This is a genomic window from Dietzia sp. IBK-p2-15D (genome assembly GCF_057773105.1).
Genome location: NZ_JBYMTK010000008.1, coordinates 1 through 57195, shown reverse-complemented (window position 1 = coordinate 57195; position 57195 = coordinate 1). Strand labels below are relative to the sequence as shown.

54 protein-coding genes and 2 tRNA genes (1 of these 56 only partly in view) are annotated in these 57195 nt (G+C 70.3%); 27 read left to right on the top strand and 29 right to left on the bottom strand.

The genetic code is table 11. The features are described from left to right. The 5 genes from AC3DEV_RS11770 to gyrA form a co-directional block, all read right to left on the bottom strand. Positions 1–455: the start of an MFS transporter gene (locus AC3DEV_RS11770; RefSeq protein ID WP_488372230.1), read on the bottom strand. 763 nt of this gene lie to the left of the window's left edge; only the first 455 of its 1218 coding nucleotides appear in the window; its start codon is at positions 453–455; its stop codon lies off the left edge, out of view. Between the two features lie 59 nt (positions 456–514). After that, a tRNA-Ala gene (locus AC3DEV_RS11765) sits at positions 515–587 on the bottom strand. Between the two features lie 58 nt (positions 588–645). Then, a tRNA-Ile gene (locus AC3DEV_RS11760) sits at positions 646–719 on the bottom strand. 78 nt (positions 720–797) lie between these two features. Next, positions 798–1391 (bottom strand): DUF3566 domain-containing protein, encoded by a 594-nt coding sequence (locus tag AC3DEV_RS11755; protein ID WP_154830872.1) that lies wholly within the window; start codon positions 1389–1391, stop codon positions 798–800. Between the two features lie 3 nt (positions 1392–1394). Continuing rightward, entirely contained in the window at positions 1395–3923 is a 2529-nt protein-coding gene (gene gyrA, locus AC3DEV_RS11750; RefSeq protein WP_488372229.1) for a DNA gyrase subunit A, read from the bottom strand. A gap of 391 nt (positions 3924–4314) precedes the next feature. On the opposite strand from gyrA, the gene AC3DEV_RS11745 reads away from it, so the two are divergent. Further along, positions 4315–5640: a lipase family protein gene (locus AC3DEV_RS11745; RefSeq protein ID WP_488372228.1), complete on the top strand. Its 1326-nt coding sequence runs from the start codon at positions 4315–4317 to the stop codon at positions 5638–5640. An 86-nt stretch (positions 5641–5726) separates the two neighbouring features. On the opposite strand, the gene gyrB is transcribed toward AC3DEV_RS11745, so the two are convergent. The 5 genes from gyrB to dnaA form a co-directional block, all read right to left on the bottom strand. Then, entirely contained in the window at positions 5727–7856 is a 2130-nt protein-coding gene (gyrB, locus tag AC3DEV_RS11740) for a DNA topoisomerase (ATP-hydrolyzing) subunit B (protein WP_488372227.1), read from the bottom strand. 86 nt (positions 7857–7942) lie between these two features. Further along, positions 7943–8497 (bottom strand): DciA family protein, encoded by a 555-nt coding sequence (locus tag AC3DEV_RS11735; RefSeq protein ID WP_120285664.1) that lies wholly within the window; start codon positions 8495–8497, stop codon positions 7943–7945. Then, positions 8494–9783, bottom strand: a complete 1290-nt coding sequence (gene recF / locus AC3DEV_RS11730; RefSeq protein WP_488372226.1) for a DNA replication/repair protein RecF — start codon at positions 9781–9783, stop codon at positions 8494–8496. The genes AC3DEV_RS11735 and recF overlap by 4 nt, the downstream gene beginning before the upstream one ends. A gap of 25 nt (positions 9784–9808) precedes the next feature. Then, on the bottom strand, positions 9809–10984 hold the full coding sequence (gene dnaN / locus AC3DEV_RS11725) for a DNA polymerase III subunit beta (protein ID WP_488372225.1): 1176 nt from the start codon (positions 10982–10984) through the stop codon (positions 9809–9811). Between the two features lie 879 nt (positions 10985–11863). Further along, positions 11864–13372 (bottom strand): chromosomal replication initiator protein DnaA, encoded by a 1509-nt coding sequence (dnaA, locus tag AC3DEV_RS11720; protein WP_396118712.1) that lies wholly within the window; start codon positions 13370–13372, stop codon positions 11864–11866. 530 nt (positions 13373–13902) lie between these two features. Between dnaA and rpmH the strand changes: the two genes are divergently transcribed. The 9 genes from rpmH (at position 13903) to AC3DEV_RS11675 (ending at position 20304) form a co-directional block, all read left to right on the top strand. After that, the gene (gene rpmH / locus AC3DEV_RS11715) at positions 13903–14046 is read left to right on the top strand and encodes a 50S ribosomal protein L34 (RefSeq protein ID WP_007629603.1); all 144 of its coding nucleotides are present in this window, start codon (positions 13903–13905) and stop codon (positions 14044–14046) included. An 18-nt stretch (positions 14047–14064) separates the two neighbouring features. Beyond that, on the top strand, positions 14065–14427 hold the full coding sequence (gene rnpA / locus AC3DEV_RS11710; RefSeq protein ID WP_488372224.1) for a ribonuclease P protein component: 363 nt from the start codon (positions 14065–14067) through the stop codon (positions 14425–14427). Continuing rightward, positions 14424–14729 (top strand): membrane protein insertion efficiency factor YidD, encoded by a 306-nt coding sequence (yidD, locus tag AC3DEV_RS11705; RefSeq protein ID WP_488372223.1) that lies wholly within the window; start codon positions 14424–14426, stop codon positions 14727–14729. Before rnpA ends, yidD begins: the two co-directional genes overlap by 4 nt. 16 nt (positions 14730–14745) lie before the next feature. Beyond that, positions 14746–15936: a membrane protein insertase YidC gene (yidC, locus tag AC3DEV_RS11700; RefSeq protein ID WP_488372222.1), complete on the top strand. Its 1191-nt coding sequence runs from the start codon at positions 14746–14748 to the stop codon at positions 15934–15936. 129 nt (positions 15937–16065) lie between these two features. Continuing rightward, positions 16066–16554: a Jag family protein gene (locus AC3DEV_RS11695; protein ID WP_366221597.1), complete on the top strand. Its 489-nt coding sequence runs from the start codon at positions 16066–16068 to the stop codon at positions 16552–16554. Positions 16555–16696: 142 nt separating this feature from the next. Then, positions 16697–17479, top strand: a complete 783-nt coding sequence (rsmG, locus tag AC3DEV_RS11690) for a 16S rRNA (guanine(527)-N(7))-methyltransferase RsmG (RefSeq protein ID WP_366221599.1) — start codon at positions 16697–16699, stop codon at positions 17477–17479. A gap of 100 nt (positions 17480–17579) precedes the next feature. Further along, positions 17580–18521, top strand: coding sequence for a ParA family protein (locus AC3DEV_RS11685; protein ID WP_366221601.1), 942 nt, complete (start codon positions 17580–17582; stop codon positions 18519–18521). Next, the gene (locus tag AC3DEV_RS11680; RefSeq protein WP_488372221.1) at positions 18521–19639 is read left to right on the top strand and encodes a ParB/RepB/Spo0J family partition protein; all 1119 of its coding nucleotides are present in this window, start codon (positions 18521–18523) and stop codon (positions 19637–19639) included. Before AC3DEV_RS11685 ends, AC3DEV_RS11680 begins: the two co-directional genes overlap by 1 nt. Further along, entirely contained in the window at positions 19636–20304 is a 669-nt protein-coding gene (locus AC3DEV_RS11675) for a hypothetical protein (protein WP_067720183.1), read from the top strand. Before AC3DEV_RS11680 ends, AC3DEV_RS11675 begins: the two co-directional genes overlap by 4 nt. 89 nt (positions 20305–20393) lie before the next feature. On the opposite strand, the gene AC3DEV_RS11670 is transcribed toward AC3DEV_RS11675, so the two are convergent. The 9 genes from AC3DEV_RS11670 to AC3DEV_RS11630 form a co-directional block, all read right to left on the bottom strand. Further along, complete coding sequence (locus AC3DEV_RS11670; protein WP_488372220.1) at positions 20394–21584, bottom strand: N-acetylmuramoyl-L-alanine amidase; 1191 nt, start codon at positions 21582–21584, stop codon at positions 20394–20396. A 169-nt stretch (positions 21585–21753) separates the two neighbouring features. Further along, positions 21754–22098, bottom strand: coding sequence for a thioredoxin (gene trxA / locus AC3DEV_RS11665; protein ID WP_067720180.1), 345 nt, complete (start codon positions 22096–22098; stop codon positions 21754–21756). Between the two features lie 57 nt (positions 22099–22155). Then, the gene (gene trxB / locus AC3DEV_RS11660; protein WP_069389400.1) at positions 22156–23088 is read right to left on the bottom strand and encodes a thioredoxin-disulfide reductase; all 933 of its coding nucleotides are present in this window, start codon (positions 23086–23088) and stop codon (positions 22156–22158) included. A 138-nt stretch (positions 23089–23226) separates the two neighbouring features. Beyond that, positions 23227–23898 (bottom strand): RNA polymerase sigma factor SigM, encoded by a 672-nt coding sequence (sigM, locus tag AC3DEV_RS11655; RefSeq protein ID WP_488372219.1) that lies wholly within the window; start codon positions 23896–23898, stop codon positions 23227–23229. A 42-nt stretch (positions 23899–23940) separates the two neighbouring features. Beyond that, complete coding sequence (locus AC3DEV_RS11650; protein ID WP_488372218.1) at positions 23941–25605, bottom strand: protein kinase family protein; 1665 nt, start codon at positions 25603–25605, stop codon at positions 23941–23943. An 89-nt stretch (positions 25606–25694) separates the two neighbouring features. Continuing rightward, positions 25695–27566, bottom strand: a complete 1872-nt coding sequence (locus AC3DEV_RS11645) for a lipid II flippase MurJ (protein WP_488372217.1) — start codon at positions 27564–27566, stop codon at positions 25695–25697. Then, the gene (locus AC3DEV_RS11640; RefSeq protein WP_488372216.1) at positions 27563–30193 is read right to left on the bottom strand and encodes a hypothetical protein; all 2631 of its coding nucleotides are present in this window, start codon (positions 30191–30193) and stop codon (positions 27563–27565) included. Before AC3DEV_RS11640 ends, AC3DEV_RS11645 begins: the two co-directional genes overlap by 4 nt. After that, positions 30190–31506 carry an NUDIX hydrolase gene (locus tag AC3DEV_RS11635; RefSeq protein ID WP_488372215.1) on the bottom strand — a complete coding sequence of 439 codons (1317 nt, stop codon included), beginning with the start codon at positions 31504–31506 and terminating at the stop codon, positions 30190–30192. Before AC3DEV_RS11635 ends, AC3DEV_RS11640 begins: the two co-directional genes overlap by 4 nt. A gap of 70 nt (positions 31507–31576) precedes the next feature. Beyond that, entirely contained in the window at positions 31577–32659 is a 1083-nt protein-coding gene (locus AC3DEV_RS11630) for an alpha/beta hydrolase (protein WP_269503308.1), read from the bottom strand. Between the two features lie 100 nt (positions 32660–32759). On the opposite strand from AC3DEV_RS11630, the gene AC3DEV_RS11625 reads away from it, so the two are divergent. The 4 genes from AC3DEV_RS11625 to AC3DEV_RS11610 all read left to right on the top strand — a co-directional run bounded on the left by AC3DEV_RS11625 (position 32760) and on the right by AC3DEV_RS11610 (position 37669). Further along, positions 32760–33092: a putative quinol monooxygenase gene (locus tag AC3DEV_RS11625; protein ID WP_067720170.1), complete on the top strand. Its 333-nt coding sequence runs from the start codon at positions 32760–32762 to the stop codon at positions 33090–33092. 408 nt (positions 33093–33500) lie between these two features. Next, the gene (locus AC3DEV_RS11620) at positions 33501–35042 is read left to right on the top strand and encodes a CCA tRNA nucleotidyltransferase (RefSeq protein WP_488372310.1); all 1542 of its coding nucleotides are present in this window, start codon (positions 33501–33503) and stop codon (positions 35040–35042) included. After that, positions 35039–36319, top strand: coding sequence for a glycosyltransferase 87 family protein (locus tag AC3DEV_RS11615; RefSeq protein ID WP_488372214.1), 1281 nt, complete (start codon positions 35039–35041; stop codon positions 36317–36319). Before AC3DEV_RS11620 ends, AC3DEV_RS11615 begins: the two co-directional genes overlap by 4 nt. Before the next feature lie 108 nt (positions 36320–36427). Then, the gene (locus AC3DEV_RS11610) at positions 36428–37669 is read left to right on the top strand and encodes a hypothetical protein (protein ID WP_488372213.1); all 1242 of its coding nucleotides are present in this window, start codon (positions 36428–36430) and stop codon (positions 37667–37669) included. On the opposite strand, the gene AC3DEV_RS11605 is transcribed toward AC3DEV_RS11610, so the two are convergent. Then, the gene (locus AC3DEV_RS11605; RefSeq protein ID WP_488372309.1) at positions 37604–39016 is read right to left on the bottom strand and encodes an MFS transporter; all 1413 of its coding nucleotides are present in this window, start codon (positions 39014–39016) and stop codon (positions 37604–37606) included. The genes AC3DEV_RS11610 and AC3DEV_RS11605 overlap by 66 nt on opposite strands. Before the next feature lie 97 nt (positions 39017–39113). On the opposite strand from AC3DEV_RS11605, the gene AC3DEV_RS11600 reads away from it, so the two are divergent. Further along, positions 39114–39746, top strand: a complete 633-nt coding sequence (locus AC3DEV_RS11600) for a YqgE/AlgH family protein (protein ID WP_067720162.1) — start codon at positions 39114–39116, stop codon at positions 39744–39746. Between the two features lie 76 nt (positions 39747–39822). Then, a complete protein-coding gene (locus tag AC3DEV_RS11595; RefSeq protein ID WP_488372212.1) occupies positions 39823–41079 on the top strand; it encodes an MFS transporter in 1257 nt (418 codons plus the stop codon). 44 nt (positions 41080–41123) lie between these two features. Here AC3DEV_RS11595 and AC3DEV_RS11590 read toward each other — a convergent pair whose 3' ends face one another. Continuing rightward, positions 41124–41555, bottom strand: a complete 432-nt coding sequence (locus tag AC3DEV_RS11590; RefSeq protein WP_488372211.1) for a VOC family protein — start codon at positions 41553–41555, stop codon at positions 41124–41126. 84 nt (positions 41556–41639) lie between these two features. Between AC3DEV_RS11590 and AC3DEV_RS11585 the strand changes: the two genes are divergently transcribed. Beyond that, positions 41640–42344, top strand: coding sequence for an AzlC family ABC transporter permease (locus tag AC3DEV_RS11585; RefSeq protein ID WP_260486125.1), 705 nt, complete (start codon positions 41640–41642; stop codon positions 42342–42344). Continuing rightward, complete coding sequence (locus tag AC3DEV_RS11580) at positions 42341–42676, top strand: branched-chain amino acid transporter permease (protein ID WP_488372210.1); 336 nt, start codon at positions 42341–42343, stop codon at positions 42674–42676. The genes AC3DEV_RS11585 and AC3DEV_RS11580 overlap by 4 nt, the downstream gene beginning before the upstream one ends. A gap of 9 nt (positions 42677–42685) precedes the next feature. Here AC3DEV_RS11580 and AC3DEV_RS11575 read toward each other — a convergent pair whose 3' ends face one another. Beyond that, positions 42686–43930: a cytochrome P450 gene (locus AC3DEV_RS11575; RefSeq protein WP_488372209.1), complete on the bottom strand. Its 1245-nt coding sequence runs from the start codon at positions 43928–43930 to the stop codon at positions 42686–42688. A gap of 72 nt (positions 43931–44002) precedes the next feature. Between AC3DEV_RS11575 and AC3DEV_RS11570 the strand changes: the two genes are divergently transcribed. Next, complete coding sequence (locus AC3DEV_RS11570) at positions 44003–44455, top strand: MarR family winged helix-turn-helix transcriptional regulator (RefSeq protein WP_301162497.1); 453 nt, start codon at positions 44003–44005, stop codon at positions 44453–44455. A 36-nt stretch (positions 44456–44491) separates the two neighbouring features. Here the strand turns inward: AC3DEV_RS11570 and AC3DEV_RS11565 are convergent, their stop codons facing one another. Together AC3DEV_RS11565 and AC3DEV_RS11560 are read right to left on the bottom strand one after the other, a co-directional pair. Further along, positions 44492–45049 (bottom strand): GNAT family N-acetyltransferase, encoded by a 558-nt coding sequence (locus AC3DEV_RS11565; RefSeq protein WP_488372208.1) that lies wholly within the window; start codon positions 45047–45049, stop codon positions 44492–44494. Positions 45050–45169: 120 nt separating this feature from the next. Continuing rightward, entirely contained in the window at positions 45170–45472 is a 303-nt protein-coding gene (locus AC3DEV_RS11560; protein ID WP_488372207.1) for a hypothetical protein, read from the bottom strand. 948 nt (positions 45473–46420) lie between these two features. Between AC3DEV_RS11560 and AC3DEV_RS11555 the strand changes: the two genes are divergently transcribed. The 3 genes from AC3DEV_RS11555 to AC3DEV_RS11545 all read left to right on the top strand — a co-directional run bounded on the left by AC3DEV_RS11555 (position 46421) and on the right by AC3DEV_RS11545 (position 48638). Beyond that, complete coding sequence (locus tag AC3DEV_RS11555) at positions 46421–47119, top strand: type 1 glutamine amidotransferase domain-containing protein (RefSeq protein ID WP_488372206.1); 699 nt, start codon at positions 46421–46423, stop codon at positions 47117–47119. A 10-nt stretch (positions 47120–47129) separates the two neighbouring features. Beyond that, positions 47130–47981: an alpha/beta fold hydrolase gene (locus tag AC3DEV_RS11550; protein ID WP_396444700.1), complete on the top strand. Its 852-nt coding sequence runs from the start codon at positions 47130–47132 to the stop codon at positions 47979–47981. 84 nt (positions 47982–48065) lie between these two features. After that, a complete protein-coding gene (locus tag AC3DEV_RS11545; protein WP_488372205.1) occupies positions 48066–48638 on the top strand; it encodes a VanZ family protein in 573 nt (190 codons plus the stop codon). 33 nt (positions 48639–48671) lie between these two features. Here AC3DEV_RS11545 and AC3DEV_RS11540 read toward each other — a convergent pair whose 3' ends face one another. Further along, complete coding sequence (locus tag AC3DEV_RS11540) at positions 48672–49676, bottom strand: bile acid:sodium symporter family protein (protein WP_067720134.1); 1005 nt, start codon at positions 49674–49676, stop codon at positions 48672–48674. 68 nt (positions 49677–49744) lie between these two features. On the opposite strand from AC3DEV_RS11540, the gene AC3DEV_RS11535 reads away from it, so the two are divergent. Further along, entirely contained in the window at positions 49745–50164 is a 420-nt protein-coding gene (locus AC3DEV_RS11535; RefSeq protein WP_488372204.1) for a YidH family protein, read from the top strand. Next, positions 50161–50535 carry a DUF202 domain-containing protein gene (locus AC3DEV_RS11530; protein WP_488372203.1) on the top strand — a complete coding sequence of 125 codons (375 nt, stop codon included), beginning with the start codon at positions 50161–50163 and terminating at the stop codon, positions 50533–50535. Before AC3DEV_RS11535 ends, AC3DEV_RS11530 begins: the two co-directional genes overlap by 4 nt. On the opposite strand, the gene AC3DEV_RS11525 is transcribed toward AC3DEV_RS11530, so the two are convergent. The 4 genes from AC3DEV_RS11525 to AC3DEV_RS11510 form a co-directional block, all read right to left on the bottom strand. Next, complete coding sequence (locus AC3DEV_RS11525) at positions 50532–51005, bottom strand: SRPBCC family protein (protein WP_488372202.1); 474 nt, start codon at positions 51003–51005, stop codon at positions 50532–50534. The genes AC3DEV_RS11530 and AC3DEV_RS11525 overlap by 4 nt on opposite strands. A gap of 88 nt (positions 51006–51093) precedes the next feature. Next, positions 51094–51663 (bottom strand): hemerythrin domain-containing protein, encoded by a 570-nt coding sequence (locus AC3DEV_RS11520; protein ID WP_206473919.1) that lies wholly within the window; start codon positions 51661–51663, stop codon positions 51094–51096. Between the two features lie 138 nt (positions 51664–51801). After that, on the bottom strand, positions 51802–52395 hold the full coding sequence (locus tag AC3DEV_RS11515; RefSeq protein ID WP_488372201.1) for an SdpI family protein: 594 nt from the start codon (positions 52393–52395) through the stop codon (positions 51802–51804). Further along, positions 52392–52907 (bottom strand): MarR family winged helix-turn-helix transcriptional regulator, encoded by a 516-nt coding sequence (locus AC3DEV_RS11510; protein WP_488372200.1) that lies wholly within the window; start codon positions 52905–52907, stop codon positions 52392–52394. The genes AC3DEV_RS11515 and AC3DEV_RS11510 overlap by 4 nt, the downstream gene beginning before the upstream one ends. Before the next feature lie 82 nt (positions 52908–52989). Here AC3DEV_RS11510 and AC3DEV_RS11505 point away from each other — a divergent pair, with 82 nt between their 5' ends. From AC3DEV_RS11505 to AC3DEV_RS11495, 3 genes are all read left to right on the top strand, one after another. Beyond that, positions 52990–53505, top strand: a complete 516-nt coding sequence (locus tag AC3DEV_RS11505; RefSeq protein ID WP_488372199.1) for a DoxX family protein — start codon at positions 52990–52992, stop codon at positions 53503–53505. Positions 53506–53627: 122 nt separating this feature from the next. Beyond that, positions 53628–56663 (top strand): leucine--tRNA ligase, encoded by a 3036-nt coding sequence (locus AC3DEV_RS11500; protein WP_488372198.1) that lies wholly within the window; start codon positions 53628–53630, stop codon positions 56661–56663. 138 nt (positions 56664–56801) lie between these two features. Next, positions 56802–57195 (top strand): hypothetical protein (locus AC3DEV_RS11495; RefSeq protein ID WP_061917909.1); only part of this gene is annotated, 394 nt, incomplete at its 3' end.

Below are 57195 nucleotides of genomic sequence, written 5' to 3'. Positions count from 1 at the left end.
AGCACTCCGGCCGCGATGCCGAAGTTGGTGGTGGAGCTACTGGTCAGGGCACCGACCCGCGAATCCCGGGTCGGATGGAGCTCGATCAGTGCGGCGGTCGCCGACCCGGTGATGAGACCCACCGCCAGACCCTGGATGACGCGGGCCGCGATCAGCCAGGCCACGGATCCGGCGGCGGCGAGCATGCCCATGCTCACCGCGAGCAGCGTCAGGCCAGCCAGGATGACCGGGCGACGCCCGATCGCGTCGGAGACCCTGCCGAGGAACAGCAGGGGGATCAGGACCGCGAGCGCGTACACGGCGTAGACCACGGTGATGGTGGTGCCGCCGACGCCCCAGTCCTGCTGGTAGTCGACGTACAGCGGTGACGGGGTGGCGCTGGACGCGAGGGCGACTGTCACGACGAGGGCCATGAGCACGAACGGGGGCCACGACGCGCGAGGGGTGGGGTGCACGGTCTCCGGTGTCCACTGGGAGGGCGCCTGCCGTGCTGACGCGCCGGCCGGCGGGTGAGTGGAGCCTAGGGGATTCGAACCCCTGACATCTGCCTTGCAAAGGCAGCGCTCTACCAACTGAGCTAAGGCCCCGTACCTCCAAGCATAAACGCCGGACCGCGTCAGCGAATCCGGCGTCTGCCTGGCGGAGTGGGCCTAGGAGGACTTGAACCTCCGACCTCCAAATTATCAGTTTGGCGCTCTAACCACCTGAGCTATAGGCCCTCGTACCGAGAGGTCAATCTACCCGACGTCATCGCCGCCGCCCAAATCGGCGTCCTCCGCCGGGTGTCGCGGGCCCACTCAGTACCGGGGATCGCCGAGTGTCACCTGCACGCCGCCGCCGGTCAGACCCGCCGCGAGGTTGTAGATGAACACCGCGAGCGTGGCCAGGATCGACAGCAGGAGCACGTTGAGCAGTCCCACTCCCCCGCTGTAGAGGAAGATCGTCGACGGCCCGATCACGGCCGCGGACTCGTCGCCCGCCACCCCGGACAGCAGACCGCCGAGACGGTCCCACACGCCCATGCCGGACAGGAGCAGGTACGTGACCCCGATGGCCACCATCCACACGAGGAAGAGGGCGAACATGAGGCCCAGCACGGTGGTGAACGCGGACCACGGGTCGATGCGGCGCAGGACCAGCACCGACTCCATCGGTCCGCGACGCTCGGTCGGCGGGACGATCGGCGCGGCACGCCCGGCCGCGCCCCCCGAGTGCGCCTTGGAGACGCCCCCGCTCGCCCCCTCGGCGCGATGTTGGGCCGCGGCGGGGAACGCCGTGGTGGCCGACGTGCTCGACTCGCCGGTGCCGGACCCCGACCCGCCGTAGCCGGGCGCCGGGGCGGACCCCTTGTGCGAGGGGCCCTCGGTGGCCGGATCTGTCGGGTCGGTCACGACCTACACCTCCTCGACGGACTCGGCCTCGGACCGGTCCTCGTCGTCGGGCTCGTCGGCGTTGCGGGCGATCGCCAACAGCGAGTCACCCTCGGCGAGGTTCATCAGTCGCACGCCCTTGGTCTGCCGGCCCGCCTTGCGGACCTGCTTGGCGAACGTGCGGATGACTCCTCCACCGGAGGTGATCGCGTACAGCTCGTCCTGCAGCTCCACGATCGTCGCACCGACGAGCTTGCCGCGCTTGGGATCGAACATGAGCGTGAGCACGCCCTTGCCGCCCCGGCCCTGGGCCGTGTACTCACTCAGCGCCGTGCGCTTGGAATACCCGCGCTCGGTGGCCACGAGGAGGAAGTACTTCTCCTGATCGGACGTGTCGGCCCGCACGACGGACATGCTCAGCAGGGCGTCGCCGTCGTTGAACCGCATGCCCATCACGCCGGAGGTCGCGCGGCCCATCGGGCGGAGCGTGTCGTCGTTGGCGTGGAACCGGATCGACTGGCCCTTCTCCGAGACCAGGAGCAGATCGTCGTCCGGGCCGGCCAGCGCCGCACCCACCAGTTCGTCGCCGTCACGCAGGTTGACGGCGATGAGGCCGCCGGAGCGCGGCGAGTCGTAGTCCTCGAGACGCGACTTCTTGACCAGGCCGTTACGGGTGGCCAGGACCAGGTACGGCGCGTCCTGGTAACCCTTGATCCGGATGACGCCGGCGATGCGCTCCTCCGGCTGGAAGGCCAGGAGGTTGGCCACGTGCTGACCGCGTGCCGTGCGGTTCGCCTCGGGCAGCTCGTACGCCTTGATGCGGTACACCCGACCCTTGGTGGTGAAGAACAGCAGCCAGTCGTGCGTCGAGGACACGAAGAAGTGTCGGACGATGTCGTCCTGCTTCAGCTCCGCGCCGCGCACACCCTTGCCGCCGCGCTTCTGGGCGCGGTAGAGGTCGGTGCGGGTCCGCTTGGCGTACCCGGTCTCCGTGATGGTGACGACGACGTCCTCGCGTGCGATGAGGTCCTCGTCCGTGACGTCCCCGTCCGCCGGGATGATCCGGGTGCGACGGTCGTCGCCGTACTTCTCGACGATCTCGCGGAGCTCGTCGGCGACGATCGCGCGCTGCCGCTCGGGCTTGGCGAGGATGTCCTTGTAGTCGGCGATTTCGAGCTCGATCGCCGCGAGCTGGTCGATGATCTTCTGCCGCTCGAGGGCCGCGAGGCGACGGAGCTGCATGTCCAGGATGGCCTGCGCCTGGTCGTCATCGATGTCGAGGAGCTCCTTGAGGCCCTCGCGCGCGATGTCGACGGTCTCGGACCGGCGGATGAGCGCGATGACCTCGTCCAGGGCGTCGAGCGCCTTGACCAGGCCGCGCAGGATGTGGGCGCGCCTCTCGGCCTCGTCCAGCAGGTACTGCGTGCGCCGGACGATGACCTCGATCTGGTGCGTGACGTACAGCCGCACGAGATGGTTGATGGCCAGTGTCCGCGGCACACCGTCCACGATCGACAGCATGTTCGCGCCGAACGACGTCTGCAGCTGGGAGTGCTTGTAGAGATTGTTGAGGACCACCTTGGCCACCGCGTCACGCTTGAGCGTGATGACGATGCGCAGGCCCACCCGATCCGACGACTCGTCGTCGATCTTGGAGATGCCGGCGATCTTGCCGTCGCGCAGCTGCTCCGCGATGGACAGGATCATGTTGTCCGGGTTGACCTCGTAGGGCAGCTCCGTGATGACGATGACCGTCCGGTTGCCCTCCTCCTCGATGGAGGTCTTGCCCCGCATGCGGATCGAACCGCGGCCGGTCGTGTAGGCGTCCTTGATCCCCTGGTCGCCCACGATGAACCCGTGGGTGGGGAAGTCGGGACCCTTGATCCGCTCCATGCACGCCGCGAGGGTCTCCTCCTCGTCGGCGTCAGGGTTGTCCAGACACCAGTAGATCGCCTCGGCGACCTCGCGCAGGTTGTGCGGCGGCATCTTGGTGGCCATACCGACCGCGATGCCGCTGGAGCCGTTGACCAACAGATTGGGGATGCGCGACGGGAGGACGACCGGTTCGGACGTCTTGCCGTCGTAGTTGGGCTGGAAATCGACCGTGTTCTTGTCGATGTCCCGGACCATCTCCATGGCCAGCGGGGTCATCTTGCACTCGGTGTAGCGCATGGCGGCGGCGCCGTCGTTGCCGCGCGAGCCGAAGTTCCCCTGGCCGTCGACCATCGGGTAGCGCATCGCCCACGGCTGGGCGAGGCGCACCAGGGTGTCGTAGATCGCCGAGTCGCCGTGGGGGTGGTAGTTACCCATGGTGTCGGCGACGGGCTTGGCCGACTTCACGTAGCTGCGCTCGGGCCGATATCCGTTGTCCCACATCGCGTAGAGGATGCGGCGGTGGACGGGCTTGAGCCCGTCCCGCACGTCAGGTAGCGCTCGTCCGACGATGACGCTCATCGAATAATCGATGTAGCTTCTCTGCATCTCCGCCTGGATGTCGACCGGCTCGATCCGGTCGTGACCCCCGGCTTCGGGCGGCAACGTCGTGTCCGTCATGGGCTCCTCTTCGTCTCGCGCTCGAAACGGCACCACGAGGGCACGCTCCGACCTCGCCAGTCTATAGGTCCAGCGGAAACACGGGCACGGGCGCGCGGGGGGGTCGGCGACTCGGCGGCTTCCCGGGCCCCGAACACCCGCCTCCCGTGCCCCGCGCACCGGTGTCGAGGGCGCCCCCAGGTCCGGCGCCGCTACCGTCGGACGCCTCGTCGGGCTGGGCCTGGAAGGCGTTGACCTAACAGATCGAGTAGATACCCTCGCAGGCTGCGCTGAGGCCACCGACGGGGGCCGACACCACCTGATAACCAGCCAGATTCCTCGTGCGCCAGCGGCGGCGGCCCGGTCTCGCCGAGCTGACCCCGGCCCGGTGAAGGCATTCTAGGATGCGGGCATGAGCCTTCCCGGGATCACGAGCCGTCGCCGGCTCCTCGCCTGCCTCACCGCCATGCTCTCGCTCTCGCTGGGGATGTCGACGGGGATGACGGCGACGGCCTCGGCCGAACCCGCAGAATCGTTCGACCACCCCGGGGGGTTCTACGACACCCGTGATCTTCCGACGCGAGGGGCCGGGGAGATCCTGCGGGCGGAGACGGCAGATCTGCCCCTGACGTTCTCGGTCCCCGGTCTGCCGCCGGTACCGTCCCCGCTGCCGGCCGTCGCCCGGCGTGTCGTGTACCAGACCTTCGACGTCGACAGGCAGCCCGTCGCGACCTCCGGGGCGTTCTACGACTCGACCGCACCGTGGCCCGGCCCCGGCCCGCGGCCGACGCTGATCCTCGGTCCGGGCACCCAGGGCCAGGGCGATCCGTGCGCACCGTCCCGGAACCTGGAGTCCGCGGTGGGGACCAACCCCCGGTCCGGCGCGCCCATCGTGTCCTACGAGGAGGGATTCGCACTCGCGCTGGCCGCCCAGGGATTCCGGGTCATGCTCGTGGACTACATCGGCCTCGGCACGCCGGGCATCCACACCTACTCCGACCGCGTGGACCAGGCCCACGCCATGCTCGACGGGGCCCGGGCCGCGCAGCACCTCGTCGGGTACGACTCACCACTCGTCTTCTGGGGCCACTCCCAGGGCGGCGGGGCCTCAGCCGCCGCAGCGGAACTCGCCCCGGAGTACGCACCCGAGCTGGACGTTCGCGCGGCGTACGCCTCCGCTCCCCCGGCGGACCTGCTGGCCGTGCTCGACCACATCGACGGATCCAGCCTCACGGGTGCGATCGGTTTCGCCATCAACGGGATGGTCGAACGATACCCACAGGTCCGGGACGTGGTCGACGAGCACATCAACACAGCAGGACGACAGGCGCTACACGATCTGTCCGGGCTCTGCCTCGCAGACACCCGTGGTGCCTACGGCGGGCGGACCACCTCGGAGTGGACCAACTCCGGGCGGAGCCTCGGTGAGCTGATCCGTGACGAACCGGAGGCACTGCGGGTGCTCGACCACCAGCGGATCGGCAACCGGGCACCGGCGGTCCCGGTGATGCTCGCCGGTGGGATCAACGACGACATCATCCCGCTCGGACAGGTCGAGCAGCTGGGCCGCGACTGGTGCGCTCAGGGTGCGGACGTGCATCTCCGCTACGAGACCACGCCGTTGGTCCCCGGGATCACGCACGCCGCGGCCGCGGTGACCAACTTCGGGCCCGCCGTGCAGTATCTGCGTGACCGCCTCGCCGGACTGCCCGCCCCGAACGACTGCGCAACGCTCTAGGTCGTTCGGGCCACCCGGGACACTAGGGGGGCGTCCGCCGTGACCGGCGGACGCCCCCTCTCTTCCTCTGCCTCCCGGCGCCGCCGTCAGACGTCGAGGAACCTCACGTCGCGTGCATTGCGGGTGATGAAGTTGCGGCGCGCGTCCACGTCCTCGCCCATGAGGATCGAGAACAACTCGTCCGCCGCGGCGGCATCGTCGAGCGTGACCTGGCGGAGCGTACGGACCGCGGGGTCCATCGTGGTCTCCCACAGCTCCTTGGGATTCATCTCGCCGAGACCCTTGTAGCGCTGGATGCCGTCGTCGACGTTGATCTTGCGCTTGTTCTCGAGGCCGAGCTTGAGCAGTTCGTCCCGCTCGCGGTCCGTGTAGGCGAAGTCCGGCTCGCCCTTGCCCCACTTGAGCTTGTAGAGCGGCGGCTGCGCCAGGTAGACGTACCCGTTCTCCACCAGCGGCTTCATGAACCGGAAGATGAGTGTCAGCAGCAGCGTGGAGATGTGCTGACCATCGACGTCGGCGTCCGCCATCAGCACGATCTTGTGATAGCGCAGTTTGTCGATGTCGAACTCTTCGTGGATGCCGGTTCCCAGCGCCGTGATGATGGCCTGGACCTCAGCGTTCTTGAGAACCTTGTCGATCCGCGACTTCTCGACGTTGATGATCTTGCCGCGCAGCGGCAGGATCGCCTGGAACATGGAGTCCCGACCCGACTTGGCCGAGCCACCGGCGGAGTCGCCCTCCACGATGTACAGCTCGGACTTCGCCGGATCCTTGGAGCGGCAGTCGGCGAGCTTGCCCGGCAGACCGCCGATGTCGGTGGCCGACTTGCGGCGCACCATCTCCCTGGCCTTGCGGGCCGCGACGCGGGCCTGGCTCGAGGCGATCGCCTTGTTGATGATGACCTTGGCCTCTGCGGGATTGGCCTCGAACCAGTGTCCGACGTGCTCCGACACCTGTCGCTGGACGAAGCCCTTGACCTCGGTGTTGCCGAGCTTGGTCTTGGTCTGGCCCTCGAACTGCGGATCCGAGATCTTCGCGGAGAGCACGGCCGCCAGGCCCTCGCGGATGTCATCACCCGTGAGGTTGGGGTCCTTCTCCTTGATGAGCTTCTTCTCGCGCGCGTACTTGTTGACCAGGGAGGTCAGCGCGGCGCGGAAGCCCTCCTCGTGGGTGCCGCCCTCATGGGTGTTGATGGTGTTGGCGAAGGTGTGGACTGACTCGGAGTAACCGGAGTTCCACTGCATCGCGACCTCGACCTCGTGGCCGGGCCCCTTGCCCTCGAAGTAGAGGATCGTCGGGTGGATCGAGGTCTTGGACTTGTTGATCGCGGTGACGTAATCCTTGAGACCGTCCGGGTAGTGGAAGGTGCGCTTGCGCTCGCGAACCTTGACCGGCTCCGCGGGCGTGACCTCGACGGCGTCGGTCTCCTGCGCGCCCTCGACGAAGACCTGCTCGGCGTCCACCGCGTGCGCGAGATCCGACCCCTCATCGGAACCGGGTGCCGCCTCCGCGCCAGTCCCCTCGCTGTCCGCGATCGCGTCCAGCTCGGCGGCCTTCTCGGCACGCGGCCGCCGGTCCGTCAGCGTGATGGTGAGTCCCTTGTTGAGGAACGCCATCTCCTGGAGGCGGCGTGCCACCACGTCGAACTCGTACTCGGTGCTCTCGAAGATTGTCGGATCCGCCCAGAACCGGACCCTGGTCCCGGTGCCCTCGGCGGGGCCGGCGTCGACCAGCTCGGCCGGGACCGCCATGTCGAAGTCCTGCTTCCACAGCCGACCGTCGCGCTTGATCTGGACCTCGACCCGGGTGGACAGGGCGTTGACCACGGAGATACCGACTCCGTGCAGACCACCGGACACCGCATAGGAGTCAGAGTCAAACTTGCCGCCCGCGTGCAGCTGGGTCATGACGACCTGGACGGTGGGCATACCCTGCTCGTGCATCTCCACGGGGATGCCCCGGCCGTCGTCGATGACCTCGACGCCACCGTCCTCCAACAACGTGACCTTGACGCCGGTCGCATGACCCGCCATGGCCTCGTCGATGGAGTTGTCGACGACCTCCCAGATCAGGTGATGCAGGCCCCGCGGTCCGGTGGAGCCGATGTACATACCCGGCCGCATCCGGACGGCCTCGAGCCCTTCGAGAACGGTGATCGATGATGCACCGTATTCCTTGGGCCCGCTGTTGTCGGGCTTGCTCTTGGCGTCCGCCACGTGCGAACTCCTCGCGTCTCGGGGGTCTGGGACCGGCCCAGTCTACCTGCGACAACCGTCACGCGGGCCACGGGCACGCCCGGCACTCACCCGTACGTGTCACGGGGGCCGCGACCGGACACGTGCAGGGGCCCCTTGCGCCAGCTCGGTTTCTCGGGTCCCTCCACCTTGAGACGACGGACATGACCCGGCCCCATGGCGGCCGCGATCTTGCGGAGGATGTCGGCCGACATGAGCCGCAGCTGAGTCGCCCACGCGGTACTCGCCGCACGGACGTACAGGATGCCTTCCTCGAGGCGCTCCGGGGTGGCGTGCGCCGAGACGTCCTCCCCGACGATCCGATCCCACTCCGCGAACAGACGCCCGGTGGTGACCTTGTCGTCCCAGCCCCGTTTCTTGGCGACCTGGCCCACGAGCTTGCCGAGGGGCTGTGGGTCCCACGGGTCGGCACCGGATCCGGTCCACCCGCGCTTGCGCAGCCGCTTGCCCGCCCCCACCGGGCCGGTCCGTCCCCGGCCGACCTGCTTGCCCTCCGCCCGGGCTCGGGCGCGGGCCTCCTCGAGGGCCTGCTTCGCGATGTCATAACCGCGTTGTGGCGGGTCAGACGGTGTTACGGAATCCTTGCCGGTTCGGTCCGTCACGGTGTTGCCCTGCTTCCGGTATCGGTGTTGTCGTCGTCGTCCCCACCACTGTCCGCGTCGCTGACCCCATCATCCCCGCCGGCGCGCTCGCCCGCGTCAGCACCGTCATGCTGACGTCGTGACACCGTCATCGCCGAGTGACGATCCGCTCCCTCGCCCGTCATCACGACGTCATGACGGACCCCGCGCAGCGTGCCCGGGACGTCCTCGCCCACTGCCGCCGTGATGAGAACCTGTTCGACGCCGGACGCGACATCGGCCAGGGCGGCCCGGCGGTGCCGGTCGAGTTCGGCGAAGACGTCGTCCAGGAGGAGGACCGGTTCCGCCCCGTCGGCACGGAACAGCTCGAGCGATCCCAGTCGCAGCGCCAGGGCGAACGACCACGTCTCACCGTGACTCGCGAACCCCTTCGCCGGCTCGTCGCCGAGTCTCAGGATCAGGTCGTCGCGGTGCGGTCCGACGAGTGACATCCCGCGGTCGATCTCGTCGCGACGGCGCCGCCCGAGCTCGGCGAGCAACACCGCCTCGACGAGTCCCGGGTCAGTCAGCTCCGACTCGTCGGGCGCGTCCGCGACGCGGAACCGGTAGGTGAGATCGGCCGGGCGGGACTCCGGGGCCAGGCCCCGATAGGCGTCGACGACGAGGGGCCGCAACTGCCGGAGGAGGTCGATCCGCCCGGCGACCACTCGTGCTCCGAGTTCGGCCAACCGCCCGTCCCACACGTCGAGGGTGTCCAGCACAGCCGCGGAATCCTCGGGCCTCCCACGCCGCAGTGCACCGGAGGCCGATTTGAGCAGGGCGGTCCGCTGGCGCAGCACCGAGGAGTACTCGCTGAGGTCACCACCCAGTGCGGGGCGCCGCTGGATCATGAGCTCATCGAGAAGCCGGCGACGTTCGGCCGGCTCGCCACGGACGAGCGCCAGGTCCTCCGGCGCGAACAGCACGGACTGGACCACCCCGAGGACGTCGGACAGTCGTCGGCAGGGGGAGGTGTTGAGTCGCGCCCGGTTGGCCTTGCCGGAGTTGAGCGCGAGTTCGACGGTCAATTCACGTCCCGCGTTGTGTGCGAGTGCGCCCACCAGTGCGGTTCCGGCACCGGTCCTGATCATCGGCGTGTCGGTCGCCACGCGGTGGGACCGCAGGCTGGCGAGGACCCCGACCGCCTCGAGAACGTTGGTCTTGCCGTGCCCGTTGCGTCCGACCAGGGTGGTGACCCCGGGCTCGAGCTCGAGTTCGAGCAGGGGCCAGGAGCGGAAATCGAGGAGCCTGAGATGACGCAGGTGCATACCGGATCGGTTCCGGGGCGGGGCCTCAGCCCGGCAGGCGCACGGGCATGAGCAGGTAGGTGTGGTCGGAATCCACCGGCTGGATCGCGCCGTCCGCGCCGGGCTCCGGGAGGGTCTCGGGTGCCGGACGCAGCACGGCCGGTCGGCTTGCCTGGGTGAACCCGAAGGCGACGCGGCCTGCGTGGACACTGCCGAGACCGTCGAGCAGGTAACCCGGGTTGAACGCGATGGTCAGCGGCTCGCCGACGAAGTCCACCGGAAGGGTCTCGTTGGCCTGGGCGGCGTCATCGCCTCCGGCCGACAGTGCGAGCTCACCATCAGAGAACGCCATGCGCACCTGCACGCCGCGGTCGGCGACGAGCGCGACCCGCTTGATCGCCTGGACGAGCGAGTCCACCTCGACGATCGCGAGTGAGGTGTGCTGCGGCGGGAGCAGCTGGCGGACCTTGGGGAATTCCGCGTCGAGAAGGCGGGTGGTGGTCCGCTGACCGGACACCAGCACACCCAGGATTCCCTCAGCGCCCACATCGGAGCCGGCACCCAGGCTCAGATCCACGCGACCGCCGTGGCCGGCGGAACGGGTGACCTCGGACAGTGCCTTGGCCGGGATGAGCACCTCGACCGCGACATCCGCGCGGGCCGGCTCCCAGTCGAACTCCCTGATGGCGAGACGGAACCGGTCGGTCGCGATGAGCGTGACGCGGGTGCCCTCGATCTCCATCCGGATGCCGGTGAGCATCGGCAGGGTGTCATCCTTGCCCGCCGCGACGACGACCTGGGACACGGCCTCGGAGAACGCGTCGACCTCGGCGGAACCGGTGACCTCCGGCATCGCCGGCAGCTGCGGGTAATCCTCGACCGGCATGGTCGGGAGCGTGAACTTCGCGGTACCGCAGGAGATGTACATCTTCTGGGCGGTGACGACGACCTCGACCGGACGGTCCGGCAGGGCACGGGCGATGTCCGCCAGGAGTCGGCCGGACACCAGCGTGCTGCCGGGCTCGGACACCTCGGCCGGCACGGATACCTGCGCTGAGGTCTCGTAGTCGAACCCGGAGATCGTCAGTCCCGAATCGGCCTCGAGCAGCACCCCGCCGAGGATCGGGACCGAGGGACGCGAGGGCAGCGTGCGTGCCACCCAGGCCACGGAATCCGCGAAGTCCTCGCGGGTGACGCGGAACGTCGGATCCGTGATCTCCATCGATGACCTCTTTCAGGCGGGGGTGGATACCGGGATCCGGTATCTGGACGATTGGTCGGTTCGAGCTCTTATTGCACGTTTCCGCCGCCGGGGGCGGAGCGTCTCCATGAGAGTAACCGCTCGGACCGACAGCGGACACACGGACTCGGCGTAACCCGGTCAAGCAGGCTCGCCGCTCCACATCCCTACTTCTAACAAGAACTATCTAGAGAGATAAGAGGTAGTAGTAGGTCCTGTGAAATTGTGAGCCGAGGCCTGTAATCACAGGTCTGTGCCGATTTCGTCGTGTGGACGCAGTCGTGCGATCTTGTGATTTGCCTCCCGACCCCGGTGGAATCACAAGAGTCTGTCCACCGTCTGTCCACCATCGGTCCACAAGACTCCACAGGGTTGTCCACAGCTGTGAAGGGTGTGACAAAGGGTGTGTGGGGGTCCCGGATGTGTCGTACGGCGCGTCCTGATGCGTGTGGAATGACCCGTGATGAGGTCCTCGAATCGGGCGAAGTGTGCGCGACTCGACAGCGAGACCCGGGAGTCCCACGGTTCGTCTTCCGTCGGGCGGGGTGTTTCTCGCGAATCGGGGCGGGTATCCGTTCGGGGCGGGACGCCGGACTCGGCAGGGGGCCGCACAGGGCCTGTTACGACCTCTCGCAGCGGTCCTGGGTCCGCGCACCCGGGCGTCCGGACGCCGTCGGGCGTCGTCGGGCGTCGATCTGTTGCTGTCGCCGTCGCCGACCGTCATCTGCGTCGCGTTCGGTGTCGGCAGAGGGCCGGCCGGAGACGCGGGGCGTCGGTGGACGTCGGCGGGGGCGGGCACAAGCGGGGCCGGGCACAAGCGGCGGCGCGAGCGCACAGCGTGGGTGAGTTCCGGCGTGGAGCTCAGAGGGACCGCGAACGCTCCTTGATCCGGGCCGTCAGCTCCTGGATCTGGTCGTACGTGCGCCGGTCGTCCTTGATCTCCTTGAGGATCTTGCGCTGGGCGTACATGACCGTCGTGTGATCCTTGCCGCCGAAGGTGACGCCGATCTTGGGAAGCGACAGGTCGGTGAGCTCGCGGCACAGGTACATGGCGATCTGCCGGGCGCGCGACAGTGACCGGGTCTTGGAGGTGCCACACAGTTCGTCGATGCTCGTGGAGAAGAACTCCGCGGTCACCGCCATGATGGTCGCCGCCGAGATCTGCAGGGAGTCGTCGTCGGACACCACGTCACGGAGGACGACCTCGGCGAGAGGCACATCGATCTCGTGGCCGTTGAGGGAGGCGAACGCCACCACCCGGATGAGTGCACCCTCGAGCTCCCGGATGTTGCGCTGCACGCGGGTGGCGATGAGTTCGAGGACGTCCCTCGGCACCACGTAGTTCTCGGACTTCGCCTTCTTGTCGATGATGGCGATCCGGGTCTCCAGCTCGGGGGGCTGGATGTCGGTGATCAGACCCCATTCGAAGCGGGTGCGCAGGCGATCCTCGAGCGGTTGGAGCTGTTTGGGCGGCCGGTCGGACGAGATCACGATCTGCTTCTGCGCGTTGTGGATCGTGTTGAAGGTGTGGAAGAACTCCTCCTGCACCTGTTCCTTGCCGATGAGGAACTGGATGTCGTCCACCAGGAGGATGTCCGCCTCGCGGTACCGCTTCTTGAACATGTTCTGGCGGCCGTCACGGACGGAGTTGATGAAGTCGTTGGTGAACTCCTCGGTCGAGACGTACTTGACCTTCTGTTCGGAGTACATCCGCAGGGAGTAGTGCCCGATCGCGTGGAGCAGGTGGGTTTTGCCCAGTCCCGACTCGCCCCAGATGAACAGCGGGTTGTACGCACGGGCCGGGGCCTCGGCGACCGCGAGCGCCGCGGCCCGGGCGAACCGGTTGGAGTTTCCCTGCACGAAGGCGCTGAACGTGTAGCGCTCGTTGAGACCGGGCGCGGTCGCGGCCGACAACGCCTCGTCGCGGTCGCTGCCGTGCAGGAGACGCTCGGCGGCGATCTGCTCCTCGGTCATCCGCCGTGGGCGGGTGGTCGCCGGCGGATGTTCGTCCTCGTCGCCCGGTCCGTGGATGTCGTCCGCGGTGATCTCGGGTTGGCCGGAGTCGTCGTCCGTCGGAGGTTGTCCCCCGGCGAGTGACGTGTCGACCTTGACGGCCAGGTCGATGGGCTCGCCGAGCTGGGAACTCAGGGCACGGGTGATGGGTCCGCGTAGGACGGACTCGATGTTGTCGCGGGCGAACGCCGACGGAGCGGCGAGCATCGCGAACCCGTTGACCACGGCGATCGGTTGGACGAGCCGGAGCCACGCCTGCTGTTGGCGGGACAGGGCCGGGTTGTCGTCACTGGCCAGTTCCGGATCGGTCAGTCTGTCGAGGACGGCACTCCACACGTGTTCGAGTTCTGGAGACACGGTGGGCGGTCTCCTCTCGTCGTGTGTCGGGCGTCGCCGGTGGTCCGGGTGGCCGGCGGTTCCGGAGCCACACTCTATCCACAGGCTCCGACCCAGGTCCACTGAGGTATCCACATGGTTGTCCACAGCTGTGGGAAGACAGACCCCTCCCGTCTGTACACGGGGAGGGCTTCAGTGGGAGGGCCGGGAGTGTTGTGAAGAATCTAGGTTATTCCAGCCCTCGTGGGGCTCGCTTGAGGAACGACGGTAACAACACGACGATCAACGGGGCAACCCTCAAGAGTGACTGGAGGCCGGATGTCAAGCATCGCGGCCGTAGGCGTGTCGTTCTGGCCAGCAAACTGGTATCAGTGAGACGAGTGGGATTACACGGTTTGGTGGCTGACGCTCCGGGCGCGTAATCTTGAAAAGTCTGTCGTGCGCCCGTGGGCGCTCGGCGCGTCGTGGTGCCGCCGTCTCCGGTGATTCGACGACGTCTCGAACTCGATCGGGCGCCGGTCACGGCGCCGACTTCACGTGAGGAGCCAACCATGGCCAAGGGCAAGCGGACCTTCCAGCCGAACAACCGTCGTCGTGCCAAGGTGCACGGCTTCCGTCTGCGCATGCGCACCCGCGCCGGTCGCGGCATCGTCGGCGCTCGCCGGCGTAAGGGCCGCGCGTCGCTGACGGCCTGATTCCGGCCGGGGTGGCGGGTGCTCCCCAGGACGCACCGGCTCCACCGTTCCGCTGACTTCGCGACGGTGGTGCGCAAGGGTGCCAGGAAGGGCCGCCGCACCATGGTCGTACACGCCCACGTGGACTCCTCGGATGTCCGCGTGGGCGGTTCGCGTTTCGGGCTGGTCGTGAGCAAAGCCGTCGGGGACTCGGTGACTCGTCACCGCGTCAGCCGGCGGCTTCGTCATATCGCGGCCGACCTCGTGGAGGAGGCCGGGGACGACCTCATGGTCGTCATCCGCGCCAACCCCGCGTCGGCCGGTGCCACGCACGACGACCTCGTGCGGGATATGCGCACCGGGCTGGCCGCCGCGGCCGCCCGCGCCAGGGGCTCGTCGTGAGCTCCGGGCGGCCGGGCCCCCTCGCGCGGGTCCTGTTGTGGATGCTCGACTTCTACCAGAAGGGGATCTCCCCGTGGACCCCGCCGAGCTGCCGGTTCGAACCCACGTGCAGTAGTTACGCCGTCGAGGCGGTCCGCGTCCACGGTGCCTGGTACGGCGCCTGGCTGTCGGTGTGGCGCGTGCTGCGCTGCGGTCCGTGGACCCCGGGTGGCTGGGATCCGGTACCCCGGCCCCGGGCGCCTGATCCGCCTTGTGACGAGCATGACGAGCATGACGAGCACTCCGACAATTCTCGAACGTAGCTAGGACTCCACACCCATGTCGTTCATCACCAACCCTCTGGTCTATTACCCGATCTCGGGGATTCTCTGGTTCTGGCACAAGATCTTCGCCTTCGTCGGCGGACTGCTCCCCTGGGTCGAGGCACCCGACTCCAACGGTGTCATCTGGGCACTGTCGGTCATCTTCCTCGTCTTCACCCTGCGAGCGCTGCTGTTCTGGCCGGCCGCCAAACAGATCCGTTTCTCCCGCAAGATGCAAGAGATGCAGCCCAAGATGAAGGAGCTGCAGAAGCGGTACAAGAACGACCGCGAGAAGTTGGCGGTCGAGACCCGAAAGCTGCAGAAGCAGGAGGGGTTCAACCCCCTCCTGGGTTGCCTACCGATGCTGATCCAGATCCCGGTCTTCCTGGGTCTGTTCCACGTGCTGCGGTCGTTCAACCGGATGGGCTCGCAGTTCGGCGCGCTCGGGATGAGCGCCGAGGAGACGCGCAACACGGGCAACTACGTGTTCAACGCGGACGAGGTGCAGAGCTTCCTCGACGCCCGCCTGTTCGGTGCTCCGCTCTCGTCCTTCATCTCCCAGCCGGTCGAACAGTTCCAGGCCTTCGTGGAGCCGGGCGCGATGCTCGACTTCGCCCGGTGGAACATCATTCTCGTCGCCCTTCCGCTGATGATCGTCTCGGCGGTCACGACCCACTTCAACGCGCGGATCTCCCTGTCCCGCCAGTCGCCTGAGGCCGCGGCCAACCCGCAGGCCAAGATCATGAACCAGCTGATGCTGTGGGCCTTCCCCATCGGCATCCTGGTCACCGGTGCGTTCTGGCCCATGGCGATCCTGGTGTACATGGTCACCAACAACCTCTGGACCCTCGGGCAGCAGTACTTCCTGTACGAGAAGATGGCCAAGGAGGACGACGCCGCGGCCCTCCTGCGGCGCGAGGAGCAGAAGGCGCTCGCTCCGCGGGTGGGTGTGAAGCCCACCAAGCCCAAGAAGAACCGCGCCGCCGCGACGGGAACCGGCGTGGTGTCGGATCCGGCCGGGGAGGTGGGTACCGCGACGGTGGACGACGACGAGGTGATCGACTCCGACCCGGGGCCTGCGGTCGCTCCGGCATCCGCTCCACGCCCGGGTCAACGGCCTCAGGCTCCCGGCGGGCAGCGCAGTAGGCCGGCCCAGAAGGGATCGGGTTCGCGTCCCAAGAACAAGAAGAAGAAAAAGAAGCGTTGACCCGCTAGGGAAACGTGAGTGGACAAGGTCCCCGATGCTCCGGCGTCGGGGACCTTGTCCCATACTTGGGGTAGATAGTCGTCGCACCCCCGGGGTTCGGCGATCGGCGGTCACGACGGAGGCAGGTCCATGTCCAAGAGGAACATCGAGGTGTCCGAGGAACGATTGGTCGAGGAGGGCGAGGTCGCTGGCGACTATCTCGAGCAGTTCCTCGACATCCTCGATTTCGACGGGGACATCGATCTGGACGTCGAGGGTGATCGGGCTGTGGTGAGCATCGTGGGCGGCGACGACTTGGATACCTTGGTCGGCTCGGATGGCTCGGTCCTGGACGCTATCCAGGAGTTGACGCGTCTCGCGGTGCAACAGGAACTCGGCGATCGGAGCCGGTTGATGCTCGACATCGCCGGCTGGCGTGAGGCGAAGCGTGAGGCGTTGAGCGAGTCCGGACGCATGGCAGCGCAGCGGGTTCTCGAGTCAGGTGAGTCGGAGGAGCTTGAGCCCATGACGCCGTTCGAACGCAAGATCATCCACGATGCGATCGCGGAGATCGAGGGTGTCACGTCGGACTCGACCGGCGTCGAGCCCAACCGCCGGGTGGTCGTCCTGCCCGGGTGACGGGAGGCTCGGGGCAGGGGTGCGAGCCGGACGGCTCGCACCCCTGATCTGTGTCCGAGGGTCTAATGACAATGATGTGATTCACCGGCGGTGTTTCACGTGAAACAGTGGCTTTGCGGCCGCGAAAAAGGAGCGCGAGACCATGAACGGACACACGGGCCACGAAGCGTCACGTGACACGGACGGGGACGATAGGGCTGCGGGTGAGACGCCGCCCGACTCCGGCTCGAGGTCCGGCTCCGGTGATCTGCCCTCGCCCCCGCCCGCTGCCGCTGAGGTGTTCGGTGACCGGTTGGGTCTTGCGACGCGGTACGTTGATTTCCTCGCGACAGCCGGACTCGAGCGTGGGCTGATGGGTCCGCGTGAGCGTCCTCGACTGTGGGATCGGCACGTCCTCAACAGTGCGGCTGCTGAATCGCAGTTGGCGCAGGGCGAGTCCGTCGTCGACATCGGGAGCGGCGCAGGCCTCCCTGGTATCCCCTTGGCGCTCGCGCGCCCAGATCTGACGATCACTCTGGTCGAGCCACTTCTCCGTCGGGTCACGTTTCTCGAGGAGATCATCGGCGAGCTCGGCATCGATGTCCATGTCATTCGGGGTCGCGCCGAGGAGAAACCCATCATCATCGAGGCGGGGGAGGCGGACGTCGTGACCTCCCGGGCAGTGGCACCGCTGGCGAAGCTCGCCGGATGGTCTGCTCCGCTGCTGAAGGTGGGTGGCCGTATGGTTGCCCTCAAGGGCGAGTCGGCAGTCGACGAGGTCGAGCGTGATCGTGTGGCGCTCCGCAAACTCGGGTTCGAGGACGTTCGCGTCGAGACCGTCGCTGCCCCGGATGCCGAACCGACGAGGCTGGTGATCGGCACCCTGGCGACTAGGATGGGGGGCCGTGGCTCCCGATCTCGCGGACGCGGGCGTCGGTCTCATTGAGGGCTGATGGGGACGTGTCCAGTGTCGGTTTCACGTGAAACAATGGCACCGACACGGCGGCGGGCTCGCCGCGCTCACGATGCAACTCGAAAGGTGACGGATGTCCTACGACGAGACCCCGATCTTCGCGGCCGCGCGCCAGGCGAACGAGGTCCTCCACGGGGATGCGCCGGCACTCCCCCGTCCTGAGTCGCCGCGGATCGTGACGATCGCCAACCAGAAGGGCGGGGTGGGCAAGACCACGTCCACCGTCAATCTCGCCGCCGCTCTCGCTCTGGGTGGGCTCGGGGTGCTCGTGATCGATATGGATCCGCAGGGGAATGCGAGTACGGCGCTCGGTGTCGAACACCGCGAGGGCACACCGTCGAGCTATGACCTTCTGATGTGGGAGGCGTCCGTCGATGAGTTGATGCAGAAGAGTCCTCATGCCGAGCGCTTGTTCTGCGTACCGGCGACCATCGATCTCGCAGGATCGGAGATCGAGTTGGTCGGGCTCCCCCAGCGGGAACGACGTCTCGCCGAAGTCCTCCTGCCGGAGGACCTGCAGTCGCTCGGTATCGACTACGTCTTTCTCGACTGTCCGCCCTCGCTCGGTCTGCTCACCGTCAATGCGATGGTCGCTGCTCGCGAGGTCCTCATCCCGATCCAGTGTGAGTACTACGCCCTCGAGGGAGTGGGTCAGCTTCTCCGCAACGTCGAACTCATCCAACAGCATCTGAATACGGATCTGGAGATCTCGACCATCATGCTGACGATGTACGACGGACGCACCAAGCTTGCCGAGCAGGTCGCCGGTGAGGTCCGGAAGCACTTCGGCGACACAGTGTTGCGGACGGTGATCCCGCGAAGCGTCAAGGTGTCCGAGGCGCCCGGGTACGGGATGACCATCCTCCAGTACGACGCCGGGTCACGCGGCGCGCTGGCCTACCTGGATGCCGCCCGCGAGATCAACGCACGGGGCGGGCCGTCTGGTCCGGGAGACCTCGTATCCACGCCCACCGCGGGTGAAGCTGAGGGCGTCGACCGCCCGGAGGAGAACTGATGAGCCAGCAGCGTAAGGGCGGTCTCGGGCGGGGTCTCGCGGCCCTCATCCCCACCGGCCCCGACGAAGGGCCTCGGCTCGGTAACGACGCCGCCGACCTGATCCTGGGGCCGCGTGGTGGCGGTCCGCGCACCACTCCCCCACGTCCGCGCTCGTCCGGGGCCGGGTATCGGGGTACGGCGGATATGGAGCTCACCGGTACCTCGTCATCGACGGCTCGCGGGGCCGACGCTGGCTCGCATGCCGACGATGGCGCGCCGGTTTCACGTGAAACAACCGAGTTGGTGGACCCCGGTGCCGTCTACCGGGAGATCTCCCCGGCCGAGATCGACCCCAACCCGAAGCAGCCCCGTACCCACTTCGACGAGGAGGCGTTGGCTGAGCTCGCTCATTCCGTCAAGGAATTCGGACTCCTCCAGCCCATCGTCGTCCGTGAGATGTCCGGTGGGCGCTATCAGCTCATCATGGGTGAGCGACGCTGGCGGGCGAGTCAGCGCGCGAAGCTCGAGACGATCCCGGCGATCGTCCGGCAGACCGACGACGAGGATCTGCTGCGGGACGCTCTCCTCGAGAACATCCACCGGGTACAGCTCAACCCGCTCGAAGAAGCCGCCGCCTACCAGCAGCTGCTGGAAGAGTTCGACGTGACCCAGTCAGAACTCGCGACGCGCATCGGCCGGTCCCGCCCCGCGATCACCAACAGCATCCGCCTGCTCCAGCTGCCGACAGCCGTACAGCGGCGGGTCGCAGCAGGTGTGTTGTCAGCGGGACATGCGCGCGCACTTTTGGGCCTCGAGGCGGGGGCGCCGGCACAGGACGAACTCGCCGCCCGGATCGTCGCCGAGGGCCTGTCGGTGCGGGCGACCGAAGAGCTCGTCACCCTCGCCAACCGCGATCCCGGGGACACCACGGACAAGCCCAAGCCCGCGCCCCGCGGACGCCAGCGTAACCCCGAGCTGGAGGCGGTGGCGGGTCGGCTGTCCGACCGTTTCGAGACGTCGGTGTCGGTGACGATGGGGCGCCGCAAGGGACGTATCACCATCGACGTCGGTGACACCGATGATCTGGCCCGGGTACTCGCACTTCTCGAGGGCGGGTCGACCGCAGCGCCGCGATGATCTCCCTCCGCCCGCTGGACCTGTCGGCGGTGGACCAGTTGGGTCCTCGCGCCCGGCGTTGCGTTTATTGGCAGACCGACGGTGAGCAGTCCCCGGGAGATCCGGAGTTCGAGAAGGAAGCGTGGATCTCACACGTATCCCTGGAATGGGGTGTCTGCGGCCAGCTCGCCACCTACGGGGACCGATCGACGGCTGCCGCCTTCTACGCCCCCCCGGGGATGGTGCCTCGGGCGACGTGCTTCCCGACCTCGCCCGTCGGCGCTGACGCTGTGCTGCTCGCCGGCATGAGTGTCGAGCACGGCGCACCGGCGGGGGTACTGACCGCGTTGCTCGACGCCGTCGTCGTCAATGTCCGAAGCCGCGGAATCAAGGCCATCGAGGCCTTCGGGGTCACGTCCGAGGACCCCGGGCATGTTACGTCACGTGACGGGTGCGGCGCGGACTCGTGTGTGCCGGGGATGAGCTTTCTCGTCGAGCACGGTTTCACGGTGGTGGCACCCCACGAGACCCACCCACGCCTCCGGCTCGATATCGAGAGCGAGCACTTGTGGAAGGCGGACGTGGAGCGCGCCCTCGATCAGCTCTTCGCCGAACACGGATTCGCCACCCGGCGGCTCGGGGTGCTGTCGGGCGCGTCGGCGAGCGCCGTCGCCCGGGGACTCTGACACTCGGAGACTCTGACGCCCGGGGATTCTGACACCCGGGACTCACGACACCCCGGACCCCGACTCCCCCGGGGTGGCCGGAGGCGCGATCAGTCTCGCTGGCGCTGCTCGTAGTCGATGAGGGCGTCGACGGACATCGACCCGGTGGGATGATCGTCCTCGTCGAGGAGGTAGAGACGTTTCACGCCCACGAGGATCGAGTCGATGATGGTGTCCTGGGCGGCACGATCGCCGAGGATCTCGAGATCCTGCGGGTTGTACGCGTAGCCCAGGTAGATCTGCACGGACGGCATGCGGGTCATTCGCAGCAACGGCCAGCTCCGGCCATGGGTCCGGCAGTCGCGAAGAGTGGTGCGGCTGACGATCTCCCGCTGGATGAAGCCGGACAGGGCCTCACCGAGCATGGACTCCGCGCCGAGCGAGTTTCCGAAGTAGAACGTCGCGACCCCGTTGCCCACCGGATTCGGGTGGCGGTCCAGGCGGAGCGAGATGATGAGATCGGCGTTGAACGCGTTTGCTATCTCGGCACGCTCGGGATCGGTCGGGATCATCGCCTCGGGCCGGGAGAGGAAGACCTCCACGCCGGCCTGGTTCATCCGCTCGGAGAGCCGCCGGGTGATGTCCCAGAGCAGTTCCGCGTCGGTGATGGTCCCGTAGGGGGTGTCGATCCGGATCGGGTTCTCGGACCCACTGGGGCCGGGATCGAGGACGATCCGTTTACCGGCGAGCATGGGACCGGAGGTGCGGGCCCGCTCCTTCTCGACGAGAGAGGCGACGTCCCCGCCCTTGAACAGGGTCGAGAACCGGCTCAGGGTGCCGAGGGTCTCGCCACCGACCACACCGTCCGCGGGGAGCGCGCAGTCGCGCTGGAAGTCGGTGACGGCCGCGTGCGTGAGGGGGCCGAAGGTCCCGTCCACCAGGCCGGCGTAGAACCCGAGCTCGCCGAGTCGGCGCTGCAGTTGGGCGATATCGTCCCCCGCCATCGGCCTGGAGACGATATAGCTCAGGTCCCGGGTCCCCAGCACGTGGCTGGCGTCGTGGAGCGCGGCCTGGGTGGCCGGACCCACGATTCCGTCGGAGATCAGCGCACGCGCCTGCTGGAAGGCCAGAACGGCCTTCTCCAGGTCGGCGTCGAAGACGGCGTCGGTACGCGCGAGCACTGACCCGGTCTCGGGCTCGGTGACCCCGACCGACTCGATGTTGTGCAGCAGACCCATGCCCGCGAGGGTGGCTCGGATGGCGGCCACCTCGGGCCCACGGTCACCACGCCTCCACGCCATGGGTCTCCTCCCGCTCTCCTAGTGTTGGGTACCCGGATGAACTTACCGCCTCACACGCGGACATGCCCCGTCCGCGCCGGGCGGTGGGGGAACGCCACGGGGGAGCGCCACAGGGTGGCGACTCGGGGTAGCGACACAGGGTAGCGACCCGGGGCCGCCGGCGTGTGCGTCAGGCGCCGAGGACGTCGCCCAGCTCGGCTCGGAGCGCCGACTTGGACTTGGCGCCCGTGATGCGCTTGACCGGCTGTCCCTCCGAGAACAACAGCATCGCGGGGATCGCGGTGATCTGGTACTCGGCGGCGAGTTCCTGGTTGGCTTCGACGTCGACCTTGGCCACGGTTAGCTTGTCCGCCTCCGAGCCCGCCAGCTCGTCGAGGACCGGCGCCATCATGGTGCACGGGCGGCACCATGTGGCCCAGAAGTCCACGAGAACGGGCTTGGAGCCGCTTGCGGTGAGCACGGCGTCGGCGAAGTCGGCCTCGGTGACGTCGATGATGTTGGGGGTGTCGGCCATGAGGTGGTCCTTTCGGGTGGGTGGACGGGGCCCGGTTGTTCCGGGCCCGGTGCGGGCTCAGGCCTGCTCGGCGAGCCAGCGCTCGGCGTCGATCGAGGCGGCGCACCCCGAACCGGCGGCGGTGATGGCCTGGCGGTAGCGCTTGTCGACGAGGTCGCCACAGGCGAACACCCCGGGAAGGGAGGTGGCGGTGGTCTGACCGGTGAGGACGTAGCCGTCCTCGTCGACCTCGACCTGGTCGCGGGCCAGCTCGGAACGGGGATCGTGGCCGATCGCGACGAACATGGCGGCGGTCTCGAGCTCACTGGTCTCACCGGTGACGGTGTCGCGCAGACGGAGTTTCTCGACCGAGCCGGTCGCGCCGGCCAGCACCTCGTCCACGGCCGTGTTGAGGACAAACGAGATCTTCTCGTTCTCCCGTGCCCGCTCGAGCATGATCTTGGAGGCGCGGAACTCCTCACGGCGGTGCACGATCGTCACGGAGGAACCGAACTTGGTGAGGAAGGTGGCCTCCTCCATGGCGGAGTCGCCGCCGCCGACCACGACGATCGGCTTGTCGCGGAAGAAGAATCCGTCACACGTGGCGCACGAGCTCACGCCCCGGCCGAGGAACTCCTGCTCCCCCGGGACCCCGAGGTAGCGGGCCGCGGCACCCATCGCGAGGATCACGGCGCGGGCGCGGTGTTCCTCCTCGCCGACCCGGACGGTCTTGATGTCCCCGGCGAGGTCCATGGACGTCACGTCCTCCATCCGGAGGTCGGCCCCGAACCGCTCGGCCTGCTCACGCATCTGCATCATGAGATCGGGGCCCATCATGCCCTCGGCGAAGCCGGGGAAGTTCTCGACCTCGGTCGTGGTCATGAGCGCGCCACCGAACTGGGAGCCCTCGAAGACGACGGGCTTGAGCTCGGCCCGCGCGGAGTAGATGGCGGCGGTGTACCCGGCCGGGCCGGATCCGACGATGATGACGTCGTGGACGGTGTCGCTCATGAGTTCTCGGGGCTCCTCGGGCGGTTGGTGGCTCGTGAGTCGGAACCGGCATCAGGTGCCGGGTCTTCTAGTGGCCACAACACCCCGGGGGGCTGCCTTGTTCCCGCGCCCGCCCACCGGGTGACGGGAGGAACACCCTCACACGGTGAGGGTGACCCCCTCGAGCAGGGCCGCGAGTTTCGCGCGGCCACGGGAGCACCGGCTCTTCACGGTGCCCGGGGGGATGTTGAGCAGGTGGCTCGCCTCGGCGACGGTGCACCGCAGCATGTCGACGACGACGACGGCGTCCCGCTGATCGTCGGGCAGTTCCGCCAACGCCTCGGCCACGATGATCGCGTACGCCGGGTCCTGGTGGAAGTGGTCACGCAGGGTGACCCGTTCGTGCAGGGACGGGGTGAGCTGGGTGTGGGTGCGCAGGCGCTGGGCCCGCATCTTGTCCAGGCAGGCGTTGACCACGATGCGGTAGAGCCACCCCTGGACCGGGCAGGCGTGGCGGAAGGTGTCCGCCTTCCGGTACGCGGAGACGAGAGCCTCCTGCAGGGCCTCGGCGGCGTCGTCGCGGTTGAACGACGTGCGGATGGCCAACCGCCAGAGGTAGTCGTAGTGCCGCCGGACGAGGGCGGAGAAGGCGTCGGGGTCCCCGGCGACGTGCGCGTCCAACAGTTCGGCGTCGGACAGCGGTGACTCGGCTATCAGTACGGACTGGGCCCTGGGAGCGGACTGGGCGCCGAGCGGGGATTCCGCGCCTGCGGGCGGGGCAGGGCAACCCGCCGCTGTCGGGACGGCGGTACCGGTGTTCACGGCCGTCACCGTAACCCGGCCGGGCCCCCCGTGGGGACGTCTCCCGGCCGGTCAGCGGGTCAGTTCGACCTCGCTGATCGTGGCCTCGTAGGACTGGGCACCGGAGGTACCCAGGCGGGTGATCCACACCAGGACGTACCCGGACTCCCGCGGGTCATCGATCGTCACGGTGGCCGACCCGTCGCGGACGGTGCCCGCTCCGAGACGGGTGGTCTCGTCGAGTGACGCCGGAGAGGCACCGGGCGCGGACCGCACCTCGAAGCGCACGCCGTCATCCCCCGAGCGGAGCACCACCCGGCGGACCTCCTGCTCACCGTCCAGTGCGAGCATCAACCCGATACCCGGCTTGTAGGCCGACGGGCCGTCGCCGATCTGGGACCGGTAGGCGTCGCTGGACCACGAGGTGGACGGGTCACCGTCGACCACGTTGGGGGCATCCGCCGAGTTCTCCGCGACGCCGTTCGAGGACGAGGGCTGCCAGGTGGTGACGGTCGACACGGAGACCGGGGTGGTCGAGGTGGCCTGCTCCGCCTCGTCCCCGGTGTCGCCTGCGGCGGAGTCATCGGCCGCGGGCTCGGCGGTCTGGGAGGCGCGACTGGCCTGGGCGGCCCGTTCGATCGCGTCGAGCTGCTGTGAGAGCGGGGTGTCGTTGCGGGTACCGCCGAACCCCCCGAGCATCCACGTGAACAACAGGGCGATCACCACGACCGCGGCCGCGCCGGTCCCGGCCATGATCTGCCAGCGGCGCTTCTGGACCTCCGGGTCCGGCTCGCTGTACGGCGCGGGTTCGGGACCCGCCTCAGCCGAGGACCACTCCGCCGACGACCACTCCCCCGGTGCCCACTCCGTCGCGGTGGCGGTCGCCGGGTGGGCGACCCGGGAGGAGGCCCCGGGGGCGGCGCGCCGCGGCCCGCCGACGCGATCGGTCACCATCGCCCTCACGGTGGCCGCCGAGCTGACCGACGACCCGTCGAGAGACCGCATGGCCAGCACCGCGGATTCCGGCGCCACCCCGGTACCGGCCACCGTGGGGTCGAGGACCTCGTCGTCGTCGTCCCTCCGGGCGGGACCGGGCCGACCGTCGGTCGGTTCGTACAGATCGGAACCCTCGGGCAGCGGGAGCGGCCACGCTCCGGTGAGCAGCGCATAGAGGGTAGCGCCCAGGCCCCGCACGTCGGACCGGGCGTCGTCCCCCTCGCGGACCCCGGGGAAGGCCAGGACGGCGCGCCCGTCCTCGGTGAGACGGATCCGGTCCGGCGAGTCGAGGCCCAGGGTCAGGCCCACCTCCTCGGCACGGGTCGCGGCGTCCGCCAGACCCCACACCGCGCCCACGGCGGAGTCGGGGTCCGGCTCGGCCACGGCCGCGGCGAGACTGCGTCCGGGGATCCACTCCGAGACCACGATGCCGCCCGCGCGGCCGCGGATGACGTCGAGCACGCGCGCCAACCCGTCCGCGTAGACCGTGGTGAGCGCGACGGTACGGTCGAGCACCCCCGTCGCCGAACCCGGAGGCTGCTCGCCGGGGAGCGGGTCGACGAAGGTCAGGGCGACGAACCTCCCCAGGCGCCGGTCGCGGGCCTTCCAGAAGGACTGGCCGGCGACACCACCGCACGGTTCGAGGAGCTCGTACCTGCCGCCGGAGACCAGGCCTCCGACGGTCAGACGCGGTGGCGACGAGGCGGTGTCCGGTGCCGGGGCTCCAGTCTGTTCACCCACCCGTTGACCCTCCTCGCCTGGTGCGGCAGCCCGTCAGGAGGCGCCGCTCGTGATCCCTGAGTGTACGTACCGGCCCCGCGTGGATTCGACTATCTCCTCAGACGCCCCACGAGTCCGCGGAGAACGGGGGTGATCGAGTCGAGTTCCGGCAACCGGGACCGCGACAGGATCAGACCGGTCACCGCGAGGGTGATGACGGCGGCGACACCGGCACGCAGAACGAACCCGATGCTTCCGACGGCGTCGGTGAGGGCGTCCATCGGCAGGATCGTGTCCACCGCGAGTGCGACCAGGGCGCCGACGATCGACGCGCCGAGGGTCCACGAGGCCGACCGGAGGGTCTCGCGACCACGCAGGGACCCCAGTTTCGACCGCAGCAGGACGAACCCGGCGACGGCGCCGACGACCCAGCCGATGCCGTTGGCCAGGGCCAGGCCGATCACCACGTGGGACCGCTGGTCGGCGACCACGGGGACGAGGAGCGACAGGACCACGCGGACGACCGTGATCGCGAGGATCATCGCCGTCGGCGTCCAGTAGTCCTCGCGGGCGTAGAACACCCGCTGCTGCAGCAGGACCACGGCGTAGGGCACCAGCGTGAACGCGCCGAAGGTCAGGGTCAGGCCGAGCACCTGGGCGCTCTCGGCGTCGAAGTTCCCGTAGCGGAACAGGCCGGTGGCGATCGTCGGGCCGAACGCGGTCATGAACGCGATGATCGGCAGCAGCCCGAACAGGGACAGCCGCGTCCCCAGCGAGATGTCCCGCACCACCGCGTCGTTGCGGCCGGCCACCCCGTTGTCCGCCAGGCGGGGGTTGATGGCGGTGAGCAGGGTGACGCCGATGATCCCGTACGGGACCTGCAACAGCAGCCAGTAGGTCTGGTAGATGGCGATGGCGGCCTCGTCCGCAGCCGACCCGATGCGGTTGGTCATGACCAGACCGACCTGCGAGATGAGGACGTAGGTCACACCGGCCAGGGCGTGCCCGCCGAACTGCTTGATGCGGGGGTCCAGACCCCACTGGGGGCGCAGGTCCACGCCCGCGCGACGCAGGGCCGGCACCAACACCGCCGCCTGCAGCACCACGCCCAGGGTGGTGCCCAGGCCCAACAGCAGGATGGGCGCGCTGAGCAGGTTGACCGGCGCGGCCGGGTCGATGCCGCTGCCGACCACCGCGAACAGCACCAGTGTCGCGATGGCCACCAGGTTGTTCCACACCGGCGCCCACGCCCCGGGACGGAAGACACCGTTGTAGTTGAGGATCGCGAGCATCACCGAGAACACGCCGTAGAAGAAGATCTGCGGCAGCAGCAGGAACGCGAACGCGGTGGCCAGGTTCGTGTTGACCTCGCCGTCGCCCAGGTTGAGCTCGGTGAGCAGCGGCGCGCACGCCACCGCCACGACGGTCGCCCCCAGTGCCAGGACCGAGGTCACGGTGAGCAGGCGACGGATGAAGGACACGCCCCCGTCCTCGTCCTCCTGCGCGGCCTTGGCCAGCAGCGGCATGAACATCGCGGTGAGCACCGAACCCAGGACGAGCTCGGTGATCATGTTGGGCAGCGTGTTGGCGGTGTTGAAGGCCGACGCCACGGCGGGGCCGAGCACGGTGAGGATGAGGATCATCCGGACGAACCCGGTGATGCGGCTCGCGAGGTTGGCCACGGCCATCGATCCCGTCGAGCGCATCACCGACGCGTCGGAGGAGTCGCGGTTCCGTGCCCCGGTCCCCCCGCCGGGCGTCGCCGGGCCCGCTGCGGACCGCTCCGGGGTCGGGGCGATCGGCCGCGCGATCGGCCGCTCGATCGACGGCGCGGGCGCGGCGTCCGGGATGAACGAGTCGGCGACCGGCGGCGGGGAGGCCGGGCCCGGCAGCACGCAACTGCCCGCCTCACGGCGTCGGCCGCGGAGGCCGGGGTCCGGTCTGCGCAGTTCGGGTCCGGGGGACCCCTGCTCGTCGTTCACGGTCGGTGCCCTTCGTCCGCGGGGTCGAGGATGCCCCGACGGTAGCGCAGGTACCGCCGGCCCCCGAGGACGAGGGCGAGGGCGGCCGCGACCAACGCGAACGCCTGGGCGACCGGGTAGCCACCGGTCTGGACGGACAGCTCGACCGGTTCCGACAGCGGGCGCCCGTCGGGACCCTCGAGGACGAACGCCACGGTGTGGCGTACGCCGCCCTCGGCATCGGACTGGGTGGGCACCTGCAGGGTCCGCGACCCCGAGGCCGGGATCTGGACGACCCCCACCGGCTCCACCGTGATGTCGTCCGGCGCGGTGACGGTGACGCCGACGCGCACCGGGAAGGGCAACGCGTTCCGGGTCACGAGCAGCAGTGGGCTGTTGGGGCTGGCCATGGTGAACACGCTGCCGGGCGGCAGCAGGTCCACCCTGCCGAGCGAGCGGGAGACCGTCTGCTCGAGGCGGTCGAGGCGCTCGGCGGTGGCGGAGCGGGCGTCCGCGCCGGTACCGGACCCGGGCGACGTGCCGTCTCCCCCCGCCCGCCGGCCGGTCTCCGACAGGGCCCGGAGGGCCTCGGTCACCATCGGGTCGAGGTGGCCCTCGGCGTCCGCCGAGGTGGGATCGACGGCGTCGACCAGTGACCGCAGCGTGCCGACCCCCCGCAGGGCATCGGAGACGCGACGGTCCACCCCGGCCAGGTCCACGGACCCCGGGTCGACGGCGCCCGTGGGGTCGTCCGCCAGGGAGCCGTCCGGGACGGTGACCGGTCCGGCCAGGCGCTCGGTGAGCGGCACCGCGCGCATCCTCCCCGCCGCCAGTTGGGCGCCGAGGGTCTCCAGCAGCGAGCCGGCGGCCTCGCCGTCGACGCTCCACACCTGCGGCGGCACGGCCAGGACCCCCTGATCGTCGGACGGGCCCGAGGGGCCGGTGTCGGCAGCGGGACCGGTGCCCGCGGAAGGCCCGGCGCCGGCCGCGCCGGCGGCCTCGAGCGGGGCGATGGGGGCGGGCCCGGCGTCGATGGCGTCCACGACCGGCGCGAGGAGCGCGGCCCTCGCGTTCTGGAGTCGGGCCGCCGCGGAGTCGGCGGTCAGCCAGTACCGGGTGTCGGGGTCGGAATAGCGCGGGTTCTCCGGCGCGGACCCGGTCGCGGCGAGGGCCGCCCCGATCGGCGCCGAGTACGTCAGCGCGCGTCCGCCGTCGGTCCCGGCCAACCCCACCATCCCGGGGGGCGGGACGATACCGGTGTCGGTCCGCGTCGACGGGGTCGCCACCACGGCGGTGGCGCCGGGCTCCCCCAGTGCCTCGGCGGTGCCGGGCAGCAGGGTCCCGGACGCTGGGACCAACGCGTCGGGGATCGGGGACACCCCGAGGATCCGCTCCACGGAATCGTCGCTGTCCAGCGCGGCCCGGGTGAGCTCGGTGGACCCCACCGCGCCGACCGCCTCGAGGCCGGCCTGGGCGGCCGGCAGCGTCACCACGCAGGTGCCCTCGGCCAGCGCCCGCAGCTCGTCCAGCCAGCGTTCGGCGTCGGCTTCCACCGCCCCGGGATCGGCGGGGGCGGACCGCTCCGGGTCCTCCCGGCCGCCGCGGTTCCGCCCGGAGGAACCCCCGTCGTCGCCGCCGGTGCCGTTCCCGATGAGCACGGCGCGGCCGTCGGCGATCTCGGACACGGTCCCCAGCAGCTCCGGGTCCACGCCCAGGCACACCGCCTGTCGCAGGTCCTGCCCGCCGGGCCCGTCGAACGCGTCGTCGGCCGCCCGGACCAGCCCGGTGAGCCGACCGCCCTCGGACAGCTCGCGCAGGAGCGAGTCGTCGGTCAACGCGACCACCGGGTCCGGGCCCTCCGCTCCGGGCACCGTCGCGATCCGCGTGGGTGCCGCCGCCAGCGGCCACATCATGGTCAGCGGGACCGGAGTCGGGCCCCGCCCGTCCGCCGGCCCGGGTGCGACCACCTCGTCGTCGTCGTCGATCCCCGGTAGGGCCGCCGGCTGCGGCGCCTCGAGCACGGGCAACTGGGTGCGGGCGTCGTCGAGTCGCGCGGGCGACCCGCCCTCCGGGGTGCCGTTGACGTTGACGAGGAGCGGATAGATGCCGGGTTCGGTCAGCTGCAGGTCAGGGGCCGGGTCGCCGGGGATCTCCCGGGCCGGCATGGACACGCGGTACGGCACGGACTGCCCCGGCGCCACGGTCTCGGCCACCCGCAGGAACTCGCCGCGGACCGCGAACGACGGCTCGGACCACACCAGCGGTTCGCGCACCGCCTCCGCGTCGGCGGCGCGGGGCCCGCGCTGGAGTCGGACGTCGACCGACTCGAGGGGGATGTCGCCGACGTTGGTGATGGTGCCGGACACCGTGACGACCGGGACCCCGGACTCGGTGCCGACCGCGACCCGGCCCCCGCCACCCGCCCCGCCCGGGCCACCCGCCCCGTCGAGGACGGTCGGGGAGATCTCGTCGATGGTGATCCGGGCCAGTGTCGGCGCCGGGTTGGGGATGTACCCGGCCGCCGCGGCCTCCGCGGGGGTGATGGCCCCGGCCGGCTGGACACCCCACAGCGGGCCGAGGGCCAGCGCCGCACACAGTGCCGTCGGGACGACCGCCCGGACTGCGCGCCCAACCGGCCGCCCGGTCACGGCCCGGACTCCTCCGGCGCGTGGTCGCGAGGGGTGACGCCGTGCGCCCCGGTGCGGCGGACCGGCTCGGGGCCGTCCGCCCGGCGGGACGGGTCCACCATCTGCGCGTCGGCGGGCGGGGGATTGTCGCCGGCCAGTTCGGCGCGCGCGAAGTCCGGGAGGAGGGTGCGGGCGGACTCGACCAGTCGCCGCTCGTCCGGGTACGCGAGGCGCCGGGGCAGGTCGTCGAACGCGAACCAGGCGACCTCGGTGATCTCCGGGTCCTCGTCGCACAACTCGCCGTGGTCGTAGCGGACGAGGTGGTGGTGGACGGTCTTGTGGATGCGCCGGCCCTCGGCGACGAACCAGTAGTCGATGGTGCCCAGCGGGGCCAGGACGGTGCCGTCGACGCCGGTCTCCTCGAGCACCTCGCGCCGGGCCGTCTCCGCGACGGTCTCCCCCGGCTCGATGTGCCCCTTCGGCATGGACCACAGCATGCGGCCTCGGCGGTCCAGCCGACCGATGAGGGCGACCTCCAGCCGGGACAGGTCGGGCTCGGGTCCCTTCCCCGCCTGCGCGAGGTTCCGGACCACCAGGCCGCCGGCCGAGGTCTCCAGCACCGTCTTGAGTCGCTGGCCACCGCGGGGATGCCGCGCGCCCCCGCGACCGCCGCGGGCGTTCTTGGCGCCGGCCTTGCCGCCCTGGTGGGTGCCGGGCTTGGTGGTCTTGGCCGCGGCCTTGGACCCGCCCTTGCCACCGGCCTTGGAGCCGGTCTTGGACCCGGTGCCGCCGCCGGCCTTCGCGGGCCCGGACGTGCGGGTGGTGTTGGTGGAGCTCGCCTGGCCACCGCCGCCCGACTTGGACCGGCCGGGCTGACGCGGGTGACGGGGGGCCTGGCGGGAGGTGGCGCCGGCGGTGCCGTCGCCGGTTTTCACCGTGTGGGTGGAGTCGGGGCTCGACGGCTGGTTCTGGTTCTCGGGTGCGCGGCCCTGTCCCCGACCGCCGCGCCGACCGCGTCCGCCGCGGCGGCGACGCCGTCCCTGCCGGGACTGACCGTCGCCGGAGGGACCGGTGGGCCCGGACTGGCCCCCCTGGCCGGACTTCTGACCGGGCTTCTGGCCTGGCTTCTGGCCGCCGCCCCCGGCGTCCCGGGGCGCCGGTTTCTGCTTGTCGCCCTGCGCGCCGCGCTGGCCGTCGGACCCCTTCGCGGCAGCGCTGTCCCGCTTCTGACCTGCGGCGTCGCGTCCCGCGGCGCCGGGTCCGGCGGGCCGACGCGCACGACGACGCCGCGGCGCGTTGGCGCGCGGTTCGGCGGGACGATCGGCTTCGGACACCCATCGATGCTACCGGCCGGGGGTGAGTGGACCGGAATCCACGGCGCGCCGCGGCCCGGCCGCGTGCGGGTCAGGCCCCGAGCGCCGGACCGACGACCCGCCAGGAATCCCGCAACTCGCGGGTGAACAGGGCGAAGGTGTGGGCGCCGCTCGGGTAGCGGTCATAGGTGAAGGGCACGCCGCCGTCCCGCAGCGCGCGGGCCATGTGGCGGGTGCCCAGGTCGGCGGCGAGCTCCGTCGGCGCCCCGATGGCGAAGGTCGCCGACCCGATCTCCGGCGAGTCGTGCGGGCCGGGGTTGCCGGGGGCGGACGCGAGGTAAAGGGCGGTGCCGCGGAGGCGCTCGACATGGTGGGAGGGGTCGTGTGCGAGCCAGGCCGGGTCGTCCGGCGGGCCGAACGCGTTGTGGACGTTGCCGCCGCCGCGCGCGACCATGGCGGTCATGGCGGCGCGACCGAACGGAGTGGAGACCTCGGGGAATCCGGACAGGGACGCGGCGGCGGCGTAGTGGTGTCGGCTCCGCGCGGCGAGGGTCAGCGCCGGGCCGCCGGACATGGACACGCCGATCACGCCGCGGGTGCCGTTCAGGGCGTGGGCGCCGGCGAGCGCGGCGGGTAGTTCGGAGTCGAGGAAGGTGTGCCAGCGGTTGACGCCGAGGACGGGGTCCTCGCGCTGCCAGTCGGTGTAGAGGCTGAACCGGCCGCCCTCCGGGCTGGCGACCAGGACGTGTTTGTCGGCGAAGAAGTCCTCGTAGTCGGTGTGATAGGCCCAGCCGACGTGGTCTTCTCCCCCGCCCACGCCGTTGAGCAGGAGCAACAGCGGTGCCGGCGACGGGCTCGCGGGGAGGAGGAGGAACGTGGGGACGGCCTTGGCCATGGACGGGGACCACACGTCGGCGAGCACCTTGCGGCCCTCGACCGGTTGGACGCGCAGGATCTGTGGCCGCGAGGTGTCGGCCGGGGGCGGCGCGGTGGGGCGGGGCGAGGTGGTGAATCCGAGGGCCGTGGAGGTGTCGACGCCGCCGGCGGACTGCGCGCCTGCGAGCGGGTGGACCGCGCCGGTCAGCGCCACCGCGGCCGTGAGCGCGACGGCCGTCGGTGCGATGCGCCGACGGGTGGGTGACGGGCGTGGGTATATACGACGACGACGAGACACACCCGTCACTCTAGATCGCTTCGGTATCACGGGACAGAATGTCGGTCTCGTGGCGGCCGGGGACGGTCCCGCGGCGGCGGGCGCGGCTAGAGTCCGCGGTATGAGCTCTGGCCCGTCCACCCACGCCCTGGTCCTGCGACACCGGGCCAAGCCGGGCCGTCGCGACCAGTTGATCGAGGTGTGGCGCCGGCACATGCCCGAGGCCGTCCAGGCCAACGACGGGCACCGGGCCTATGTGCTGTGCGCGTCCCACGTGGATCCGGACGTGATGGTGGTGTTCCAGCACTACCGGGACGCCGCGGCCGCCCAGGAGTTCCTCGGTAACCCCGCCTACCTGCGATACCTGGAGGAGTCGAGCCCGCTGCTGAGCGGCCCGCCCGAGGTGGAGGCCGTGGACCCGCTGTGGTCGAAGGTCGTCGCGGCGGGTGGGTGAGGCGGCGCGCCGGGCATTCCGGCAGCGCATCCGGCCCGGATGCGCTGCCTTGTCGACTTGCGCGCCCCGAATGGTCCATTCCCGCAGCATGACCCGGTGATCGGCGTACATTCCGGCAGCAGAGGTCGGCGAGGCGGTGTACCCGGGACTGCGTGTGCCGGCGGTGCCCCCGCCCGGCCGCCGGCGCGGCCCTGCCCACTCGTGGACCCGGCTCACACCGGGCCCATCCGGCCCACGGGGCTGATCCCGCCCGGCCCCGAGCGCGCGGGTCAGGGATTGTCGGGCCCACTCGGTAAAGTCGGGCCCGTGACAGCCCGCAGACCGACCCCCGACCGCAGTGCCGCCGACAGCAGCGCCGCCGCCGATCGATCCGCCTCCGATCGACACGACGCCGCGGTGTTCTCGGCGTTGCAGGACGGACCGGGTTCCCGGCCCGACCCGGCGGAGGTCGAGGCGCGCCGGGTCCGGTTGCTCGCGGGCGCCCAGACCACGATGAACGACCTGGCCGACGTGCTGGCCCCACTCGCGACGGCGTTCGGTGACGCCGGGCACGAGCTCTACCTGGTGGGTGGCAGTGTCCGCGACGCCGTGCTCGGCCGACTGGGCACCGACCTGGACTTCACCACGGACGCCCGGCCCGAGACGGTGCGGGCCATCCTCGACGACTACGCGGACGCGGTGTGGGACACCGGGATCGAGTTCGGCACGCTGTCGGCCGTCAAGCGGGACGGTGGCGGGATCGAGCAGCAGATCGAGATCACCACGTTCCGCGCCGACTCCTATGACGGGGTGACCCGGAACCCCGAGGTCGTCTTCGGTGACACCCTCGACGGTGACCTGATCCGGCGCGACTTCACGGTCAACGCCATGGCGGTGCGTCTGCACCCGGACGGGCGCCAGGAGTTCGTCGACCCCCTGGACGGGATGGACGCCCTGCTCGCCGGCGTCCTGGACACCCCGGCCGCGCCGGAGCAGTCGTTCTCCGACGACCCGCTGCGCATGCTGAGGGCCTGCCGGTTCGTCTCCCAGCTGGGGTTCACCCTCGCGCCGCGGGTGTTCCGTGCGATGGCGGAGATGACCGGGGAGATCGACCGCATCACAGTCGAACGGGTGCGGACCGAACTCGACAAGACCATTCTCGGCGACTACCCGATCGACGGCATCAACATGCTGTGCGAGGCCGGGTTGGCCGACCGGGTGTTGCCCGAGGTGCCCGGCATGAAGCTCGAGCGCGACGAGCACCTGCAGCACAAGGACGTGTACTGGCACTCGCTCACGGTGCTCAAGCAGGCCATCGACCTCGAACCCGAGGGGCCCGACCTGGTGCTCCGCTGGGCGGCGTTGCTGCACGACGTGGGCAAGCCCGCCACGCGGGCGCCCAAGCCCGGCGGGGGCGTGACCTTCCACCACCACGAGGTGGTCGGCGCGAAGATGGTGCGCAAGCGCATGCGTGCGCTCAAGTACTCCAAACAGATGATCGAGGACGTCTCCGGCCTGGTGTTCCTCCACCTGCGCTTCCACGGGTACGGCGAGGGTCAGTGGACGGACTCCGCGGTGCGCCGCTACGTCTCCGACGCCGGACACCTGCTCCCGCGCCTGCACCGGCTGGTCCGGGCGGACTGCACGACCCGCAACAAGCGGCGGGCGGCCAAGTTGCAGGCCAACTACGACTCGCTGGAGCGGCGGATCGCCGAGATCGAGGAGAAGGAGGACCTCGCCCGGGTCCGCCCCGACCTCGACGGCAACGAGATCATGACGCTGCTCGACCTCAAGCCGGGGCCCGACGTCGGCCGCGCGTGGGCGTACCTCAAGGAGTTGCGCCTCGATCGCGGCCCGCTCGACCGGGATGAGGCCGAGGCCGCGCTCCTGAGCTGGTGGGCGGGACAGAACGAACCGCAGCAGAACGGCGGGTCCGGGGGCTCCGCCGAGCAGAACGGCGACCCGGCATGATCGGCGGAGCGGTCGACCGCTACCTCGGTTCGGCCGCTGCGCGGGTCGTCGTCGTCGTCCTCGCCGTCGTCGGCACGCTGCTGCACACCGTCGGAATCCCGGGGCTGCAGCAGATCCCGCCGTACCGCATCGACCTCGACGTCTACCGCGTCGGCGGGCAGGTGTTCCGCGACGGTGGCGACCTCTACGGCGAGCTGCCCCAGCTCGCCCAGGGCGCCCACCTGCCGTTCACCTATCCCCCGCTGTCGGCGCAGCTCTTCTCGCTGCTCACGCTGGTGCCGTTGGCGGTCGCGTCCGCGCTGATCACGCTGGCGACCATCGCGGTGCTGGCCTACGTCGTGCACCTGGTGCTCACGCGCACGTGCGAACGCCCGCAGCGGGAGTTGTGGTGGCTCACCGCAGCCGTGGTGGCGGTGGCACTGTGGTTCGGCCCGGTGCGCGAGACGATCGGGTTCGGGCAGATAAACGTCTTCCTCATGGCGCTGGTGCTGGTCGACGTGATCCGCGGCCGCGGCCGCTGGTGGGGAGGCACCCTCACCGGGTTGGCGATGGCCATCAAGCTCACCCCGGCGGTGTTCCTGCTGTACTTCGTGCTGCGGCGCGACTGGCGCGGGCTGGCCACGGCGGTCGTCTCGGCGCTGGCGTTCACCGGGATCGGGCACCTGCTCACCCCGGACGACTCCGTCCGCTACTGGACCTTCGCCATCCGTGACCCGGCCCGGATCGGTGGTCTGGCGTTCACGTCCAACCAGTCGGTGAACGGGTTCGTGCACCGACTCGGCTTCGAGGACACCGCCGCGTCGGTCGCGTGGTTCGTGGTGTCCGCGGCGATCGGCCTGGGGATCGCGTGGGTGGCGTGGCGGTTGCTGCGGTCCGGCCACGAGGTGGCCGCCGCGGTCGCGGTGGGTCACGTGGCTCTGTTCTGCTCGCCCGTGTCATGGGGACACCACTGGGTGTGGGCGGTGCCCGCGGTCGTGCTCACCCTGGTGTGGGCCGACCGCGCGGGACGAGACGGCGACGACGAGCGCGGCTGGCTCGCCCTGGCCGGCAGCGGCGTGGTGATCTTCCTGGGCACGCCGCAGTGGTGGGTGCCGCACAGCGAGGGCCGCGAGCTCGGCTGGGGCCCGCTGGAGCACCTCGTCGGCAACGCCTACCTGATCTGGGCGGCGGTCTTCCTCGTCGTCGTCGGACTCCGGGCTTCCCGCCTCGGCCGCCCCGACCTGGGCGGCGATCCCGAACAGCCCGCGCTGCTCGTCAGGGCCACCGCGAGCAGCTGAGCGCCCGCCGTCAAGGCGGAATGGGGATCTGTGGAATGCGGTTCATCGCTCCACAGATCGCGGATCGGGGCTGGTCCGATCAGGGGCTCCCGGGACACGATTCTGGCCATGGACTACTTCTTCGGAGACGGCGTCGGGGACCCGACGCAGTGGCAGGGCGAGCCCGACCTCACCCTCGGAACCGGTGCCGCGGACGCGCTGTGGCTGGACTTCGACGGCGACGGGTACGCCGACGACGCCCTGTGGGACTCGGACCTCGACGGCGCCGCCGACCGCGTGGTGACCGACGTGGGCACCGGCGCCCAGGCCGCCTACGCCGATGACGGTGGACGCGGCGTGTGGAACGTCTACGCCGGGGGAGCCGGCGCGCTCGCCGCGGGGTCCGTGGGCGGCGGGTCTGTCGGGGGCGGCTCGGTGGGCGGTGGATCAGTTGCCGCCGGCTCGGTGGGCGGTGGGTCTGTCGGCGCGGGGTCCGTCGGGGCGGGGTCGGTGGGGGGCGGCTCGCTCGGCATGGGGGCCGTCGGGGGCGGCTCCCTGGCGGCCGGATCGGTGTTGGCGGGAGCCGAGGGTGCGGGCGCGCTGACGGGCGGTTCGCTGGCCGCGGGGGCGGACGGGCTGGCCGCCGGCTCGGAGGCGATGGGCGGGCTGCCGGACTGGGGCGCCCTGCTGTCGGATGCCATCGGCGCGATCCACCACGGGTCGGCCGCTGCAGCGGATTCGGCCAGGTGGTCCACTCCCCCGGTCACGGAACCCGATCCGGTGCCGCCGCCCCCGCCGGTCGTGCACACCCCGGCCCCGGAACCCGCGCCGGTGCAGGGCGGGACCGTTCCCGAACCCGCGGAACCGGTCGTCGAGGACGACGGCTCCATCACCGTCGACACGGGCAGCGGGATGCTGTCCGTGGCGGACATGAACGGCGACGGGCGGCTCGACGCCGCGTTGCCGTTCGAACCGCCTCATCTCGAGCTCCCGCACATCGACGCGGGTTCGGTTGCCGGATCGCTCGACGTGGGGGTCATCGACGCCGGCGCTCTCGGCGGTGGCTCGATCGGCGACGACTCGGTTGGTGGTGGCTCGGCCGGTGGGGGCGCCGGAGCTGCCGGTTCCGCCGCGGCGGGCTCGGCTGCGGCGGGTTCCGCTGCCGCCGGGTCGATGGGCGCGGGTTCGGTCGGCGCAGGGAGCGTCGGCGCGGGTTCGGTCGGTGGCGGTTCCGTGGGTGGCGGTTCGGTGGCCGCCGGTTCGGTCGGCGGTGGCTCAGTGGGCGGTGGTTCTGTGGGCGGGGGCTCAGTCGGTGGTGGCTCGATCGGTGGCGGTTCGATCGCCGCGGGTTCGCTCGGGCTCGGCTCCTGACCTCGTGCGCGTGGCCACGAATGCCGCGATCACCGCGGCGACGGCGTACAGCGCGGCCGGGACCAGCATCAACGACACCGACCGTCCGTCGGCGGGCACCAGCGGCAGGACCGCGACCATCCCCACCACGAACGCCGAGTTGAACAGGGCGTCCTGCAGTGCGAAGACCCCGCCGCGGCGGGCGTCTGGGACGTCGGTCTGCATGGCGTTGTCCGCGACGAGCTTGACCACCTGGGCACCCAGACCGATCGCCACCGCGCCCACGACCAGCGCCGTCGGGTCGAGGGTCGGGCCGACCGCGACCTGGGCGACCCCCGAGAGCACCGCGCCCGATGCCACGACGACGATCCGCCGCCGACGGGCGATTGCCCAGGGGGTGACGACGGCGGCCAGACCCATGCCTGCGGCCACCGCCGCCGACATCAGTCCGAACCCACCCATCCCGGCCACGACAGGGCCGCCCACGCCGCCGGACTCGGCGTCGCGCAGCAGCAGGATCGCCAGCATCGTGGTGATCCCGAACGCCGCCCGGCCGAGCGTCACGCCGGTCAGCGACACCCACACGAGGGCCGTGGACCGGGCGGCCCGGACGCCCTCGGCCAGTCCACCGGCGAACAGGGACAGCGCATCTAGTGCCACGCCCCGGCCGGGATCAGTGCTGAGCTCGTCGTCGTCGGGTCCCAGGTGCCGGCGCGGCAGGGCCAGGATCGCCCACACCCCCACCAGCGCGGCGACCACGGACGGCACGAGGGTCCACGACACCGCGGCGTCCCCGGCGCCGAGGACGGCCAGGACGGCGAACGCCGCGACCGCGCCGACGGCCGTGATGATCGACCCCACGGTGACCAGAACCGAGTTGGCGGCGGCGAGGATCCGATCGGGCACCACCTTGGGCATGGCCGCGGTCATTCCGGTGTTGATGAGGCGGCCGAGACCGATGGCCACGAGCGAGAGCGCGAACAACGCCGCCAGGCCCGCCCCGGTGTGCACGGCGCCGACGGCGACCAGCGCGATGGTCGCGATGATGGACACCGTCCTGACCAGCGCCGCGACCGCGACGACGACCCGACGATCCCAGCGGTCGAGCGCGGCGGCGGCGAAGGGGCCGACGACCGAGTACGGCAGCAGCATGACGGCGAACCCGCCGACGATGGCGGCGGGCGTCGTCGCGGACTCGGGGCTGAACAGCACGATTCCGCCCAGCGCGGCCTGATGGATCCCCTCACTGAGCAGGGCGGCCAGGCGCGCCGTGGACAACCGGCCGAGGCCGTCCGACTCCCGCAGCGCGGCCGCCAGTCGTCCGCGCGGGGGGCCGACCGGATCGGCGGACAGTGAGGTCACGCACATCACCGTAGCGCTCACCGCACGGGCGGCGACCATCGCGGCGGGACCCGATCGAGGGGACGCGCGTGTGGGTCGTCGGCGACGGGGGCATCATGGGGACATGGACACGGGACCGGACGATCTGGGCGGTGGCGGCCTGTTCGGCGACCGCCTCTACTCCGCGATGGACAAGCGTGATCCCGTCGCCGGGTCGCTGCTCATCGCGGCGCCCGACATGCCCGATCCCAATTTCCAGCGCGCGATCATCTACATGATCGAGCACGACCACTCGGGCTCCCTGGGCGTCGTCATCACCCGCCCGAGCGAGACCGAGGTGGAGTCGATCCTGCCCGCCTGGGCCGAGATCTGCGCTCCCCCGTCCGTCTTCCACATCGGGGGTCCGGTCAAACCCGACACCGGGATCGCGCTGGTGGTGCTCGGTTCCGGCGTGGACGGTGACCGGTTCGTCGGGCTCCAGCAGATCGAGGGTCGGGTGCACGTGGTGGACCTGGACAGCGACCCCGATCTCCTGCGCGACCACGTCGAAGGGATGCGGGTGTTCGTCGGATACACCGGCTGGGCCCCCGGGCAACTGCAGGACGAACTCGACCGCGGCGACTGGTACGTCGCCCCCAGCCTGCCCAGCGACCTGCTCGCCCCCGCCCGCGTCGACGTGTGGGGTGCGGTACTGCGGCGTCAGGAGATGCCGCTGCCGCTGTACGCCACCTTCCTGCAGGACGGGGACGTCAACTGACGGCCGGCGCCCCGGATGAGTCTCATTATATGGGATACAGTTTCTAGTTTGTGGGATTGAGTCTAGGCTCTTGCAGGTGGAGACGGTGAAGCGTGAGTCGACCGCGGTGACCCCGCGGCACTGGCTGGTGCTGGCGGTCGCCACGTTCGTCGCGGCGTCGGGCTCGGCGTTTGTCGTCGGCGTGGGCTTCCTGCTCCCCCACCTCACGACCGTCGAAGGGCTGTCACTCTCGCGGGCCGGGGTGCTGGTCGCGATGCCGCTGGTGGGGATGGCCACGGCGCTGATCGCGTGGGGTTGGCTCGTCGACCGGACGAGCGAGAAGCTGGTCCTGGTCTCCGGCTCGGTCGGTGCCGCGCTGGCCCTGGCAGCCGCACTGTTCGTCGAGTCGTTCACGCTGCTGGCGATCCTGTTGCTGGTCACCGGCGCCTTCACCGCCTCGGGGAACTCCGCGAGCGGGCGGCTGGTCGTCAGTTGGTTCCCGGCCCACCGCCGCGGGCTCGCCATGGGAGTCCGGCAGATGTCGCAGCCTGCCGGATCCGCGGTCGCGGCCATGACCTTGCCGCTCCTCGCTCAGTCGTACGGTCTGGCCGCGGCCTTCGCGGTACCCCTGGCCATGGCCGTGGTCTCGGCGGTCGCGGCCCTCGTCGTCGTCACCGACCCGCCTGCTCCCCCGCCTGCTCCCCCGTCGGCGCCGAGCGCCGCGGTTCCCACGGTGACCGGCACGGCGTCAGCGACCCGTCCCCCGGCGGACGGGTCGCCGTACCGCGGCTCGGGCTACCTGGCCCGGGTGCACGGCGCGTCAGTGCTCCTCGTCCTGCCGCAGGGCATGCTGCAGGCGTTCCTGCTGGCGTGGCTCGTGCTCGGGCACGGCTGGTCGGCGGTGTCCGCGGGCATCGTGGTGACGGTGAGCCAGGTGCTCGGGGCGGTCGCCAGGATCGTGGCCGGAGCGGTGTCGGATCGGGTCGGATCGCGGGTGAGACCCCTTCGCGCTGTGGCGGTCTCGGTCACCGGCGGCCTGGCGGCCCTCGCTGTGGCCGAGGCGCTGGGAGCCCCCGGGGTGATCGCCGTGACGCTCGGCGTGGTCGCGACCGTCCTCTCGGTGTCCGACAACGGCCTGGCGTTCACCGCCGTCGCCGAATACGCCGGCCCGCGGTGGAGCGGGCGCGCGCTGGGCGTGCAGAACACCGCGCAGTTCGTGGCGATCGCGGCGTCCACTCCCCTGGTCGCTGCCGTGATCGAGGCGGTCGGTTACTGGCCGGTGTTCACGGGCGCGGCGGTGGTCGCCGCGGTGGCGATCCCGCTGGTACCGCGCGCAGACGTCGTGCGGGTCTGAGGAGGGGCTGGTCGCGGGCCGGGCCTGCCCCGACGGCCGCTGCGTCAGGACGTCCCGGTCGGCAGGGGTTCGCCTCGGTACTGACCCACCGACCACACGTTGCCCTCGGGGTCGCGGGCGGAAAAGGTGTGATCCCCGTAGTCGGTGTCGTGGAGCTCCATGACGATCTCGGCGCCCGCGGCCCGCGCGCGTTCGTAGACGGTGTCCGCGTCGGCGGTGACCACATAGGCCAACCCGGTTCCCGGCGGCATCGCATGGGGATCATCCGGCCCCGGCCGTTGGTCACCGAGCATGATGCCGCCACCCTCGGGCCACAGCAGTTCGGCGTGCACGATGCGGCCGTCCTCGGCATGGGAGACGGTCTCGACGAGTCCCAGGGCCTCGACCAACCAGTCGATGACGGCGCGCGCGTCCGAGCACTGGAAGCAGTGCCACACGGTGGGGGCGGGCGGGGCCCCGGGCTGGTGTGCGCTCATGCTCAGAGTCTGCGCCGACGGGCGCGAGGGCGGAAGGGCTCCGACGGGGGTGATGCCAAATCGTGGCTGGCTAGACTGCCCGGCGTGCCGCACGCCCCCTCCACCAGCGCAGAGATCCGCAAGGGTCTTGCCGACTGCTCGACCGTCGGCCTGGGACTCGTCCCGCTCGGTCTGGCGTTCGGGGTGCTGATGACGCAGGCGGGGTTCGACTGGTGGTGGGCGCCGGTGTTCTCGATCGTCATCTACGCCGGCTCCATGGAGTTCCTCGCGATCGGCCTGCTCACCGCGGTCACTCCCCTGTATTCGCTGGCCGCCGCGGCGTTCCTGGTGAACTTCCGACACGTCTTCTACGGGCTGAGCTTCCCGATCGAGGCCATCCGCTCGCGGCTCGGCCGGCTCTACGCCGTCTACGCCCTCACCGACGAGGTGTACGCGATCACCGCCACCAAGCGGCGCGTGGAGATGACCGGTGCCCGGACGATGACCATCGCGATCACCTGCCAGTCGCTGTGGGTGGTGCCGGGCATCGTCGGAGCGCTCGTGGGATCCGCGCTGCCGGAAGGACTGGACGGGCTGCAGTTCGCGCTGACCGCCCTGTTCGCCGTGTTGGCCGTGGACGCGTGGCGCTCCTCGGGAGACCTGCCGGCGCCGGTGATCGGCCTGCTCTGCGGCCTGGTCGCGGCGGTGGTGGCGCCCGGGCAGATGCTCATCGTGGGCCTGTGCGCGTTCGTCGTGGTGTTGTTGCTGCGCTACGTCTGGAACACGCGTGCCGGGCGGGACGCGACGTGACCGCCGCCGTTCCCGGGACCGCCTACCTGTTCGCCGGGCTGGGCGTGATGTTCCTCGTGACGCTCGCGCTGCGGGCCGCCCCGTTCGTGGCGCTGACGCGCCTCCGCGATTCCGGCGTTGTCCGCTACCTCGGCCGCACGATGCCCGCCGGCGTGATGGTCGTGCTGGTGGTCTACACCCTGCGGGACACGACCACCGAGCTCGGCTCGTGGGTGCCGGCGGCCGTCGCGTTGGGGCTCACTCTTGCTGTGCACCTCGCGTTTCGACGGGCCGCGGCGAGCATCGTGCTGGGGACCGCGACCTACATGCTGCTGCAGACCCTGCTGGTGTGAGCCTGCCGCTCAGTGGACCACCGGGCACGTGCCCAGGTCGACCTTCCACTCGGTCAGGCCGTTGAGCCACCCCGACCGGAGCCGCGTGGGGTCGCCGAGCGCGGTCAGATCCGGGAAGTAATCGGCGACCGCGTTGAAGATCAGCTCGAGCTGCATCTTCGCGAGGTTGGCGCCGAGGCAGTAGTGCGGGCCCTGGCCGCCGAAGGTCACGTGCGGGTTCGGATCACGGAGGATGTTGAAGCTGAAGGGGTCGTCGAAGACCTCTTCGTCGAAGTTCGCCGACCCGTAACAGATGAGCACGCGGTCGCCCTTGGCGATGGACACCCCTCCGATCTCGGTGTCCTCCATGGCGGTGCGCTGGAACTGGGTGATCGGCGAGGCCCACCGCAGGATCTCGTCGTAGGCGGTCTCGGGCCGCTCGCGCTTGAACAGCTCCCACTGCTCGGGGTGCTCGAGCATCGCGACCATGCCGTGGGTGGTGGCGTTGCGGGTGGTCTCGTTCCCGGCCACGGCCAGGAGGGTGACGAACCAACCGAACTCCTCGGCGGAGAGGTGTTCGCCGTCGACGTCGGCCTGGACGAGCTTGGTCACGATGTCGTCCCGCGGGTTGGCGGCACGGTCCTCGGCCATGGCGTTGGCGTACCCGATGAGCTCCATGGACGCGATGGCGGGGGCGTCGGGGTCACCGCCGGCGTCGTAGCTGGTCATGATGTTGGACCACTCGAAGATCTTGTGGCGGTCCTCCTGCGGCACACCCAGCAGGTCGGCGATCGCCTGGAGTGGCAGCTCGGAGGCGATGGAGGTGACGAAGTCGTCGGCGTTCGACTCGGCGGCGGCGGTGACGATCTTGCGCGCCCGGTCGGCGAGCTCGTCGCGCATCCCGGCGACACCGCGGGGGGTGAACCCGCGGGAGATGATCCGGCGGTGCTTCTTGTGGATCTCCCCGTCCTCGTTGACGAGCATCGACCGCTGCGCCTCGATGATCGAACGGTCGGTGCCCTCGGCGAACCGCGGGATCATCGTGTTCTCCCCGGCGGAGAACACCTCCCCGGTCAGGCGCGAGATCTCCTTGACGTCGGCGTGCTTGGTGACCAGCCAGTAGTGGTCGTCGTCGAACCCGTCGGAGCCCGCGCGCTTGTCGACGCGGTGGATCGGTTCGGTTTGCCGGAGCTTGCGCCACTCGTCGTGGGGGAGCCGCTTCTCGAACAGGTCAGGGTCGGTGAAGTCGAAGCCTGCCGGGATGGTGACGTCCATGGTGTCTCCTGGGGCTGGTCGCCCGCCGGGTCTGGCGGGGATGAAACCGTGAATAGTGGTAACTATATACACGTGGCACTATCCTCGAGTGAGATTCTCGACCGCGCTCTGATGCTGGCGGAGCAGATGTCGGGATCGATCGCGCGCGCGGCGGCGAACTACGACCTGACGGTGCCGCGGCTCGAGCTGTTGTTCGTCCTGGGTCTGCAGGGCGAGTGCAAGCAGGTGGAACTCGCCACGTATCTCGATTGCTCGCCGCGCCAGGTGACCGCGCTGGTGGACGGTCTGGTGGCCAGCGGGCACGTGGAGCGCACGATGCCGCCGGACGACCGGCGGGTGCGACTGGTCAACCTGACGGAGAAGTCACGCCGGATCGTGGACGAGGTGGTGACGGCGCGCGTCGGCCTGGCCGACTGGCTGTTCGAAGGATTCGACGACGACGAGCTGCAGGCGTTCGGAGCGGTGTCCGAGAAGCTGGTTTCCCGGATGAGTGGGCGGGCGCTGAGCCGGCTCCCCGAGCAGTGAGTCGAGCTCGGCCGTTGGGTGACGCCGGCCGTTGAATCAGGCGGAGCAGGTAGCGCACCCGGTGTCCGCGCGGGCGTATTCGACGAACCCGCGGGAGAGGTAGTTGGGGACGGCGGCGGGGGAGTCGTCGTCGCAGGTGTGCAGCCACACCCGGCGGCACCCGGGGACGTTCCAGGCGATGCGGCAGACCTCGGAGAGGAACCAGCCGCCCAGGCCGCGGTCGGCGAATTGGGGGAGCAGGCCGAAGTAGACGATCTCCACGTCGACGCCGTCGTCCCCGGCACCGTCGGCGTTGTCGGCGGGCGGGCCGGTGGTCTCGTCGCAGGGGCTCATGCGGAGTTCGGCGAACCCGACGACCTCGCCGCCCCGGGTCGCACGCAGCGTGCTGACGCACGGGTCGGAGCAGTACGAGGCCCAGTCGCCCTCCGCCCACTCCAGCCGATCGACCCAGTTCCAGTCGACGCCGATCTCGCGGTACATCCGCGAGTTGAACGACGGCTCGGCGGGGAAGACGCGGGAGATGGTCAGCTCCGCACGGCCAGCGGGACGCAGGTGGTCGGCGTCGGTCTGCTGGAAGTAGGTCACGCTGGTCATCGGGTTATTGAAGCACCGCCGCCCTCCCAGACCCAACATTCGCGGGGGGAGGGCGGCGAGGAGATCAACCACGCGGGGTGCGCAGCCTGCGCTATTCGGCTGACCGCTTGTCGTACCGATTCAGTTGAACGAGATGTGCGGAACGCCCGGGAGGTTCAGGTTGTTGACGGACCCGGCAGCGGCGTCCTTCGCCTTGTTCATCTCGTACTGGATGGCGTTCTCGATGCCGGTCGCCGCGTGGGGATTGCCCGCCACAGCGCCACCCAGTCCGAGTGCCGCTGACCCGCCGCCGGCAGCAACGCCGGTGCCGACGATCCCCGCGGGAACCGCCCAAGCGGGGGCGGTGGCCACTGCCGCAGCTGCACCTGCCACGGCAGGCGCGGCAGATGCGGCCCCGGCCGGAATGGCTGCGTTGGCGATCATTCCCGCGATGAGAAGTGAGATCGGATCCACGATTGTTCCCTTTCGTTCCTACTGTGAGAAAGCTGGCGGTCGGATGAGCGTCAGCCGAGGTGAAGTTGTTTGGGGGCGATTGGCGCCTGGGGGATGATCTCCCCGCGTCCGCCGAGGTCGATGGTGATGGTTTCGGGGGCCGGTGGCGCTGGTGCAGGCGCTGGCGCGGGAGCCGGAGCGGGCGCCGGTGCGGGCCGGTACGGGGCCGGAGCGGCCGGCTGCGCGGGGAACACCGGCGCCCGGACGACCGGCGGCGGAGCTGGCACGACCGGCGCGTGCGCGGCGGCCGGGCGGGCCGGCGACGGCTCGCGTCTCGACGAAGGCAGTCGCTCGCTGCTCACCGGCGCGGTCGAGGTCGCGGAGGTGGAGGACGAAGGTTGCGTCGAGGTAGGGGAGGGTGCGGCTGATGTGAGGCCGGACTGCTGCACCGAGGACGCCACCGGCCCAGCCGCTGTGGCTGTCGCCGTCCCCCCGGAGAGCCAAGCTGCTCCCGCTCCCGCCGAAAACCCGAGCAGGGCCAATCCGGTGAGAACCATGAGCGACATGGATCGGGCGAATGGCGGACGCGTTGACCGCATGGGCACCCCTCCTCGAGTCATATGCCCGTGCGCCATTCGTCCGGGCGGATGCTGAACCCCTCAGCTCATGCGGCGTGAACATTAAGACTGTGTCGGCGGTGCCTCAACGTTTTCCTCACTAACGAGATCACCTGGCGAATAATCCTGTGACCTGCTGATATGTCGCCTAACTCAAGGAATCAGGCGAACCCGCAGGTAACAGCGATCGGTAAGTGAATCGCGGTGACATCACAATTGCGTGAGAAGGCTCTGATGCGTGACCGGGATCACAGATGAATGTGACCCACACTGATATGGAGCGACCAGTTGCGAGTCGCCCCGAGATCCGTACTGTCGCGGCATGGCTAACGTACTGATGATCATGTCCGCAGCCGACCACTGGACCCTCAAGGACGGGTCGGAGCATCCCACCGGTTTCTGGGCCGAGGAGTTCGTGGCCCCGTACGAGGTGTTCACCGACGCCGGCTGGTCCGTCACCGTCGCGACCCCGGGTGGGCGTGCTCCCACCGTCGACCAGGCCAGCCTCGGCGAAGGCGCCGGCGACCCGGAGACCCTGGACAAGGTGAAGGCCTCGCTCGACCGGCTCGCGCCCGTCCTGGACTCCCCGGCCGACCTGGCCTCCGTCGATCACAACGAGTTCGACGTCGTGTTCTACCCGGGCGGTCACGGTCCCCTGCAGGACCTCGCCGTGGACAAGACCTCCGGTGCGATTCTCGCCGAGCGGGTGACCGCGGAGAAGCCGCTGGCCATGCTGTGCCACGCCCCCGCGGCCGTGCTCGCGGCCTCGGAGGACGCGTCGTCCTCGCCGTTCGCTGGATACAAGATGACCGGGTTCTCCAACGTCGAGGAGGAGCAGGTCGGCCTGGCCGAGGGCGCGCCCTGGCTGCTCGAGGACAAGCTCGTCGAGCTGGGCGCCGACTACTCCTCCGCCGCCGAGCCGTGGGGCTCGCACGTGGTGGTGGACCGCAACCTCTACACGGGTCAGAACCCCCAGTCCTCGGAGGAGCTCGCCAAGCGGATTGTCTCCGACCTCGGCTGACTCCGTGCCGGTGAGCCACATCGTCGACCGGCACGCCGTCATCGGCGGCCACCGGATCTCGTTCGGCGTGCACGGCGAGGGCGAACCCGTCGTCCTTCTCCACGGAACGCCCTCGTCGTCGTACATCTGGCGCGACGTGGTGCCCGTCCTCACCGGCGCCGGGTACCGCGTCCACGTCTTCGACCTCCTCGGATACGGGCTGTCGGAGCGGCCGCGGGACCCTGACGTCGACACGTCGATCACCGGGCAGGTCGCCATCCTGGAGGGCCTGCTGGGGGAGTGGGGACTCGACACGTTCCACCTGGTGGCCCACGACATCGGCGGCGGGATCGCGCAACGCTTCGGCGTGCAGTCGACCGGGCGCCTGCGGTCCCTGACCCTCATCGACGTGGTGAGCTTCGACAGCTACCCCTCCGAGCGGACCCGGCAACAGATGGCCGACGGGTTGGACGAGCTGGCCCGCACGCCGGACGCCGAGCACCGGGCGCACTTCCGGAACTGGTTGCTGTCCACGCACAGCGACCCGGCGAACTTCGACCCCGCCGCGCTCGAGGTGTACGTCGACCTCATCAGCGGTCCGATCGGCCAACCGAGCTTCTTCCGGCACCAGGTCGCGCACTACGACCCGCGCCACACGCTGGAGATCTCCGACCAGCTGGACAGGCTCGGTCGGATCCCGGTGCAGCTGCTCTGGGGAGCCGACGACACCTGGCAGGTCACCGACTGGGCGCACCGACTCCACACCGCGATCCCCGGCAGCGAACTGCACCTCATCGAGAACTGTGGCCACTTCGCGCCGGAGGAACGCCCGGCCGAGGTCGCCGCGGCACTCCGGGCATTCCTCGACGCCCACCGGGGCTGACCGGGCCCAGAGCGCCCGGGGCTCGCGGTCCCGGCCGGACCCGGGACCGCCGCCGTTGCCGGGGCCCGTGTGAGGATTGTGCCCGTGACGCAACCGACAGAGTCGAAGGTCCGAGGCTGGGCCGCGCTCGCCGTGGTCGCCTACGGCGCCGTGGTGGTGGCGCTGACCATGCTCAAGGCCTACTTCGTGATCGGTCTGCTGTGGCGGCCGGAATCCCAGCGCGGTCGCTCGGTCGAATGGGTACCGTTCGCCCAGTTAGGGGACGCCCAGACCTGGTTCGGCCCGGTGTTCGACGCGCTCGGCAACCTGGCCTTCTTCGTGCCGCTCGGGGTGCTCCTGTACATCCTGCTGGAGAGCCGAGCCGGGGCGGTCCTCGTCGTCGTCGTCACCGGAGCGGCGATCAGCGCGACGGTCGAGGTCCTCCAGTACGCCCTCGCCCTGGGACACTCCGACGTCACGGACCTGCTGTTCAACACCGCCGGGGCGCTGGTCGGCGCCCTCATAGCGCGCGCCTGCGGCCCGCGCCTCCACTCACTGTGGATCGGCCTGGCGCTCGTCACCGCTGCGGTGTTCGCCGTTCTGGTCGTCCTCGGGCCGCGCCTGGGCGACCCCGCCGCAGTGGTGGAGCTGGGGACGGGCAGGTCACCGGCGCGGTGACCCGCGGAGGGGTCGTCGCGCCCCTGGCGCCCCCTACGCTCCCGCGCCGGGGTCGGTGCCGGCGCCGGCGTCAGTGTCGGCGGCCCGCCCGTACCGGCCGGCCAGCCACGCGCACACGATCAGCTGGATCTGGTGGAACAGCATCAGCGGCAGGACCAGGAGCCCGATCGGCTGGCCGACGAACAGCACGGCCGCCATCGGCAAACCCGTGGCCAGCGACTTCTTGGACCCGCAGAACTGCACGACGCGCTTGTCCCGGTCCTCGAAACGCAGGGCCCGGGAGGCGAGTTCGGTGAGACCCAGCACGACCGCGAGCAGCACGCAGCACGCGAGGATCAACCAGGCCAGCTCGGCGGCGCCGATCGTCGACCAGATCCCGTCGGCGACCCCGTCGGAGAACGCCGCGTAGACCACCAGCACGATGACGGTCTTGTCGAACAGCGCGATCCGCTTGATCCTGCGGATGACCGGCAGGACCCAGGTCCGCAGGAGCTGGCCCGCCACGAACGGCAGGAGCAGCTGCAGGGCGATCGTGCCGACCGAGTCCCACGTGATGACCACGGACCCGTCGGTGGTCATGAGGGCGAACACAAGCAGGGGAGTGATCACCACCCCCAGCAGGTTGGACACCGACGCCGACACCACCGCCGCGCTGACGTGACCGCGGGCGATCGCGACGAAGGTGATGGACGACTGGACGGTCGACGGGACCAGGGTGAGGAACAGGAACCCGGCGGCCAGGGAGGCGCCGAGCACGGGCGTGAGAAGCCACTGGCCGAGCAGACCGAGGAGCGGGAACAGGAGATACGTCGAGGCGAGCACGACCGAGTGGAGCCGCCAGTGCGTGAGACCGACCACCAGTTCGCGGGGCTCGAGGCGCGCGCCGTAGAGGAAGAACAGCACGGCGATGCCGATCGTCGTCACCCAGTCGAGCGCGTCGGCCGCGCCACCGGTGGCGGGCAGGAACGCGGCGACCACCACCGCCGCCAGGATCGCCAGGATGAACGGCTCGATCCGGAGACGACGCAGAATGCCCATCCGCCTATTCCACCACCAGGGCGGCGGGGGCCGACCGATAGGCTCGGCACCATGACGGAGCGCAGGCGATGACCGGACAGACCGGACAGGCCGGACAGACCGGACAGGCCGGACAGGCCCCGGAGGGGTGGCGGCCCAGGGCGTTGCGGGACGGCGAGGAACCGGACCCCCGGTTCACGCTCGCCAACGAGCGCACCTTCCTGGCGTGGATCCGCACCAGCCTCGGGTTGACGGCGGGCGCGGTGGCGATGGAGGCCTTCGCGGGGGATGAGATCCCGGAGATCGTCCGCACGCCGCTGGCCTGCATCCTGTTGGTGCTGGCGGCGGTCCTCGCGATCGTGGCGTTCCGGCGGTGGATCCGGATCGAGGCCTCGATGCGTCACCAGCGGCCGCTGCCCATGCCGCAGGCATCCATCCTGCTGGTGCTGGGGATCTCGATCGGCGCGGTCCTGCTCATCGTGGCGATCCTGGGCGGCACCTTCGCATGAGCACGCCCCGGCAGCGGCGGATCGGCGTGGAGCCGCGGGCGGTGCCGCCCGACGCGGGATTGGCCGCCGAGCGCACCAGCCTGTCGTGGGCCCGGACGTGGGCCGTGGTGGGCGTGAACATCATCCTCATCGCCAAGCTGGTGGCGGAGACGTCGGTGTTCTGGGCGTCGGTGTTCTCGTTGCTCACCGTGGTCCCGCTGCTGGCGCTGCTCCGGGTGCAGCGTCACCACGAGCGGCGGGTCGGGCGCTTCGTCCGCGGGGCCGAGGTGCCGCAGACGCGGGCGGCCCACAACGTCGGTCTGGTGGTGTTGGTCGTCGTGATGGCCACCTGCGGCCTGGTCGCCGTGCTCACCAGCCTGGTGACCGGCTAGCTGTGACCCGATCGGGCGGCCCGGCCGAGCGAGGCGAGGCCCTGCTCGAACTGATCGCCCAGCACCTTGTCCATCTTGATCAGCCGACTCATGATGCGCAGGAGAGGTCCGCGCCGGCCGGTCATGTGCCAGGCGACCTCGGTCGATTCCGGACCGCGCGGGACGAGGGTGAACGTGGTGGGGTTGATGCCCTTGATGGGCTTGCTGAACCTCAGGTCGATCACGACCTGGCGCCCCGCGGAGGCGTCGACGATCTCCATCGAGCCGGCACCGGCCTTCGCGTTGCCGGACCACTCGTAGTGGGCGCCCACGCCGCGCTCGGGGCCGCTGTACCGGCGCTCCATGCCCGGGTCGACGTTCTCCCACGGCGACCAGTCTTCCCAGGCATGGAAGTCCTCGAGCTGGGCGAACACCGCCGCGGCGGGGGCGTCGAGGACGGCTGTTCGGCTGATCGAGTATTCGCCTGCCATGGCGGACTCCTCACCGTGTGATCGTGGAATCCATTGTGCGCCCGTCGCCGGCCCCGGGCGGGCGAACGTCGATGCCGGTCGGAGAATCTCAGGTGTTCTTGGCCCGCCCGCTCAGGGCGTCGCGGAGGCGGTCGACCATGCCGACGCCGGGCCCCAGGGTCATGTGGAACAACTCGGAGTGCGGTGAACCGGGATGCGGCCGGGTCGGGGCGATCTTCTTGGCGGCCTCGACCTTGCGGCCCAGGTCGACCAGGTCCTCGGCGGAGATGTGCTTCCGCATCTTGGGGAACTGGTCCGACTCCTCGTCGTCGGCGTGGTGGTCGAGGAGTTCCTTGAACCGCTTCACGGTGGCGATGAACTCGGCGCTCCCGGCGTCCAGGCCCTCGAGCTCCTTCATCACCTCTTCGAGTTCCTGGTGTTCTTCCTTGTCGTGCTCGACCTCGTCCGTGCCGTCCGGCACCTCGCGCTCGTAGACGGGGTAGACGAACAGTTCCTCGGCCACGGAGTGGCGTACGACCTCGGCGATGGCGGAGTCCGCCAGCGAGCGGCGCTCCTCCGGGTCGGCGGTGTCCTCGATCAACTCGAGGAGTCCGACCATCTCGCGGTGGTCGGCGGTGAGGATGTCTACGACGTCCCCGGCGGCTGCGGTGTCGGCCATGAGGCTCTCCTTCGCGGTGTGAGACGGATGGACCTTTCGACCGTAGAGGCGGCCGTGCGCGACGGCCACCGGACCGACGGCCACCGGAGGAGCCGGGGGCCGGTTCGGTGGGGGCCCAGTGGCCGGCTCGCGGCCGGGTCAGTGGCCCGTGCTCTCCGTCTCGCACATGCCCTGCAGGACGCAGCTGCCACAGCCGCCGGTGACGCCGCAGTCCGCGGCGGGGTCGCCGGGCGTGGAGCCGGCGGGGGAGCAGGTGGCGGCGCCGTCGGGGGAGGAGCCCGCGTCACCGCAGGTCGAGGCGTCGGTGGCGGCGGGGTTTGTTGCGCCGGCGGAGTGGCCGCCGCAGCCGTCGGGGCCGCAGCCACAGCCGCCCTGGTCGCCGGATGTGGCGTCCCACCTGGCCGCCGCGCGTGCCCCGGCCAGGCCGGCGACGCTGAGCAGGGCGAGGGAGGCGACGAGGGAGACGACGACGACGAGGCCGCCGACCCAACCGCCGATCAGTCCCAGGGCGAGCGCACCGAGCAGCAGCACGAGACCGGCGCCGAGGAACGAGGGGGCGGCGGCGCGGTTGGCGAGTTCCCAGGCCTCGGGGGAGCGGCGGGTCTCCGGGGTGCGTACGCCCAGGACGCCGTTGCCGGGCAGTCTGCCGACGAGCGCCGCTACACCCGTGCCCGCGAGCACGAGGGCGAGCCCCACGAGGAGCACCATGACCACCACGAGCACTGCGTTCACGCCACCGAGGGTACGCCCGCGGCGTCGGATCTCCGATTCGACTCAGCCCCGCCGGGACCCCGGACCTGGGCGAGCAACCGGGCGAGTTCGCGCTTGTCCTTCGCGCTGAGGCGGTCGAGGAACTCCCGCCGCACCGTGGCGACGTGATCGGGCGCGGCTTTCTCGATCTCGGCAATGCCCTCGTCGGTGGTGGACACGAACGCCCCGCGGCCGTCGTCGGGGCAGCTGGTGCGCTCCACGAGTCCGCGCTTGACCATCCGGGTGACCTGGTGGGACAGGCGGCTGCGCTCCCACTGCAACGCGTCGGCGAGCGCGGTCATCCGCAGCGGACCGTCGGCCTCGCTGAGGTAGACCAGCACCTCGAACTCGGGTTCCGTGAGGCTCGACGAGGTCTTGAGGTCGCGCTGGATCTCCAGATGCAGGCGCCCCTGGATCGCGAGGTAGTCACGCCACAGCGCCTTTTCCTCGTCGTCCAACCATCGCACGTCCTGACCCGGAACCTGTTCAGCCATGCACCCAGCGTACCCGGTTAGTTGACACAACACATAGGGCCCGGTTAGGAATGTGTGTCACATCATCTACTGAGGGAGTCGCATGACCGCCAACACCGCCACCACGACCGCCGACACCACCACCGCCACGCGGCCGGCCACTGCGCCCCCGGCCCCCGTCGAGACCCGCCTGCTGCCCGTGCCGGCGGTCGTCCGCGACCTCGGCCTGCTCCTCGCCCGTGTCCTGCTGGGCGCCGTGCTGATCGTGCACGGCGGGCAGAAGATCTTCGTCAACGGCGTGGACGGCACCGGCGCCTTCTTCGAGTCGGTCGGCGTCCCCGCAGCCCAGGCCGCGGCCGCGTTCGCCGGTGCCGCGGAACTCGTCGGCGGCATCCTGCTCGTTCTGGGTCTGCTCACCCAGGCGGTGGCCGTCCTCGTCGTCGTCGTCATGGTCGGTGCCTACGCCTACGTCCACAAGGCCGCCGGCATCTACGCCGCCGACGGTGGCTGGGAGCTCGTCGCCGTGATCGGCCTGGCCGTCGCCGTGTTCGGTCTGGTCGGCACCGGGCGCTACAGCCTCGACGCCCTCATCGCCGGGCGTCGCGCCGCCAGGGGCTGATCAACCCCGCCCTCGGCCGACGGGGCGGTGCCCACACGCTGACGCGGCCCGACCCGCCCCAGGGTTTAGGCTGGACACCGCCTGCGTGTGGGCACCGGCGATACCAGGGAGAGCAGACAACCGTGAGCAGCAGCGACCAGACCGCCACCGGCGTGCAGTCCGAGACCGGACCGCAGTCCGACACCGGACCGGCCCACCGCTACGGAGCCGGGTTGGCCGGGCAGATCGAGTCGCGCTGGCAGGCCGAATGGGCCGAGCGCGGCACGTTCGAGGCCCCGAACCCCGTCGGCCCCCTCGCCGACCCGGACGGCGCCGCCCCGCCCGAGGACAAGCTCTTCGTCCAGGACATGTTCCCCTACCCGTCGGGCGCCGGGCTGCACGTCGGCCACCCGCTCGGCTACATCGCCACGGACGTCTTCGCCCGCTACAACCGCATGCTCGGCACCAACGTCCTGCACACCCTGGGCTACGACGCCTTCGGCCTGCCCGCCGAGCAGTACGCCGTCCAGACCGGTCAGCACCCGCGCGTGACCACCGAGGCCAACATCGCCAACATGGAGCGCCAGCTCGGCCGCCTCGGCCTGGGCCACGACCGCCGCCGCGTGTTCGCCACCACCGACACCGACTTCTACCGCTGGACCCAGTGGATCTTCCTGCAGATCCACGGCTCCTGGTACGACCCCGAGGCCCCCGCCCGCGCGATCGACGGCGGCGAGCACCCCACCCGCACCGGCCGCGCCCGGCCCATCGCCGAGCTGGTCGAGCAGTTCGTCTCCGGTTCCCGCCCCCTGCCGGGCGAGCACGCCGGCCGCGACTGGGCCGAGCTCTCACGCGCCGAGCAGGAGAAGGTCCTCGACGCCCACCGGCTGGTGTACCTCTCCGACTCCACAGTCAACTGGTGCCCCGGGCTGGGCACCGTCCTGGCCAACGAGGAGGTCACCGCCGAGGGCCGCTCCGAGCGAGGCAACTTCCCCGTCTTCCGCAAGAACCTGAGCCAGTGGATGATGCGGATCACCGCCTACGCCGACCGGCTCGTCGACGATCTCGACCGCCTCGACTGGACCGACAAGGTCAAGTCCATGCAGCGCAACTGGATCGGCCGCTCCCAGGGCGCCCGCGTCCGCTTCGCCGTGGCGGACCAGTCCATCGAGGTGTTCACCACCCGCCCCGACACCCTCTTCGGCGCCACCTACATGGTCCTGTCGCCCGAACACCCGCTGGTCGACGAGCTGGCCGGCCCGTTCTGGCCGGAGACCGGCGCGGCCGGTGCGGGCGCCGGGGGCGGGCTCGACGAGCGCTGGACCGGCGGCCACTCCTCGCCCGCCGAGGCCGTGGTGGAGTACCGCCGGCGCGCAGCGCAGAAGACCGACCTGGAACGCCAGGAGAACAAGGAGAAGACCGGCGTCTTCCTCGGCGTCCACGCCATCAACCCGGTCAACGGCGAGCAGATCCCCGTGTTCGTCGCCGACTACGTGCTCATGGGCTACGGCACCGGCGCGATCATGGCCGTGCCCGGCCACGACGCCCGCGACCACGAGTTCGCAGGAGCCTTCGGACTGCCCATCGTGCAGGTCGTGGCGCCGGCGGACGGCTCGGAGATCGACGTGCAGGCCGAGGCCTTCACCGGCGACGGCGTGGCCGTGAACTCCACCAACTCCGGCGGGCTGGTGCTCGACGGGCTGGCCGTGGACGAGGCCAAGGCCGCCACCATCGCGTGGCTCGAGGGCCAGGGCACCGGCGAGGGCACCATCCAGTACAAGCTGCGCGACTGGCTGTTCGCCCGCCAGCGCTACTGGGGCGAGCCGTTCCCGGTGGTCTACGACTCCGACGGCGTGCCCCACGCCCTGCCCGACGAGCTGCTGCCCGTCGAGCTGCCCGAGGTCGAGGACTACAAGCCCGTCTCGTTCGACCCCGACGACGCCGACTCCGTGCCGTCCCCGCCGCTGGCCAAGGCCACCGACTGGATGACCGTCGAGCTCGACCTCGGGGACGGCCTGCAGACCTACACCCGCGACGCCAACGTCATGCCCAACTGGGCCGGCTCGAGCTGGTACCAGCTGCGCTACATCGACCCCACCAACTCCGAGCAGCTGTGCGCACTGGAGAACGAGCGCTACTGGACCGGGCCCCGGCCCGAGACCCACGGCGCGAACGACCCGGGCGGCGTCGACCTCTACGTCGGCGGCGTCGAGCACGCCGTGCTGCACCTGCTCTACTCCCGCTTCTGGCACAAGGTGCTGTTCGACCTGGGCCACGTCACCAGTGAGGAGCCCTACCGCCGCCTGTACAACCAGGGCTACATCCAGGCCTTCGCCTACACCGACGCCCGTGGCGTCTACGTGCCGGCGGCCGAGGTGACCGAGCGCGACGGGAAGTTCTACTGGACCGACACCTCCGCCGGCGCCGACGCCGCCGAGATCGAGGTGTTCCAGGAGTACGGGAAGATGGGCAAGTCGCTCAAGAACTCCGTCTCCCCGGACGAGATCTGCGACTCCTACGGCGCCGACACCCTGCGTGTGTACGAGATGTCCATGGGCCCGCTCGACACCTCCCGGCCCTGGGCCACCAAGGACGTCGTGGGCGCGCACCGCTTCCTGCAGCGGCTGTGGCGCGTGGTGATCGACGAGAACACCGGCGAGGTCCGCGTCACCGACACCGAGTCGGCGGACGGCGCGCCGGGCGAGGACGTGCTCAAGGCGCTGCACAAGACCATCGCCGGGGTCCGCGACGACTTCGCCGGCCTGCGCGACAACACCGCGATCGCCAAGCTCATCGAGTACGTCAACACCCTGACCAAGACCTACCCGACCGAGGGACCGGGCGCCCCGCGCTCGGTCGTCGAGCCGCTGGTGCTCATGGTGGCGCCCGTCGCCCCGCACCTGGCCGAGGAACTGTGGTCGCGGCTCGGGCACACCGGGTCGCTGGCCCACGGGCCGTTCCCCGAGCACGACGAGTCCTACCTGGTCGAGGACTCCGTCGAGTACCCGGTGCAGATCAAGGGCAAAGTGCGCTCGCGCATCACCGTTCCCGCCGACGCCACGCCCGCTGATGTCGAGTCCGCGGCCCTGGCGGATGCCAAGGTGCAGGAGAACCTCGGTGGCGCGGCGCCCAGGAAGGTCATCGTGGTGCCGGGCAAGATGGTCAACATCGTCCCCTGAGTCCGGCCCCGGATCTGGCCCCAGATCTGACCCTGAATCCGCTATCCGGATTCCGGATCCGCTACTCCCGTGCGGGTAGCCCCCTGTGGCTCAGGCTGGTTGTGAGTCGGCGATGGGCGCTGGCGGGAGGGTGTCGAGATGACGGTGGTTGTTCCATCACGCGAGCGCAGCGTTGAGGAGAGGCGGCGGTTGGCGCTTGAGTATGTCGAGTGCCGGTATGGCACCAAGGCCGCGTTTCTGCAGGAGCACCGGATCGCTGAGTGGCAGATGCGGCGGTGGGTGGCCGCGTTGGCTGACGGTGACCTCGACGGGAACGTCATCCCGCGTCAGACTGGGGAGATGACCAGGGAAGATGCAGCTGAGGTTAGGCGTCTGAACGCCCGAATCGCCAAGCTGGAAACGGAGTTGGATTCCGAGCGCAAGGTCGTTGATGCGCTGGGAAAAGCTATATCGGTCATGCACTCACTTGGCGTGGCCGACGACGGGGAGGACCCGACTGGACCGAGCAGCAGCGGCGAGAGCACGAGGAGCT

Bases quoted from the DNA above. Each gene is read 5' to 3' on its own strand.
- gyrA (WP_488372229.1), bottom strand. From the start codon at position 3,923: ATGACGGACACGACGTTGCCGCCCGAAGCCGGGGGTCACGACCGGATC.
- AC3DEV_RS11745 (WP_488372228.1), top strand. From the start codon at position 4,315: ATGAGCCTTCCCGGGATCACGAGCCGTCGCCGGCTCCTCGCCTGCCTC.
- recF (WP_488372226.1), bottom strand. From the start codon at position 9,783: ATGCACCTGCGTCATCTCAGGCTCCTCGATTTCCGCTCCTGGCCCCTG.
- dnaN (WP_488372225.1), bottom strand. From the start codon at position 10,984: ATGGAGATCACGGATCCGACGTTCCGCGTCACCCGCGAGGACTTCGCG.
- rpmH (WP_007629603.1), top strand. From the start codon at position 13,903: ATGGCCAAGGGCAAGCGGACCTTCCAGCCGAACAACCGTCGTCGTGCC.
- yidC (WP_488372222.1), top strand. From the start codon at position 14,746: ATGTCGTTCATCACCAACCCTCTGGTCTATTACCCGATCTCGGGGATT.
- AC3DEV_RS11695 (WP_366221597.1), top strand. From the start codon at position 16,066: ATGTCCAAGAGGAACATCGAGGTGTCCGAGGAACGATTGGTCGAGGAG.
- rsmG (WP_366221599.1), top strand. From the start codon at position 16,697: ATGAACGGACACACGGGCCACGAAGCGTCACGTGACACGGACGGGGAC.
- AC3DEV_RS11685 (WP_366221601.1), top strand. From the start codon at position 17,580: ATGTCCTACGACGAGACCCCGATCTTCGCGGCCGCGCGCCAGGCGAAC.
- AC3DEV_RS11680 (WP_488372221.1), top strand. From the start codon at position 18,521: ATGAGCCAGCAGCGTAAGGGCGGTCTCGGGCGGGGTCTCGCGGCCCTC.
- AC3DEV_RS11675 (WP_067720183.1), top strand. From the start codon at position 19,636: ATGATCTCCCTCCGCCCGCTGGACCTGTCGGCGGTGGACCAGTTGGGT.
- AC3DEV_RS11670 (WP_488372220.1), bottom strand. From the start codon at position 21,584: ATGGCGTGGAGGCGTGGTGACCGTGGGCCCGAGGTGGCCGCCATCCGA.
- trxA (WP_067720180.1), bottom strand. From the start codon at position 22,098: ATGGCCGACACCCCCAACATCATCGACGTCACCGAGGCCGACTTCGCC.
- trxB (WP_069389400.1), bottom strand. From the start codon at position 23,088: ATGAGCGACACCGTCCACGACGTCATCATCGTCGGATCCGGCCCGGCC.
- AC3DEV_RS11625 (WP_067720170.1), top strand. From the start codon at position 32,760: ATGAGCTCTGGCCCGTCCACCCACGCCCTGGTCCTGCGACACCGGGCC.
- AC3DEV_RS11615 (WP_488372214.1), top strand. From the start codon at position 35,039: ATGATCGGCGGAGCGGTCGACCGCTACCTCGGTTCGGCCGCTGCGCGG.
- AC3DEV_RS11610 (WP_488372213.1), top strand. From the start codon at position 36,428: ATGGACTACTTCTTCGGAGACGGCGTCGGGGACCCGACGCAGTGGCAG.
- AC3DEV_RS11605 (WP_488372309.1), bottom strand. From the start codon at position 39,016: ATGTGCGTGACCTCACTGTCCGCCGATCCGGTCGGCCCCCCGCGCGGA.
- AC3DEV_RS11600 (WP_067720162.1), top strand. From the start codon at position 39,114: ATGGACACGGGACCGGACGATCTGGGCGGTGGCGGCCTGTTCGGCGAC.
- AC3DEV_RS11590 (WP_488372211.1), bottom strand. From the start codon at position 41,555: ATGAGCGCACACCAGCCCGGGGCCCCGCCCGCCCCCACCGTGTGGCAC.
- AC3DEV_RS11575 (WP_488372209.1), bottom strand. From the start codon at position 43,930: ATGGACGTCACCATCCCGGCAGGCTTCGACTTCACCGACCCTGACCTG.
- AC3DEV_RS11565 (WP_488372208.1), bottom strand. From the start codon at position 45,049: ATGACCAGCGTGACCTACTTCCAGCAGACCGACGCCGACCACCTGCGT.
- AC3DEV_RS11560 (WP_488372207.1), bottom strand. From the start codon at position 45,472: ATGATCGCCAACGCAGCCATTCCGGCCGGGGCCGCATCTGCCGCGCCT.
- AC3DEV_RS11555 (WP_488372206.1), top strand. From the start codon at position 46,421: ATGGCTAACGTACTGATGATCATGTCCGCAGCCGACCACTGGACCCTC.
- AC3DEV_RS11540 (WP_067720134.1), bottom strand. From the start codon at position 49,676: ATGGGCATTCTGCGTCGTCTCCGGATCGAGCCGTTCATCCTGGCGATC.
- AC3DEV_RS11535 (WP_488372204.1), top strand. From the start codon at position 49,745: ATGACCGGACAGACCGGACAGGCCGGACAGACCGGACAGGCCGGACAG.
- AC3DEV_RS11530 (WP_488372203.1), top strand. From the start codon at position 50,161: ATGAGCACGCCCCGGCAGCGGCGGATCGGCGTGGAGCCGCGGGCGGTG.
- AC3DEV_RS11525 (WP_488372202.1), bottom strand. From the start codon at position 51,005: ATGGCAGGCGAATACTCGATCAGCCGAACAGCCGTCCTCGACGCCCCC.
- AC3DEV_RS11520 (WP_206473919.1), bottom strand. From the start codon at position 51,663: ATGGCCGACACCGCAGCCGCCGGGGACGTCGTAGACATCCTCACCGCC.
- AC3DEV_RS11510 (WP_488372200.1), bottom strand. From the start codon at position 52,907: ATGGCTGAACAGGTTCCGGGTCAGGACGTGCGATGGTTGGACGACGAG.
- AC3DEV_RS11505 (WP_488372199.1), top strand. From the start codon at position 52,990: ATGACCGCCAACACCGCCACCACGACCGCCGACACCACCACCGCCACG.